Source organism: Pseudomonas triclosanedens, from assembly GCF_026686735.1.
Lineage (GTDB): Bacteria > Pseudomonadota > Gammaproteobacteria > Pseudomonadales > Pseudomonadaceae > Pseudomonas > Pseudomonas triclosanedens.
Genome location: NZ_CP113432.1, coordinates 2,277,705 through 2,333,600, shown reverse-complemented (window position 1 = coordinate 2,333,600; position 55,896 = coordinate 2,277,705). Strand labels below are relative to the sequence as shown.

The 55,896-nt window shown below is 59.2% G+C and carries 59 protein-coding genes and 1 pseudogene (2 of these 60 running past the window's edge); 30 read left to right on the top strand and 30 right to left on the bottom strand.

Annotation, left to right across the window (positions count from 1 at the left end; translation table 11 throughout):
* From OU419_RS11010 to OU419_RS10985, 6 genes are all read right to left on the bottom strand, one after another.
* Positions 1-991: the 5' portion of a dynamin family protein gene (locus OU419_RS11010; RefSeq protein WP_254472190.1), read on the bottom strand. The gene continues 779 nt to the left of window position 1, outside the view; the window shows 991 of its 1,770 coding nt (coding positions 1-991); the start codon lies at positions 989-991; the stop codon falls past the left edge of the window.
* Between the two features lie 8 nt (positions 992-999).
* Positions 1,000-1,602 carry a hypothetical protein gene (locus tag OU419_RS11005; protein WP_254472189.1) on the bottom strand — a complete coding sequence of 201 codons (603 nt, stop codon included), beginning with the start codon at positions 1,600-1,602 and terminating at the stop codon, positions 1,000-1,002.
* Between the two features lie 14 nt (positions 1,603-1,616).
* On the bottom strand, positions 1,617-2,480 hold the full coding sequence (locus OU419_RS11000) for a GTPase (protein ID WP_254472188.1): 864 nt from the start codon (positions 2,478-2,480) through the stop codon (positions 1,617-1,619).
* Positions 2,481-2,512: 32 nt separating this feature from the next.
* Positions 2,513-3,544 carry a helix-turn-helix transcriptional regulator gene (locus OU419_RS10995; RefSeq protein WP_254472187.1) on the bottom strand — a complete coding sequence of 344 codons (1,032 nt, stop codon included), beginning with the start codon at positions 3,542-3,544 and terminating at the stop codon, positions 2,513-2,515.
* 144 nt (positions 3,545-3,688) lie between these two features.
* Positions 3,689-3,820 (bottom strand): hypothetical protein, encoded by a 132-nt coding sequence (locus OU419_RS10990; protein ID WP_268173349.1) that lies wholly within the window; start codon positions 3,818-3,820, stop codon positions 3,689-3,691.
* A gap of 465 nt (positions 3,821-4,285) precedes the next feature.
* Positions 4,286-5,731: an amidase gene (locus OU419_RS10985; protein ID WP_254472186.1), complete on the bottom strand. Its 1,446-nt coding sequence runs from the start codon at positions 5,729-5,731 to the stop codon at positions 4,286-4,288.
* A gap of 240 nt (positions 5,732-5,971) precedes the next feature.
* On the opposite strand from OU419_RS10985, the gene OU419_RS10980 reads away from it, so the two are divergent.
* On the top strand, positions 5,972-6,799 hold the full coding sequence (locus OU419_RS10980) for a substrate-binding periplasmic protein (RefSeq protein WP_254472185.1): 828 nt from the start codon (positions 5,972-5,974) through the stop codon (positions 6,797-6,799).
* Between the two features lie 55 nt (positions 6,800-6,854).
* Here the strand turns inward: OU419_RS10980 and OU419_RS10975 are convergent, their stop codons facing one another.
* From OU419_RS10975 to OU419_RS10955, 5 genes are all read right to left on the bottom strand, one after another.
* Positions 6,855-7,646, bottom strand: coding sequence for an aspartate/glutamate racemase family protein (locus tag OU419_RS10975; protein ID WP_254472184.1), 792 nt, complete (start codon positions 7,644-7,646; stop codon positions 6,855-6,857).
* Between the two features lie 79 nt (positions 7,647-7,725).
* On the bottom strand, positions 7,726-8,886 hold the full coding sequence (locus tag OU419_RS10970) for an NAD(P)/FAD-dependent oxidoreductase (RefSeq protein WP_254472183.1): 1,161 nt from the start codon (positions 8,884-8,886) through the stop codon (positions 7,726-7,728).
* Positions 8,887-8,919: 33 nt separating this feature from the next.
* Positions 8,920-10,422, bottom strand: a complete 1,503-nt coding sequence (locus tag OU419_RS10965) for an FAD-dependent oxidoreductase (RefSeq protein ID WP_254472182.1) — start codon at positions 10,420-10,422, stop codon at positions 8,920-8,922.
* Positions 10,423-10,431: 9 nt separating this feature from the next.
* Entirely contained in the window at positions 10,432-11,352 is a 921-nt protein-coding gene (locus OU419_RS10960; protein WP_254472181.1) for an electron transfer flavoprotein subunit alpha/FixB family protein, read from the bottom strand.
* 53 nt (positions 11,353-11,405) lie between these two features.
* A complete protein-coding gene (locus tag OU419_RS10955; protein ID WP_254472180.1) occupies positions 11,406-12,197 on the bottom strand; it encodes an electron transfer flavoprotein subunit beta/FixA family protein in 792 nt (263 codons plus the stop codon).
* A gap of 307 nt (positions 12,198-12,504) precedes the next feature.
* Between OU419_RS10955 and OU419_RS10950 the strand changes: the two genes are divergently transcribed.
* Entirely contained in the window at positions 12,505-13,617 is a 1,113-nt protein-coding gene (locus OU419_RS10950) for an NAD(P)H-dependent flavin oxidoreductase (protein ID WP_254472179.1), read from the top strand.
* A gap of 91 nt (positions 13,618-13,708) precedes the next feature.
* On the opposite strand, the gene OU419_RS10945 is transcribed toward OU419_RS10950, so the two are convergent.
* Positions 13,709-14,500: an SDR family NAD(P)-dependent oxidoreductase gene (locus OU419_RS10945; protein WP_254472178.1), complete on the bottom strand. Its 792-nt coding sequence runs from the start codon at positions 14,498-14,500 to the stop codon at positions 13,709-13,711.
* 302 nt (positions 14,501-14,802) lie between these two features.
* Here OU419_RS10945 and OU419_RS10940 point away from each other — a divergent pair, with 302 nt between their 5' ends.
* Complete coding sequence (locus OU419_RS10940; protein ID WP_254472177.1) at positions 14,803-15,648, top strand: substrate-binding periplasmic protein; 846 nt, start codon at positions 14,803-14,805, stop codon at positions 15,646-15,648.
* Between the two features lie 56 nt (positions 15,649-15,704).
* Here the strand turns inward: OU419_RS10940 and OU419_RS10935 are convergent, their stop codons facing one another.
* Both OU419_RS10935 and OU419_RS10930 read right to left on the bottom strand, forming a co-directional pair.
* Entirely contained in the window at positions 15,705-16,322 is a 618-nt protein-coding gene (locus OU419_RS10935; protein ID WP_254472176.1) for a TetR/AcrR family transcriptional regulator, read from the bottom strand.
* Between the two features lie 19 nt (positions 16,323-16,341).
* Entirely contained in the window at positions 16,342-16,875 is a 534-nt protein-coding gene (locus tag OU419_RS10930) for an acyl-CoA thioesterase (protein WP_254472175.1), read from the bottom strand.
* Positions 16,876-17,037: 162 nt separating this feature from the next.
* Here OU419_RS10930 and OU419_RS10925 point away from each other — a divergent pair, with 162 nt between their 5' ends.
* Both OU419_RS10925 and OU419_RS10920 read left to right on the top strand, forming a co-directional pair.
* A complete protein-coding gene (locus OU419_RS10925) occupies positions 17,038-17,844 on the top strand; it encodes a citryl-CoA lyase (RefSeq protein WP_254472174.1) in 807 nt (268 codons plus the stop codon).
* Positions 17,845-17,911: 67 nt separating this feature from the next.
* Positions 17,912-18,517: a TetR/AcrR family transcriptional regulator gene (locus OU419_RS10920; protein WP_254500524.1), complete on the top strand. Its 606-nt coding sequence runs from the start codon at positions 17,912-17,914 to the stop codon at positions 18,515-18,517.
* Between the two features lie 55 nt (positions 18,518-18,572).
* Here OU419_RS10920 and OU419_RS10915 read toward each other — a convergent pair whose 3' ends face one another.
* Both OU419_RS10915 and OU419_RS10910 read right to left on the bottom strand, forming a co-directional pair.
* Positions 18,573-20,153 carry a phytoene desaturase family protein gene (locus OU419_RS10915; protein ID WP_254472172.1) on the bottom strand — a complete coding sequence of 527 codons (1,581 nt, stop codon included), beginning with the start codon at positions 20,151-20,153 and terminating at the stop codon, positions 18,573-18,575.
* 12 nt (positions 20,154-20,165) lie between these two features.
* Positions 20,166-20,564, bottom strand: coding sequence for a RidA family protein (locus OU419_RS10910; protein WP_254472171.1), 399 nt, complete (start codon positions 20,562-20,564; stop codon positions 20,166-20,168).
* A gap of 338 nt (positions 20,565-20,902) precedes the next feature.
* Between OU419_RS10910 and OU419_RS10905 the strand changes: the two genes are divergently transcribed.
* From OU419_RS10905 to OU419_RS10835, 15 genes are all read left to right on the top strand, one after another.
* A complete protein-coding gene (locus OU419_RS10905) occupies positions 20,903-21,691 on the top strand; it encodes an aspartate/glutamate racemase family protein (protein ID WP_254472170.1) in 789 nt (262 codons plus the stop codon).
* A gap of 57 nt (positions 21,692-21,748) precedes the next feature.
* Positions 21,749-22,537 carry an SDR family NAD(P)-dependent oxidoreductase gene (locus OU419_RS10900; protein ID WP_254472169.1) on the top strand — a complete coding sequence of 263 codons (789 nt, stop codon included), beginning with the start codon at positions 21,749-21,751 and terminating at the stop codon, positions 22,535-22,537.
* Complete coding sequence (locus OU419_RS10895; RefSeq protein WP_254472168.1) at positions 22,534-23,718, top strand: acyl-CoA dehydrogenase family protein; 1,185 nt, start codon at positions 22,534-22,536, stop codon at positions 23,716-23,718. The genes OU419_RS10900 and OU419_RS10895 overlap by 4 nt, the downstream gene beginning before the upstream one ends.
* A complete protein-coding gene (locus tag OU419_RS10890) occupies positions 23,715-24,536 on the top strand; it encodes a polysaccharide deacetylase family protein (protein WP_254472167.1) in 822 nt (273 codons plus the stop codon). The genes OU419_RS10895 and OU419_RS10890 overlap by 4 nt, the downstream gene beginning before the upstream one ends.
* Before the next feature lie 17 nt (positions 24,537-24,553).
* On the top strand, positions 24,554-25,039 hold the full coding sequence (locus tag OU419_RS10885; RefSeq protein WP_254472166.1) for a MaoC/PaaZ C-terminal domain-containing protein: 486 nt from the start codon (positions 24,554-24,556) through the stop codon (positions 25,037-25,039).
* A 47-nt stretch (positions 25,040-25,086) separates the two neighbouring features.
* Complete coding sequence (locus OU419_RS10880) at positions 25,087-26,583, top strand: class I adenylate-forming enzyme family protein (protein ID WP_254472165.1); 1,497 nt, start codon at positions 25,087-25,089, stop codon at positions 26,581-26,583.
* A complete protein-coding gene (locus OU419_RS10875) occupies positions 26,580-27,473 on the top strand; it encodes a nitrilase-related carbon-nitrogen hydrolase (RefSeq protein WP_254472164.1) in 894 nt (297 codons plus the stop codon). Before OU419_RS10880 ends, OU419_RS10875 begins: the two co-directional genes overlap by 4 nt.
* Before the next feature lie 506 nt (positions 27,474-27,979).
* On the top strand, positions 27,980-28,783 hold the full coding sequence (locus tag OU419_RS10870; RefSeq protein WP_302328957.1) for an amino acid ABC transporter ATP-binding protein: 804 nt from the start codon (positions 27,980-27,982) through the stop codon (positions 28,781-28,783).
* Positions 28,783-29,430, top strand: a complete 648-nt coding sequence (locus OU419_RS10865) for an amino acid ABC transporter permease (protein WP_254472163.1) — start codon at positions 28,783-28,785, stop codon at positions 29,428-29,430. The genes OU419_RS10870 and OU419_RS10865 overlap by 1 nt, the downstream gene beginning before the upstream one ends.
* Positions 29,427-30,086 (top strand): amino acid ABC transporter permease, encoded by a 660-nt coding sequence (locus OU419_RS10860; RefSeq protein WP_254472162.1) that lies wholly within the window; start codon positions 29,427-29,429, stop codon positions 30,084-30,086. Before OU419_RS10865 ends, OU419_RS10860 begins: the two co-directional genes overlap by 4 nt.
* Positions 30,087-30,223: 137 nt before the next feature.
* The gene (locus OU419_RS10855; protein ID WP_254472161.1) at positions 30,224-31,207 is read left to right on the top strand and encodes an NAD(P)H-dependent flavin oxidoreductase; all 984 of its coding nucleotides are present in this window, start codon (positions 30,224-30,226) and stop codon (positions 31,205-31,207) included.
* 535 nt (positions 31,208-31,742) lie between these two features.
* Positions 31,743-33,089: a site-specific integrase gene (locus OU419_RS10850; RefSeq protein WP_254472160.1), complete on the top strand. Its 1,347-nt coding sequence runs from the start codon at positions 31,743-31,745 to the stop codon at positions 33,087-33,089.
* A 298-nt stretch (positions 33,090-33,387) separates the two neighbouring features.
* Complete coding sequence (locus OU419_RS10845; protein ID WP_254472159.1) at positions 33,388-34,086, top strand: inovirus Gp2 family protein; 699 nt, start codon at positions 33,388-33,390, stop codon at positions 34,084-34,086.
* Between the two features lie 188 nt (positions 34,087-34,274).
* Entirely contained in the window at positions 34,275-34,520 is a 246-nt protein-coding gene (locus OU419_RS10840) for a type II toxin-antitoxin system Phd/YefM family antitoxin (RefSeq protein WP_254472158.1), read from the top strand.
* Positions 34,510-34,791 carry a type II toxin-antitoxin system RelE family toxin gene (locus OU419_RS10835; RefSeq protein ID WP_254472157.1) on the top strand — a complete coding sequence of 94 codons (282 nt, stop codon included), beginning with the start codon at positions 34,510-34,512 and terminating at the stop codon, positions 34,789-34,791. Before OU419_RS10840 ends, OU419_RS10835 begins: the two co-directional genes overlap by 11 nt.
* A gap of 69 nt (positions 34,792-34,860) precedes the next feature.
* Here OU419_RS10835 and OU419_RS10830 read toward each other — a convergent pair whose 3' ends face one another.
* The 6 genes from OU419_RS10830 to OU419_RS10805 all read right to left on the bottom strand — a co-directional run bounded on the left by OU419_RS10830 (position 34,861) and on the right by OU419_RS10805 (position 38,973).
* On the bottom strand, positions 34,861-35,034 hold the full coding sequence (locus OU419_RS10830) for a hypothetical protein (RefSeq protein ID WP_254472156.1): 174 nt from the start codon (positions 35,032-35,034) through the stop codon (positions 34,861-34,863).
* 10 nt (positions 35,035-35,044) lie between these two features.
* Positions 35,045-35,542 carry a RadC family protein gene (gene radC, locus OU419_RS10825; RefSeq protein WP_254472155.1) on the bottom strand — a complete coding sequence of 166 codons (498 nt, stop codon included), beginning with the start codon at positions 35,540-35,542 and terminating at the stop codon, positions 35,045-35,047.
* On the bottom strand, positions 35,514-36,464 hold the full coding sequence (locus OU419_RS10820) for a recombination directionality factor (RefSeq protein ID WP_254472154.1): 951 nt from the start codon (positions 36,462-36,464) through the stop codon (positions 35,514-35,516). The genes radC and OU419_RS10820 overlap by 29 nt, the downstream gene beginning before the upstream one ends.
* A 91-nt stretch (positions 36,465-36,555) precedes the next feature.
* A complete protein-coding gene (locus OU419_RS10815) occupies positions 36,556-37,560 on the bottom strand; it encodes a YqaJ viral recombinase family nuclease (protein WP_254472212.1) in 1,005 nt (334 codons plus the stop codon).
* Between the two features lie 79 nt (positions 37,561-37,639).
* The gene (locus OU419_RS10810; RefSeq protein WP_254472153.1) at positions 37,640-38,608 is read right to left on the bottom strand and encodes a DUF932 domain-containing protein; all 969 of its coding nucleotides are present in this window, start codon (positions 38,606-38,608) and stop codon (positions 37,640-37,642) included.
* A 92-nt stretch (positions 38,609-38,700) separates the two neighbouring features.
* Complete coding sequence (locus OU419_RS10805) at positions 38,701-38,973, bottom strand: hypothetical protein (RefSeq protein WP_254472211.1); 273 nt, start codon at positions 38,971-38,973, stop codon at positions 38,701-38,703.
* Between the two features lie 699 nt (positions 38,974-39,672).
* Between OU419_RS10805 and OU419_RS10800 the strand changes: the two genes are divergently transcribed.
* The 7 genes from OU419_RS10800 (at position 39,673) to OU419_RS10770 (ending at position 45,136) form a co-directional block, all read left to right on the top strand.
* Positions 39,673-39,897, top strand: a complete 225-nt coding sequence (locus OU419_RS10800; protein WP_125861717.1) for a helix-turn-helix transcriptional regulator — start codon at positions 39,673-39,675, stop codon at positions 39,895-39,897.
* On the top strand, positions 39,894-41,366 hold the full coding sequence (locus tag OU419_RS10795) for a YfjI family protein (RefSeq protein WP_254472152.1): 1,473 nt from the start codon (positions 39,894-39,896) through the stop codon (positions 41,364-41,366). Before OU419_RS10800 ends, OU419_RS10795 begins: the two co-directional genes overlap by 4 nt.
* A gap of 102 nt (positions 41,367-41,468) precedes the next feature.
* Positions 41,469-42,317: a hypothetical protein gene (locus OU419_RS10790; protein WP_254472151.1), complete on the top strand. Its 849-nt coding sequence runs from the start codon at positions 41,469-41,471 to the stop codon at positions 42,315-42,317.
* A gap of 291 nt (positions 42,318-42,608) precedes the next feature.
* On the top strand, positions 42,609-42,878 hold the full coding sequence (locus OU419_RS10785; protein WP_254472150.1) for a plasmid pRiA4b ORF-3 family protein: 270 nt from the start codon (positions 42,609-42,611) through the stop codon (positions 42,876-42,878).
* Positions 42,821-43,192, top strand: a complete 372-nt coding sequence (locus tag OU419_RS10780) for a plasmid pRiA4b ORF-3 family protein (protein WP_254472149.1) — start codon at positions 42,821-42,823, stop codon at positions 43,190-43,192. Before OU419_RS10785 ends, OU419_RS10780 begins: the two co-directional genes overlap by 58 nt.
* Positions 43,193-43,473: 281 nt before the next feature.
* Positions 43,474-44,679, top strand: coding sequence for an ATP-binding protein (locus tag OU419_RS10775; protein WP_254472148.1), 1,206 nt, complete (start codon positions 43,474-43,476; stop codon positions 44,677-44,679).
* 76 nt (positions 44,680-44,755) lie between these two features.
* On the top strand, positions 44,756-45,136 hold the full coding sequence (locus OU419_RS10770) for a hypothetical protein (RefSeq protein ID WP_254472147.1): 381 nt from the start codon (positions 44,756-44,758) through the stop codon (positions 45,134-45,136).
* A 92-nt stretch (positions 45,137-45,228) separates the two neighbouring features.
* Here OU419_RS10770 and umuC read toward each other — a convergent pair whose 3' ends face one another.
* The 4 genes from umuC to OU419_RS10750 all read right to left on the bottom strand — a co-directional run bounded on the left by umuC (position 45,229) and on the right by OU419_RS10750 (position 48,964).
* Entirely contained in the window at positions 45,229-46,503 is a 1,275-nt protein-coding gene (gene umuC, locus OU419_RS10765) for a translesion error-prone DNA polymerase V subunit UmuC (protein WP_254472146.1), read from the bottom strand.
* Positions 46,500-46,937: a LexA family protein gene (locus OU419_RS10760; protein ID WP_254472145.1), complete on the bottom strand. Its 438-nt coding sequence runs from the start codon at positions 46,935-46,937 to the stop codon at positions 46,500-46,502. Before OU419_RS10760 ends, umuC begins: the two co-directional genes overlap by 4 nt.
* 59 nt (positions 46,938-46,996) lie before the next feature.
* Positions 46,997-47,236, bottom strand: coding sequence for a carbon storage regulator (locus OU419_RS10755; protein WP_254472144.1), 240 nt, complete (start codon positions 47,234-47,236; stop codon positions 46,997-46,999).
* Between the two features lie 837 nt (positions 47,237-48,073).
* Positions 48,074-48,964 (bottom strand): cation transporter, encoded by an 891-nt coding sequence (locus OU419_RS10750; protein WP_254472143.1) that lies wholly within the window; start codon positions 48,962-48,964, stop codon positions 48,074-48,076.
* A 154-nt stretch (positions 48,965-49,118) separates the two neighbouring features.
* On the opposite strand from OU419_RS10750, the gene OU419_RS10745 reads away from it, so the two are divergent.
* Positions 49,119-49,658 carry a hypothetical protein gene (locus OU419_RS10745; RefSeq protein WP_254472142.1) on the top strand — a complete coding sequence of 180 codons (540 nt, stop codon included), beginning with the start codon at positions 49,119-49,121 and terminating at the stop codon, positions 49,656-49,658.
* 63 nt (positions 49,659-49,721) lie between these two features.
* Here OU419_RS10745 and tnpC read toward each other — a convergent pair.
* Positions 49,722-50,513: pseudogene (gene tnpC / locus OU419_RS10740) on the bottom strand (IS66 family transposase); the annotation flags it as partial.
* 106 nt (positions 50,514-50,619) lie between these two features.
* On the opposite strand from tnpC, the gene istA reads away from it, so the two are divergent.
* Both istA and istB read left to right on the top strand, forming a co-directional pair.
* Complete coding sequence (istA, locus tag OU419_RS10735; RefSeq protein ID WP_254472210.1) at positions 50,620-52,119, top strand: IS21 family transposase; 1,500 nt, start codon at positions 50,620-50,622, stop codon at positions 52,117-52,119.
* Entirely contained in the window at positions 52,112-52,915 is an 804-nt protein-coding gene (istB, locus tag OU419_RS10730; protein WP_011911830.1) for an IS21-like element ISPst3 family helper ATPase IstB, read from the top strand. The genes istA and istB overlap by 8 nt, the downstream gene beginning before the upstream one ends.
* A gap of 154 nt (positions 52,916-53,069) precedes the next feature.
* Here istB and OU419_RS10725 read toward each other — a convergent pair whose 3' ends face one another.
* The 3 genes from OU419_RS10725 to OU419_RS10715 form a co-directional block, all read right to left on the bottom strand.
* Positions 53,070-54,119: a phospholipase D family protein gene (locus OU419_RS10725; protein ID WP_254472141.1), complete on the bottom strand. Its 1,050-nt coding sequence runs from the start codon at positions 54,117-54,119 to the stop codon at positions 53,070-53,072.
* A 29-nt stretch (positions 54,120-54,148) separates the two neighbouring features.
* The gene (locus OU419_RS10720; RefSeq protein ID WP_033942940.1) at positions 54,149-55,360 is read right to left on the bottom strand and encodes a DUF6361 family protein; all 1,212 of its coding nucleotides are present in this window, start codon (positions 55,358-55,360) and stop codon (positions 54,149-54,151) included.
* Between the two features lie 124 nt (positions 55,361-55,484).
* Positions 55,485-55,896: the 3' portion of a RecQ family ATP-dependent DNA helicase gene (locus OU419_RS10715; RefSeq protein ID WP_254472140.1), read on the bottom strand. Its footprint extends 4,712 nt past the window's final position; the window shows 412 of its 5,124 coding nt (coding positions 4,713-5,124); its start codon lies off the right edge, out of view; the stop codon is at positions 55,485-55,487.

The following is a 55,896-nucleotide window of genomic DNA, read 5'->3' as shown; positions in this document are numbered from 1 at the left end:
TGCAGATGCTCTGCAATTCGTGCATCAGCCTGCCCATGCCACTCGCGGCTTCACCTTCAGGCGTTGGGTTGAGTTCGGCGAAGCGCGTCGAAACAGGTAGAACCTCAGCCAGAACGCCAGAACTGGCATGAAGCTGCTCAAGCTCGTTACGCACATAGGCCACCTGTTCCCGGCGGTCCGACTCACTCTTCATGATGACTGTACTGATGAGGTTTCCGTCGGCGTCCTCGTCTTCATCAGGGGTATCGCTACCTGTCAGCAACACCATGATTTTCTTGCCGTTATCGAGTAGCTCTGTGATCTCTTTCATATCCGATGCACGCCCCGGTGCCTGGGAACTCATCGTGTAGAGAATGAGATCGGCGTGCTCGACGTACTCCTTCGCCAGGTCGCCGTTGCTGCCGTTGACCGAGTGCAGCCCCGGTGAGTCAACCCAGGTCAGACCTGGCAGCCGGAAGCCCTGGATGGAACTGGTAGCCTCGGTCGCTCCAACGCGGAACTGCCGGTTTGTTTCAGCCTCCTTTTCCTGGTCACCGCTGACCACAGCCGTGCGCTCTTCGGAGAAGTAACTCGGCGGCAACGCCTGCGCCTTGAGTTCAGCGCTGGGCTCGCTGTGCCCCCAGGCCATGTAATTCCCAAGCGAACTCTTGCCGGACTTGACCTTGCCATAGATGAACACCAGCAACGAGTCGCCGAAGCCCTCGCGGAACCGGGTACCTTTGGCTCGGTTGGCAACCTGTTTCTCCCAACCATCGAAAGTGGCCGCCAACTGATCGGCAAGGCCGTTGGCGAGCGGCTGCAATGGATTGCCCGAACCAATCAGTCGGCTCAGCTCCTTGCTGCGCAAGTTCAACTGGCTGGCGAAGTCGCGGCGCAATTGGTCGAAGGCCGCCTCCTTGCTGCGAATATCGCTCGTCTGCTGATCGAACTGCCCTTGCAGCGCCTCGAAGGACGCCATCAGCTCGCTACGTGAAACGGATTTTTCCTGCATGGCACCAACTATCCCTGTGCTTGGATCTGTTGCTTGAGCGACCGCAGCGCCTCAAGACGCTCATCGGCTGCGAGAATCTTGTCCAGGTCCTTTCGCTCGGACTTGCTGAGTTCGATCGCAGCCTGCCGCTCGGCCTCCGGTAACCGCGAGGTCTGCCCGCCCAGGAACAGACGCTCCAGCACCAGCAGATTTCCGAGGGCGCTATCCAGCTCCCTGGCAACGTTGGCGTCTTGCTCCGCGCCATTGCAGCGCAAAGCCGTACTCAGCAACTGCGCATATTCGAAGTCGGCCGCAGCATCGGCCTTCAAGGCATCCTGGAATCGCTCGCAACTCAGCCCGCCAATCGAGTCCGGTGCCTTGCCCAGGGCCTCCAGCGAGCACGCCAGATAGGCGCTCGCTTCTTCGAGCTGACTCTTCCTCTTGCCCGCCAGTTGGGCTTCCAGCGCTCCACGCTCGCGCTGGCGACTGGCTTCGCGTTCCTGCCTCTGACGCTCGGCTGCGCCGGCGCTGGAGGAAGAAGACGAACTGCTGCTGTCATCGTCGGAGACAGCCTTGATCACGGCGGCCGTGGCGGCCACAACAGCCGCCCCGATAAGCCAGGGTAATGGCATGGACGAGTCCCTCTCTAAATGTTTTCCAGCTTCCGCTGCAGGTAATCGATATCCGCCTTTTGCGAAGTGAAGCTCCGCCTCAACTCGGCCATCATCAGGTTGAAATCACGCACCTTCTCGATGAATGGCTGCTGTAGCCCGGTAATCAGCGCTCGCTCCTCGTCGATTGCCTCATCCAGCTCGCGCAGCACTTCCGCCCGGCGTTGGGCACGTCGTACAGCACGCACACCTTCGATCTCGCCTTCGATTTCCTGTGATAAGGCATCGAGATGGTCGCGCAAGGCCGGAATGCCACTTTTCAGCTCCAACGTCGTTTTGCCTTCGTTCACACCTTTGCCGTAGCGCGTACTGGAGACCTCGAAACACGCGGGCTGCACCCCGAAGAACTCCTGCATCTGCGCAAGAATGCGCGTGCGGATGAGATCCCTGTCAGGTGCCGAGAACTTGTCCAACTGGCTCAGAACCAGCACCAGTCGACGGTCCGTTTGCGCTCCGTATGCCGAATTGACCTGACCGAGCAAATCGATCTCTTCCTGATCGAGCTCACCAGGCGGCGAATGGACGAAGACCGTTACATCAGCGGCATCCAGCCCCTTGAAGGCCTCCGCGCTGTCGCGCTTGTCGATGCCCAGCCCTGGCGTATCGACAAGCACATAGCGCTCGGTCTCCAGCTCCTTGTTGCGCAGCGTGGTACGCACCACCCCGGTAGCGAAAAACTCCTTGGCCACATGCCCGGACAGCATGTTGAGCAGCGAGCTCTTGCCCGCCTTGACCAGCCCCCAGGCCGCGATACGAGGCTTGCTACCGCCCTCGACCGCATCCAACAACTCACAGCAGGCAGCCTGCAGGTGAGCGAGTCTCTGTTTCCGTTGCTTCATCGGAAATCCCGTTTCCATGACGGCGGCACGCCCTAAAGGGGCGTCGCCCGCGCGTGTGGTGTTGAGTACAGGCGGTGCAGGCTTTCCAGCTTCAGGCGGATTTCATCCACCCATGCCTGCGGGGAGTGAACGTGAATCTGATCGTTGAGGCCGAAGATCCACCAAAGAGTCTCCTGATCGAGCGGAACATGGGCGCGCAGGCGCAACCAGTTGCTGCCGGACAGCGGCTGCAGACTCTGCTGCTCGCTCAGCGGCGTTTCGTTCAGCAGCCAGGCAAGTTGGGGATGGACGTCAGCGATCAGCTCCACCTCATGCGCAGCCTGGCGCGAGGAAAAAGCGCCGTCCGCGATGTAGCGATCCAGGTCGAATTCGGCGTGCTCGGTAGCGGGCGCATCGAGCACGACAGCCGACTGCATCCGATGCAACGCGAACTGCCTCAGATCGGCGTAGCGGTTTGCGGTGCCGATCAGGTAGGTGATCGAGTGACGGGAGACCAGAGCGACCGGATGGATGCACAGGCTCTTGAGCTCCTCCTTGCTCCGGCTCAGGTACTCGACCTGCAACTGGCGGCCTTCGAGCAGCGCAGCGGACACCTGTGCCCATACCCCGGAAGCCAGCGGGGCGGGCATCAACGCCTTGCCATTGGGAAGCGAGCGAACCCTGCGCGCCCAATGCGCCAAACCGTTGCGGCCAAGCCCGTCGAGATAATTGCGAGCACGACGGAACTGCGGCCCGAGCTGTTCGAGGACACTCTGGGGCAGCGTACCGCTCAGATGGTCCTCCGAGAGGTACAACGCCAGCGCGGTCGGCGGGTCCATGTCCGCAAACTCAGGCCTGCAGTCCCGCATGAAACTCCAGCGGTAGGGGATCTCGTCCGTGTCGCACTGCAACGAACACGGCCCGAGAAGCCGTGCCAGATCCCGCTGGACCGAGCGAAGGGTAACGCTGAATCCTCGCTCCTTGAGTTTCTCCAGAAGAGTAGTGGTTGCTATTCGCCGCGGCTCTTCGGGAATCAGGCGCATGAGGGCAATCAGCCTGAGCAGCGTATCCTTCGCTTCGGACATCGTTCTACCTTGAGATTTTCCAGTTCCGGCTTGCCAGTCAGCCATTTGGCGCCAGAGGTACGCCAAGCCTATCGTGATAAGTGGCGTTTTGCCATATGACAGGCCGGGCAAGTTGCCGCTCCGCCTGCGTCACGACTCGCCCCGTTATGCAGGGCATTCCGAAGCGGCCGACATGCGCCCCTCTTTCTCGCGCTTCAATTCGCTGTATTCGCGATACAGCTCGTAGCCCTTCTTCACCACTACGACCAGACCAATGACGGCAAGCAAGTTCTTCATACGCAATTACTCCTGATTGAAAGCGTTCGGCTCATCGCTCCCGAATCAACGCTCAGAGGGGTGATCCCCTTCAAGCCCGTGCGGGCGCCAAGAAGCTCCAGATGGCTCCGATGTCACGGCGAGCAGTGTGGGAACCGCCATATTGACGCTCCCTCAAACTGCGCCATCCAGGCGACCGGAACTCAGCGATACCGACACCGGCGCCTGTTACGAAGAACACTAAACCAGCAACGCGACAACCTGCGTCGCCGTAGCGCAACGACGCGCTCCATCATCAACCGAGGAGGGCCGCAGTACGCGAGCACGATGCAAGGCGAAGAGCGCATGACCGCTGGCATCGACTATGCGCAATCGCCAGCGAGTTGGCCGGAGGCGACGGCTCTCGACGACCTCTGGTACTGAGGGATGCTGCCTGAACAGAGCCACATCGCCGCCGCGAAGCTCGCGGCGCACTTGCGCCCTGCGTCAGGCGGTGGGGAACTTCAGCGTGGCGTAACGCCCCGACCAGGGCAGCGTGGCTTCCAGTTGGGCCGAGGTTCTGAGCAGCAGTTGCTCGTCACCATAGCGACCGATCAGTTGGATGCCCACTGGCACGCCTTCGGCAGTCCAGTGCAGGGGCACGCTGGAGGCCGGCTGCCCGGAGGCATTGATTATGGCAAGAAACTGGGTGTACTTCGCCGCCTCGCGCCGGAACGAGCGGAAGTCACTGTCCATCGACAAGCTGCCGAGCGGAAGCGGCAGTTGGGTCAGCGTGGGGGTGAGCACCAGGTCGAAGCCGACCATGTAGGCCTCCATCACCCGCGATATCTGGTGAAAACCGGTAATGGCACGCACGTAGTCGACCGAACGGGTCACCAGGCCGCGCCGGTAGGCATCGAAGATCGCCGGTTCCAGCAGTTGCGCCCATTGGTTCGACGGGCGCCCGCGCGTGGCTGCGGTGATGGTCAGGGCGGCATTGGTCGCCAACACATCAATGAGGCCATCGATGAACCCCCAGTAGTCGAGGTTTGGCGGAGCGCTCATGGCACACACCTGGTGGCCATTACGGCTGAGCGCCTGCGCAGCGACTTCGACCGCCTCCAGGCAGGGTTCGGCCACCGCGCCATCCCAGGGCGTGGTCCATTTCGCGATGCGCAGCGGCCGGCTGAAGGGGCGTTCCAGGTTCGCTAGGTAGGAGCCTGCCGGTGCAGGTCCCGCATAGGGCGCACCCGGTTCGGGGGCCGCTATCGCGTCCAGCGCCGCCGCGCTGTCGCGTACCGTGCGGCTCAATACACCGTCCGTTGCCAGACCGCCCCAACCCTCTCCGCGCGAAGGGCCCATGGGGATCAGACCGCGCGACGGCTTCAGGCCGAACACACCGCAGCAGGAGGCCGGAATGCGAATGGAACCGCCGCCATCACTACCATGCGCCAGGGGTACCACACCGGCAGCCACTGCCACCGCGGCTCCGCCGCTCGAACCGCCAGGCGAGCGCGCGGTATCCCAGGGGTTGCGGGTGGGCGCCGCATACTCGGCGGCCTCGGTGGTGGGCGCCATGCACAGCTCAGGCACGGTGGTCCTGGCAAAACTCAGCAATCCTGCAACGCCGAAGCGCTCGACCAGAGTGCTGTCGTAGTCGAACCGTGTGTGGCTGAACAAGCGTGAACCCAGTGACGATGGCAGTTGCTTCGAGGCCAATCCGGAATCCTTCAGCAGGAACGGCAGGCCCTTGAAAGCGCCAACCAACGGGACCTGGCGAGCCATCTCCAGGGCCTCCTCGTAGTGCTGGTGGCACAACGCGTTGAGCGGCTCCGCGCGTTCCCGCGCCAGCCTTACGGCAAGCTCCATCAATTCGAACGGCGATACCTCGGCCGTCTCCAGCAGTTTGGCCAGAGCCAGTCCATCCAGCTTTTCGTATTCGCTCGCAAGCATGACGTCCTCTGCGGTAGTTCGACGGTAACCCGGCATTGACAGACCAATCGTAATGAGATCACTCTAATACCAACCAGTCAGTCTTATAGACCGTCCAGTCAGTATACATCGCGAACAACTCGGCGCTATGTGTCAGCTGTAACTGGTTGCTTGCTCTGCCCCCATCAAGATGTCGCATGCAGGGTGCCTAGCCAGGCCAACCCCAACGATAAAAAACTGTACACATGAGGAAGGTAGTGAATGCGCAAGATATCTAGTTACGTCGTCTGTGCCTGTATTGCAGCTTCTGGAAGCACTTTTGCCGCGGATGCCTGCAAGCCGGCACACGACCTGAAGACCCTGGTACCGGGACAACTCACCGTGGCCACCATGGTCATCCCGCCCTTCTCTATCCCCGAAGGGAAGGGCATCAAGGGCGTGGATGGCCAGATCATTTCCCGGATCGCGGAGATGGAGTGCCTCAAGTTGAAGCCGATATTCGTCGATACCCGCGCGGTGATGCAGTACGTGCTGATCGACAAGGCGGACGTGGCCGTGGGGAACTGGTTCCGCACCGCCGCTCGGGGCAAGGTGATGGATATGAGCGAACCGGTCTACATCGACAGCCTGGGTGTGTATTCCAAGACAGGTGTGAAGGACCTCGTCCAGCTCTCCAGGGAAGACAAGATCGTTGGCAGCGTTCAGGGCTACAACTGGACCGCCGATCTGCAGAAGCTGTTCGGCAACAATCTCAAGCTCTACCCCAACCCGGTGGCACTCGCGCAGGACCTCACTTCCGGCCGTGTCGACGTTGGGCTGGACAGCTACTCCAGCGGTATCTACGCCCAGCAGCAAGGCGCCCTGGGCGGCTACAAGATCGTGCACGCGGCCCCGACCGAAAGCGTCAAGGCATCCATCGAGCCGGCGCAGATCGCCTTCATGTACAAGAAGGGCAACGACCAGCTTGGCCAGGCGATCAACGCCAACCTGAAAGTGATGCGCGACAACGGCGAAGTGGGCGCGGCTCTCGAAGCTTACGGCCTGAGTGCGCAGGACAGCGACGTGGGCACGCCACGCGAGATCGAGTGAGCAGGAAATCGAACCGGCAATGAAAAAGGGCGACCCCAGGGTCGCCCTTTTTCATTCACGCCCGGAGCGGATTGGGTTTGCGCTTGCCGAAGCGCAGGCGAACGCTCTCGAACTCTTCCCTGCTGCGATCCGCCAGGCTCTGGTAATAGGCCTTGCGACTCACGCCATAAGCGCCCTGCTGTTTCAGTTCGGCCAGGGCCTGGGCCAGCTTCAATGCCGCGGTATTGGGATTGAGGATTGCCATATCGCGGGGCTGGCCGTTCTGCACCGATTTCTCGTAAGACGCAGAGATGATGGTGCAGCCCAGGATCGCTACTTCGGCATTGGCGCGCTCGCGGATGGCGTTGGCGGCCGCCACCGCGTCACGAGCGACGCCATTGGTGTCGTTGATCATGTCGGTCACCCACCAGTCGATGCAATCGACGCTCAGGCAATGCGCCTCCTCGCCGTACAGACGGACCATATCGCGCAGATAGGGCACGGCCTTGTGGTGATCGGTCACCAGCACGTAGTCATGCCCATAGTACGGAGCGAGCTGCATGGTCGCCTCCAGCGGGCCGATCACCGGGATGTCCACCAATTCGCGAGCGACACGCACGCCCGGGTCGTAACAGCAGCCCACGATAACCGCATCGAAGCCATCCTTTTCCGCCTGGATGCAGCTCTCGAACACCGCCTCCTCGATCAGGTGCTTGCTGTAGTAGTAATCGATGTTTTCCGGGCAGTCGCGGGTATTGCTGACAACCAGCTCCGAGCCGTTGTTCAGGTAGGGGCTCATGGTTTCGTGGATGAGACCGTTGTAGATGTCAGTGCCGAATGGATTGATGAAGTTGATCTTGACGCCCATATTCGTTTTCCCCTCTGTTTATTGTTCGAAGCGAAAGAGGCCAGCAGCCAACACGAGCCAGCCATGCGCATATGCGTGTTCAGGTGTTGTAGGCGCCCGGTTGCCAGCGGCGCAGTTCCTTCCAGTTCGAGGGCAAGGTGCGGAAGCGGTCGAGCCCGAGCTCGCTGATCGGCAGGCAGGTGCAGCCGTCCAGGGCCAGGTCGCGAACCGCCACACCGACGCTCACCGCCATGCCGAAGCCATGACCGGAAGTGCAAGCGATGATCAGTCCCTCGGGAGTGCCGAGGCGGTCGACGATGCATACCTGGTCGGGCGTAACGTCCACCACTCCAGCCCAGCAGCGCAGCAGCGGAATGCTGGCGATGGAGGGCATAAGCTCGGCCAGGCGCCTTGCGATGCTGCGCACGATCGGAGTGTTGGGCCGGGAGGTTTCGCCGGTCAGCTCGACATCGATCCACTCATGCGGGCCGCCGTTGAAATGGATGTTGCCGCGCCGGGTCTGGCGCAGGGACAGCCCGTTGCCGACCATCGCAACGTCGAACAACGGCGGAAGAGGTGCAGTCACCATGGACTCCAGGCGCACGGTGGCGATGGGCACCTCGACCTCCGCCAACCGAGCCACCTTGGCCAGTTGCGGCCCGGCACAGTTGACCACCACGGGGGCGTGGATGGTCTGGCTGGGCGTCTTCACGCCCTTGACCTTTCCGCCCTCGACCAGAATAGAGGTGACCGGGCTGTTCTCAAGGATCACCCCACCGCGATCCTGGAAGGCCCAGGCAAATGCCTGGGAGGTCCTCTGCGGATTGCCATGTCCCGATCGGGCGGTGTAGATGCCCCCCACCACGCCCTTGCTGAGGGACGGCGCAAGTTTCCGGCAATGCTCCCCATCGATCAGGTCGAAAGCGATGTCGGTGGTGGAGAAGAGCTCAAAGGTCGACTGCATGCCGGCCCATTCGGCTTCATTAGTGGCGACCCACAGGCGCCCCTGCTGCTTCCACTCGGTCGGGTAACCGAGTTCTTCGTCCAGGGTGTTCCATAGCTTTTCCGCCTCGGCGGCCAGCGGCGATTCCTTTGGCTGCTCGCCGCGCAGGCTGAGGAAGCCGGTGGCCCGGGACGATGCCTCACCTGCGGTCAGGCCCTTGTCGAGGACAATCACCTGAGCCCCCGCCTTGGCCAGCCAGTAGGCGGAGGACAACCCGGTGATCCCCGCGCCAATGATTACTACGTCTGCCGTTTGCATGTGTCGTTCAACCTGCTCAACTGGTCTGCGGAGTTAATGGGTTCCCGTCACTTCGCCCTCGACAGGGTGAAGCCACGTTGGCCAGTGCTCACGAATGGACGCGGGTTCGTCATGCGCCCGCATGATCGTCAGTGGCAATGGCCGTACCGGAACGCGGTAGCTGCCCGGAGTAACGCTGGACAGCGACAGTTGCGCAGCGTTGGCCACCAGCATCGCGGAGTGTTCGCGACAACGGCGGCCCTGGCAGTGCCCCATACCGACCCGGGTCATGCGCTTGAGCATGTCCTGGCTCGCCCTGCCGTCGGCGACCAGCGTCCGCACGGCGTTCGCCGGGCTGCTGGCGCCGTCGCATACATAGCGGGGGGCACGGACTTCAAGCAGCTCCCGACGGCTGACCTCTTCGCATTGGCAAACCATCACATCCATGCCGCCGGCAGCCACCAACGACTGCAGCCAGAGCTCCGGCGGATAGACCGGTTTCGAAGCGGACGCCGGCTCGGACAGGGTCCGGGGGACGTCGACCGCTTGCAGGCCTTCCCGCCGGGCAATCTCCGCCACCGCGACTTGCGCCTGGCGTACGGCGACCTGCTCGTCGACCAGAGCCGCCTCGCTGACCCCGGAGGCATCGCCGATGACGAAGATCCCCGGCACGCTCGTCTGCATCTGCTCGTCGAGGCTCGGGACCCATCCGGAGCGGGCCGTGTCGAACTCATGGGCGCAGCCTGCGACCGCTCCCAACTCGATGTTGGGCACCAGGCCGAACGCCATGCAGATGGTGTCGCAGGGGATGCTCTGCTCGCTCCCGTCGCCCAGCGACTTCAACTGTGCGCCGGACACCTCGTTCACGCCCAGTGCACGCACCAGCGTCTGGCCGGTGAAGAAGGCAACGCCCTGCTCTTCCAACTGCTGCCTCAACGCGCTGTCACCCTGAACCTCGGTGGCCGGCTCGACGATGCCGGCGATCGTCACTCCAGAATCCAGCGCCTGGGCTGCCAGCCGCAGCGCCGTGTTGCCGGAGCCGAGTACGAGCATCCGCTCGCCGCCCAGAGCCTGATACTTACCCAGCAGGTTCGCGGCACCCATGGCGCCGAGCACGCCGGGCAGGTGCCAACCGGGAAATGACAGCACCAGATCACGCGCGCCGGTGGCCAGGATGAGGTTGTCGAAGCCAACGATCCACGACTTCTCGTTATCGGCCAGCCCCAGTTGCCGGCCCCCCAGGTGCTGGCTGTTCGGGCCGGGGATGAATACGCCCCACACGCAGGTGTTCACCAGGACTTCGACCCCGGCCTCCAGACACTCCATCAAAGCATCATTGGAACCCAACACCCGATCGGCAACGGTGCCCTCGTCAGACAGTACCGGCGCCAGCCTGGCGCCGTAGAAGTATGGCGCGTCGAGACTCATGGCCGAGGAGCCTTGCGGGTGCTCATCGATGAGCATGACTTTCAGCCCGGCCCTTATCGCCGCCAGGGCGGCGCTACATCCGGCAGTACCTGCGCCGACAATGACTAATTGTTCTACATCGGTAGCCATGACATTCACCTACTTGCTCTTCAACTCGTTCAGGCGCGCGGAAAATGCCGGTAGCACTTCATTGGCATCGCCAACCACGCCGTAACGGGATACGGAAAAGATGTTCGCCTCGGGATCGCTGTTGATCGCAATCACGTTCCGCACGCGGGCGATGCCTGCCAGGTGATGTATCGCGCCGGAGATGCCCGCGGCGATGTAGACCTCGGCATTGACCTTCAGGCCGCTGAAGCCGACCTGCATCGAGGATGGTGCCCAGCCCATTTCGACGGCCGCGCGCGTCGCGCCGACGGCGCCGCCGATGGACTTCGCCGTGTCTTCGATTGTCGACCAGTTTTCCGCGCTGCCGATGCCGATGCCGCCGGAAACGACTACCCGCGCGGTGCGCAGCGACGGGCCAGCCCCAGTTGCTTCGGCGATCACCTCCAGCAACTCGACGGGATTGTCCAGCGGACCGAGCGCGAGCGTTTCGATAGCAGCCTGCCCGGCCTGGGCCGGCTCCGCGTGGGCGCCGGGCGCCAGGGTAAGCACCTTGAGCGGAGCCTGGAGCGACCACTGAGCCTGCACCGCGCCGCCACACACGGCGCGGGTGGCACTGACCTCTCCCTGGGCGAAAACAATCGCGCTGCAGTTGCTCAACAGACCCGCACCCAAGCGCGCCGCCAGGCGCACGGCCCACTCGGCGCTGCTGGAGTTGTGCGGAACCAGCACCACATCCGGCGCCGTCGCTTCAACGATTTTCGCCGCGGCCACCACCAGGGGCTCGCAGGTGCAGTCGCCAAGGCGGGGATCATCGATGACCACGACCCGAGCCAGAGCATACTGCGCCAGGCGCTCGGCCGACTCACCGACGTCCTGGCCGAGCAACCCGCCGACAACGCTCGCTTCCGCCATCGCGGCCAGTGCCTGGCCGAGCGCCACGGCCTCGCTCAATGCCTCCACACCTGCGCCGGTTTGAACCTCGCCAAGAACCAGAATCCCACTCATCAGAGCACCCCCTCGGCTACCAGACATTCGGCCAGTGCGCGGCCATTGGCCCTGTCGGAGCCCTCGGCGATCATCACGGTCTGCACATTCACCGGCGGCTCTATGTACAGGCGCCGCACCACGCTCTTTGGCTGCAGCCCTGCCAACCCAAGGTCGGCAGCCGACCAGTTCGGTACCTGCGCCTTCTTGGCCATCATCACTCCCTTCAGAGCAGGGGCCCGGGGCTTGTTGATCTCGTTGGAGATGCCGAGCAGCAATGGCAGGCGCGCGCGCATGCGCTGCACGACGCCATCACCGATCCGCTCGACGACAAGCGTTTCGGCACTAGCTTCATGGATGGCCCGGACCGGGGATACGGAGGCGAAACCGAGCTTCTCGGCCAGAAACAGGTGGGTCTGCCCGGCGTCGGTATCCGAAGCCGCCTTGCCGCAGAGAATCAGATCGACGTCATCGAGCCTGCCCACGGCTGCGGCGATCAGCTCGGCGATGACGTCGCTGTCGCAGGCCAGGCCGGTGGGACCGGGAATCATCACCGCAGCGTCGGCGCCCATGGCCAGCGCTCGGCGCAGCTGAGCGACCGACGACTCGTCGCCGACGCTGATTGCGGTGACCTTGCCGCCCAGAGCCTCCTTGAGGCGTATCGCCTCCTCCACTGCGTTCGCATCGTAGCCATTGAGCACGGGGCTCATGCTCGAGCGGATTTCCAGTGTCTTGCCATCCGCGCCAACACCCAACAACGAGGGTGCAGTGTTCGGGTCATAAACCTGCTTGAGGGTTACCACGATATGCATTCGACGCTCCTTCGATGCCAGCCGTGCACGCGGCCACTTCAGGTGAGGTTCGTGCCGACCCGATGCTGGAGCGCAGCTCATGCGATCCCCGATACCCGGGGTGCCGCGCTCCCCAAAGTCGGGGCCTGGCCGCGCAACACCATCAGTACAGCAACGACGAGCATCGAATGTAGCGCTTTTTGACTAACAGGTATACAAAAAAGACTTGCAAGTCTAATCTGCTCTCGCGAGTCGTCCCGAGTGGGGCGTCGTCCGCCATAAAGGTCAACCAGGCCGGGCTACCGGCCACAGGAGAGGCTTCAGACAAATGCGTACCGCTGTTACAGAAATGTTCGGAATCGATCTGCCGATCTTTGCATTCTCCCATTGCCGCGACGTCGTGCTGGAAGCATCCAGGGCCGGCGGCATGGGCATCCTTGGCGCCGCCTGGATGACTCCCGAAGAACTGGAGGTGTCGCTGAAATGGATAGACGAGCGGATCGACGGTAAGCCCTACGGGGTCGATATAGTGTTCCCGGGAACCTTCGCACCGCTCACCGACGACCGCGATCCGGAGAAGATCCTGCCGGCAGGGCACCGCCAGTTCGTCAACCAATTGATGGACCAAGCCGGCATCCCTCCGCTACCCGAGGACGACGCCAAGGCATTCGCCCGGGAACATGCCGATAAGATGAAGATGACTCCCAGCGACAGCGAGCGTTCGTTGCAGATCGCACTGCGGCATCCGTCGGTCAAGTTCATCGTCAGCGCCATGGGCGCGGCCCCCAGGCATGTGGTCGACCTGGTACACGAGCATGGCCTCAAGGTCGGCGCGCTGGTGGGCAACATCGACCATGCCATGAAACAGAAAGAAGTCGGCGTCGACGTGCTGATAGCCCAGGGCGCTGAAGCCGGCGGCCATGTCGGTCGGGTTGGCTCGATGGTGCTGTGGCCGCAACTGGTCGATGCGATGGCGCCGATACCAGTCCTGGCCGCCGGCGGCATCGGCCGTGGCCGCCAGTTCGCCGCTGCCATGGCCCTGGGTGCCGCCGGCGCGTGGTGCGGTTCGATCTGGCTGGGTACGCGGGAGAGTGACCTTACCCCGGTCATGAGGGAGCGCCTGTTCGAAGCCAAGTCCGAAGATGCGGTCGTCAGCAAGGCCTTGACCGGCAAGAACTGCCGCATCCTGCGCAGCAACTATACCGAGGCCTGGGACAAGTCTGCCGACGTGAAACCGCTGACCTTCCCGCTGCAATCGATCCTCGGCGGCGAACCGCTGCGTCGTGCCGAGCGGGTTCGGCGCATGGACTACTGGACCTACGCGGTAGGGCAGATCGTCGGCGACATGCAGCAGGAGACCAGCGTTCGGCAAATCTTCGCGGAAATGCTCGGCGAGTATGTCGAGGTCATGGAAAACCTCAACGCCATGCTTGATGAGTAAGGAGTGAATAAAAAAGGGAGGCGAGTGAGTCGCTTCCCTTTTTCATGGGGTCGCCAGTGCCGGTCCGCACCAACGGCTCAGCGGTGAGAGGTCAACAGACGAATCCGCCGTCGACCACCAACGAGTGACCGGTGATGTAGCTGGCCTCATCCGATGCCAGGAACAGCACCGCGGCGGCCACTTCATCCGCGGTGCCCTTGCGGCGTGCGGGAATGGACTTCTTGTAAGCCTCAGGATCAGCCGCACCTACACCACGGTTCATCAAGTGAGCGGCCGATGGCAGGATCGCGGCCGAATTGCCGCGGATATCGGTGGCTATAACCCCGGGGCACACTGCATTGAAAGTAACACCCGACTCCGAATGCGAACTCGCCATCTGCCGGGTGAGACCGATCACCGCGAACTTCGAGGCGGTGTAGGACGCGCCGTCGGCCTTGCCGGTCAGCCCGCCGATGGACGAGGTATTGATTATCCGCCCGGTGCCATTGGGCAGCATGCGCTTGAGTGCGGCCTGGCAGCCGAAGAAGCAGCCCTTGAGGTTGATACCGGTGATCTGGTCCCACAACTCTTCGGTGGTTTCCAGCACATCGGCGAAGCCATCGAAAACCCCGGCGTTGTTGACCATGATATCGAGCTTGCCGTAGCGCTCGACGGCGCTCTGCACCAGATGCTCGACCTGGGCCTGGGAGCGCACGTCAGTCCTGATGAACAGCGCCTCGCCGCCAACTGCGGCAATCTCGGCGGCAGCCTTGTCACCGGCCTCCTGGAGAATGCCACCAATCACCACCTTCACACCGGCCGCCGCCAGATTACGGGAAATTGCGAGGCCGATGCCGCTCTCTCCACCGGTGATCACAGCTACCTTTCCGACTAGATCAAACATCTGAGCCCCTCTCTGTAAAGACCGCACTGGGTAGAAATACCATTAAGTCTTTTTTATATACCTGACGGTCAGTATTGGTAAATTCGCCGCGCTGTCAAGCATATGCAGTTCGTTGCAGCCGCTCCCTCTGCCCCTTTTCGTCGACATCGCTCCCATATGCCTGTGTCGAGTCGAGTTGCTATTGACAGGACCGTCAGTTGGCGCATACTGACCGAACGGTATGTTTTTTGTGCCGATGGGTATGCGGGAGCTCGAAGACCTGAATCCGCAAGGGATGCGACCAACCAATTCGAGGCGAGGCAATGAAAAAAAATAAGCTGAACAAGCTGCTCTCCGTGCCTGCAATGGCGGTGCTGGCACTGGCAGTGAGCAGCGGGGTAAAGGCAGAAGACTGCAAGCCGCAACACGACTTCAAAACCATCACTCCCGGCGTACTGACGGTCACTTCGGTGATCCTCCCGCCCTTCGCCTACAAAAGCCCGAAGGGCGAGTTCATGGGCATCGACGCAGAGGTGGTGAAGAAGTTCGCCCAGGAGAACTGCCTGAAGGTGAACCATGTGGTCACCGACAGCGCCGCAGCCATCCAGTACGTCGTAGCCAAGCGCGCGGATCTGTCCGTAGGCGCCTGGTACCGCACCTCCGCACGCGAGAAGGTTCTGGGCATCACCCAACCGCTCTATCTGGAGCAGACCTCGATCTATTCGCGCGACGGTGCAACCAGGTTCGACCAGCTTAAAGGCCGCAAGGTGGGCACCGTGCAGGGATACCTATGGGTGCCGGAGCTGAAGAGCCTGTACGGCAACGACCTGAGCCTCTACCCGAACGCCGTCGCCCTGGCTCAGGACCTGTCCACCGGTCGCATCGAGGCGGCGGTCAATACCTACGCCATCGGCGTCGAGGCACAACGCCAGGGCGGCCTGGCCAAGGACATTCAGATCAAGGTCGCCGATCAGGATCCACGCGTTAAGTCATCGATCTACGCTGCGCAGACCGGTTACCTGTTCAACAAGGAAAACCCCGAGCTGGGCGCTGCCTTCAACGCCACGATCGCCGAGCTGAAGGATGGCGGCATGGCCAAGATCCTTACCAAATACAACCTGGAAACCAGCGCCGCCGACACCGGCGCCGCCCGCTACGCAGACCAGTAACGGCAGCCGGAAAAAACAAGGCGCCCGCTGGGCGCCTTGTTTGCTTCTTGCGTCGACTATTTGCTGTAGCCGCCGGCGAGGATGTCGCAGTAATGCTCGGCGATCTGCTCGGCGCTCAGCGGGCCCTTGTCGTCGAACCAGGTATGCAGCCAGTTGCACATGCCCATGAAGCCAGTGACGGCGATATGCGTAGGGATGTCCTTGAATACACCTTCGCTCACCCCCTTGCGGTAGACCTCTTCGATGAGTTTGTCGTACTCGCGCTTGCGCTTGAGGATGGTGGCGCGCTGACCTTCCTCCAACTCGCTCTCGTCACGGAAGTAGATGGCCGTCCAGTCTTTGCGCTGCATCACGTTCAGCGCATGGCTGTAGATGATCTCCCTGAGGGTTTCGCTGCTGCTGCGCTGTTTCCCGATGATCTCGGTGATCGTATTGATATAGGTGTCGTGCATACGATCGAAGATCTGCCAGAGAATCTCGTTCTTGTTCTTGAAGTAGTAGTAAACGACGGACTTTGTGTAGCCAAGGCTGGCGGCAACATCGTTGATGGTGATGGCCCTGAACCCCTTCTCGGCGAACAGGGTGGCAGCAGAAGCCAGGATCTCGTCTTGAACGTAAGCCTGTTTCTTCTGCTTGAGCTGATCCCGAAGTTGCTCACGAAGTTCTTGAGTCAAGATAGCCTCCTGGCGGCAGTCAATTCATGGTGGATTGGCGCGACAGCCAATCCTGTGCGGTGTTCCTCAGCGCCTCCGGCAAGGCCTTGGAGACACGCTTCTCGAGGTCGAAATAGACCGAGGTCATTTCGATTTCAGCGCAAAGTTTGTTGGAAGTATTCATCAGTCGATGGTGAGTGACCAGAGAGCTCTTGCCGACTTTTCTCACCTCGCTCCTGACCGAGAACAGATCCCCTACTCTTATTTCGTCGTGGTAGTTGATCTCGTGCCGCACATCGGCCCACCCCTCCTTGCGCTCATGGCGCCAGTCCGGGTTGTAGCCCAACGCTGCCACCAGATGCCACATCGCCTGATCGAACGCGGCGACGTAGTACTGCACTGTCATGTGGCCCATGGCATCCGTCTGCGCGGGGTAGACCACCCCTTTGTAAGTATCCATGTGCAACGGCCTCTGCTGACCCGCCTGGTTTCTCCGGCCCGGAAACATGCCCGGCGCTGGACGAATGGATTTGTCGGATAAACCGTCCAAATTGTCTTTTTTATAGACCGTCAAGTCAAATTCTTTCCTCAAGCCCCACTCCAGCGGCCGAAACCAATCACAGACCATATAGACAAAAAATTAGACCCATCGTACAGTTTGTTATGCGCAACGGTCAGTGTTATTGCGCGCGCCTCCATCCGGGAGGCTCAACCATAAGGTGCTAGAGGATTCGGTATGTCTAACCAACCTGCTTACTGGAGCAGTGCCGTCAGCGACGTGGATGCGAATAACGTGTTCATTCGCGGCTTTGATCTGGGTGAAATCATTGGCAAGCTCAGCTTCCCGACGGTCACCTTCCTGCTGATTCGCGGCCGCCTGCCCACCCCCGGCGAGTCGAAGATGACCGACGCAGTCCTCTGTTCCGTGCTCGACTACGCGCTGCGCAAGCCAGGCACGGCCGCAGCGCGCTTCTGTGTCTCGAGCAACCCGAGCATGGTCGCCGGTCTCGCCACGGCCGTGCTGTCAGCCGGCGAGTATTCCCTGGCTCCCGACCAGACCGGCAACTTCCTGCAAAGCACCCTGCCGCAACTGGCTGAAGGCGAAAGCCTGGATGACGCTGCGGGACGTCTGGTCGCGCAGATGCGCGCCAGCAAGCAGCGCGTGCCTGGTTTCGGCCACCCGGTGTTTCGCTTCACAGACCCACGCGCGCAACAATTGAAGGCCATCGCCATCGAAACCGGCGTCTGGGGGGAGTTGTGCGACTGGTACGAAGCCGTGCACCGCGCCTTCACCGAACAGGCCGGCAAGCCGGAGATCGTCATCAACGAGGTCGGCATGATGGGCGCGATCCTGGCCCAGATGGGCTTCACCCCGCAGGAAATGACCGGCCTGGCAGTCATCTCGACGATGCCTGGCGTGGTCGCACACATCTCTGAGGAATTACAGAGCAAGGTTCGCATCCGCGTCATCCCCGACGACTCGGTGGACTACGCCCGCGAGCGCCATTCGCTCAACGACGAACTGGCCAAGGCCGGCTGGTAACTTCACCAGGTGCCAGGCAACGCCAGGAACCTTGCATCCCGTACGGGCTGCAAGGTTTTTTTCAGAGATGCCGGTGGCCATCAACCAGCGCAGCCAACAGAACCGATGGTGGACCTTCATGGCAAGAACGGTTGGTATCTGTGACATTCGCAGGGAAGCTGTGGACCTGTTCTTCACCCAGGGCTTCCATGCAGTCAGCCTGAGGAAACTGGCATCGGCCGTGGGGCTGGAAGCGGGCTCGCTCTACCACCACATCGACAGCAAGCAAGAACTTCTCTTCGAGATCGTCGAAGAGTACGAGGCCACGCTGCTGCACAAGGTCAAGGCAAAGAGCCGCAATGCGACGGACCGTGAGCAACAGTTGCGGGTCTACGTCACCAACTACATTTCCTTCATGTTGAAAAACCGCCAATCCTGCGTCCTGAGTGCACGTGAGCTGCACGCCCTCACGGACGCTCAGCGTGAGCGCGTGCTGGCCCTGCGGCGCAACCAGATGGCGATCCTGGTGGCGATCCTCGGAGTCAGTGACTGCGCGGATATCGCCAGACTGATCAACGTGGTGCGCTCGATGCTGGTCGGCGTCATCGACTGGCTGCCGCAGGACGGCGCCGATATCGGCAAGGCCACCAACGACATCTGCCGAATCATCCTGGCAACCATCAGCCCCCAATGAAAAACGCCCTCCCCAAGGCTACCCCGGGGAGGGCGAAAGTCGTTCGACGAAGACGCTATTTCAGTTCGGCAAGAATAACCTGTGCGGCATTGTGCCCCGGCACGCCGGTTACACCGCCGCCCGGGTGAGCCGAAGCTCCGCACTGGTAAAGCCCCTTGATCGGAGACTTGTAGTCGGCGTAGTGCGCGATGGGACGCTTGAAGAAGATCTGGTCGAGGCTGAGCTCACCGTGGTGCACATGCCCCGTCGGCAGGTCGAACATCTGCTCCAGATCCTTGGCGACCAGCACCTGCTTGTGCAGGACCAGTTCGCGGAAACCTGGTGCGTAGCGCTCGATGGAGTTGGCCACGATATCGAAGAGCGCTTCCTTGCTCTGCTCGTCCCAGGCACGGCCATCCTTCAGCTCGTAGGGTACGTGGCCGCCAAGCAGGCTCATGGTGTGCTTGCCTTCCGGCGCGACAGTCTTGTCGAACGCGCTGGGGGTCAGGATCCACATGTACGGATTCTCAGCCATGCGTCCGTGCTGGGCGCTGTGGAAGGCATCCTGCAGTTCTTCCAGGTTCTCGGCGATGGTGATCGAGCCGGGGGCCTGGCTCTGGCCTTTGAGCGCCGTCCACTGCGGCAACCCGGAGAGCGCCATATTGATCTTGAAGCAACTGGATGTGGTGCGAATGCGCTTCACTGCCTCGATCACTGAGATGGGCAGGTGCTCTGGCCTGAGCAGGCGCAGGAAGAGGGTCTTGGCGTTGGCGTTGCTGACCACGATGCGCGATTTGATGATCTCACCCGAGGCCAGGCGAACCCCCTTGGCCGAACCGTTCTCAACGATGATCTCGGCTACCGGGGCATCGCAGCGGATCTCCACTCCATGCTCCTCCGATACAGCCCTGAGCGCCTCGCTGATGGCACCCATACCGCCCTCGACCAAGCCGCCTGGACCGGCTTCAGTATCGCTTTCGCGCAGGTAGGGGCGTGCCAGCACATAGGCCGATCCCGGGCTCATCGGCCCGATGTTCCCACCACTGCCCGAGGCGTAGCAACCGAAGATAGTCAGTACCTCGGGGCTACTGAACCAGCGCTGCAAGTAGTCGTGACAGCTAAGTGTCAGCAGGTCCCAGATGTCATAGAACATCGGACCGGCGGAGCGCATGCGCCAGACCAGGCCGGCAGTCTTGGCCAGTTCCTTGACCTTGCCGGTGGTGAAGTCCACCGGCACTTCGTAGATCAGCTTGCGCAGATGTACGACCAGGTTCTTCATGTGGGCGACGAACTGCGGGTACGCCTGCGCGTCGGCCTCGGAGTACTTGCGCAGCTCGTCACACATGCGCTTCTCGTCCCCCCAGAAGGTGACGGAGGAGCCGTCGCGGAACGGCTGGATTCCCGGAGGAATATCAAGCACCTTCACTCCGTGCCTGAGCAGATCGAGGTCCATCATCACCTTCGGCTGCAGGAGCGACATCCAGTAGGCGGCAACCGATAGACGGAAGCCGGGCCACAGCTCCTCGGTCACGGCGGCGCCGCCAACTACCTTCCTGCGCTCGATGACGCAGACCTTGTGACCAGCCTTGGCCAGATACGCCGCGCAGACCAGGCCATTGTGGCCAGCGCCGACGATCACAGCATCGAATTCAGCCATTTCCACGAGTACCTACTTGTTTTTGCGTGGGACGACGGCCACACCGTCGATTTCGATACGTACTGCTTCGTCATACAAGCCTGCCACCGTTACCAGTGCACTCGCTGGCGGACAAGCAGGGTTGATGTAGTCACTGCGGACCTTGCGGATGTCCGCGAGCATGCTCGGCTCGAAATGGGTGACATACATGGTGAACTTGGCCACCGCCTCGAAGCCCACCCCGGCTGCAGCCAGCGTAGCCTTTAGGTTCTCGAAGACCGCTCGTACCTGATCCTCGAAAGTTCCAGCCACGACATTGCCCTCCTGATCGGTGGGGCAGTGGCCTGAAAGGAACAGCAGGTCGCCTTCCGAGGCCAGCGTGGCTTGGGACACCCCTGCGAAGGCGGGGCCGGCGTTGATCGCTTGAATCATGACATGTCCTCTGATGGTCGACGGTGAGTGGGCAGTAGGGACCTTTAAGTCCAAAAATTTGACCACCGGGTATTCAATTTACTCAATATTCCCCTGGCTAGGCAATAGGGCCAGGCATCACGAATTGCCGCCAAGCGGCTGGCCGACTCCTCGTATCCGCCCGTTCCGGATGCTGTGGCAGCTGCCAGAGACGAGTCGTGGGAAAACTTCAAGCGGGCCTTGCGGCGGTATTGACACGACCGAGGATTCAATCATACTGACCCAACGGTACGTAAATTATCTCAATGGGTACGCTAGACAGACCCACCTACTTCCGACTCGAAAAGGCAGGCATCTTCATGGGCGTCCGCATCAACTTCATCAATCCATTCGGCACTCCGGCGTATAACCGGCTGATCAGCGAAACCCTCACGCCTTATCTGAACGAAGGCAACGAGCTGGTGGTGACCAATACCGAGAATTGCCCGGAAAACTGCGACTGGTGGTATCCGAAGCATCTGGTCGAAGAGGAAGTCTTCGAGTGCGTTCTGCAGGCCGAGGAGCAGGGCTTTGACGCGATCATCATCGGCTGCTGCAACGATCCGGGTGTGCGCGCGGCGCGCGAGCTGGTGGACATACCGGTGGTAGGCCCGCTCGAAGCCACCATGCAGCACGCGGCGTACTACGGCCATGACTATCTGTTGGTCACCGACCACCGCAAATCCGCGGCGCACATGCGGGACCTGGTGCGCCTGTACGGCGGCGAGTCGCAGTGCCGCGACGTTCGCTACATCGATTGGCACGTGACCGACATGATCAACGACATCGAGGGCGTGGCCAGAGACGCCCTGGCGGCCTCCGAAGCGGCGATGGAGTCCGGCGGCGTCGAGGCCGTCATCCTCTCCTGCACGATCATTTCCGCCGCCACCGAGAAGTGGCTGCTGGAAACCGGGACCAGGCGTCCGACCGCGATCCTCAACCCGAATACCTTCGCCCTGAAGATGGCGGAGTCACTGGGCTTCCTCAACAGCAAGGGTGCCTACGGCATCAACCGCGTGGGCTATTACGAGCAGATGACCCAGCGCCGCCCCGAGGAGTACCAGGACGTTCGCCGCAAGTATTCCCGCTCTGCCCGCTTCGGCAAGTGACAGGGTGAGGCCGGCGCGACTCACGGCCTCACCGAAGTTTTCAACGGAGACACTGAAATGTTCCAGCTCAAGGGCCGTGTGGCCGTAGTTACCGGGGGCGAGAGCGGCATTGGCCTGGCGCTGTCGAAGACCTTTGCCGCATCCGGTGTGAAGACCCTCATCGGCGGCATCCTCGACGAGGCAGGTGTCCAGGTCGCCGCCGAACTTCGCGCCGCAGGCGGCGAAGTGGAATTCATCCGCACCGACGTGCGCGTCCAGGGGGAAGTCGAGGCCCTGGTCCAGGCCGCGGTCGACCGCTATGGCCGGATCGACATCATGGTGAACAACGCTGGCGTCTACGACGGCTTCGCCAGTATCGACGAGACCAACGAAGAGCTGTGGAATCAGATGATCAACATCAATCTGAAGGGCAGCTTCTTCGGCTGCCAGGCCGCGCTCAAACACATGGTCGCGCAGCGCTATGGCCGGATCGTCAATACCTCGTCCATCGGCGGCCTGATCGGCGGCGCCGATGGCACCTCCTACACCGCGGCGAAGTTCGGCGTGGTCGGCATGACCCGACAGATCAGCAAGACCCATAGCCAGTACGGGATCACCATCAACGCGGTATGCCCGGGCGCCATCGACACCAACGTGCGCGGCAACTCGGCGAACATCGTGAAGTCCGCCGCAGCCTTCATGCAGCGAGGCGTCGGGGCAGACCCGTCGTGGATCCAGCGGGTCATTCCGGCGCAGCGCAAGGGCACCGCCCAGGAAGTCGCCAACCTGATCTACTTCCTTGCCACCGAAGAGGCCAGCTACATCTCTGGCCAGGCTATCGCTATTGATGGAGGTTGGACTGCATGAGCCAGTTCGCTGATTTCACCGATGTCGAAAGGGACATTGTCGAGAGCGTCCGCAAGTACATCGCCAAGGAAGTCCGTCCACGCGTACAGGAGCTGGAACGCACCCGCACTTTCCCGACCGAGATGGTCGCCGCCATGAAGGAAATGGGTCTGTTCGGGCTGGCAGTGCCGGAAGAGTTCGGCGGCCTCCATCTGCGCCTGCCAGTGTTCGCCGCGGTCATGGAAGTGATCGCCGCCGGCTGGACCACCCTGGCCGCCTACATCAACAGTCATGGCACCGTCGCCTATGCCATCACCAGGTTCGGTACCCAGGAACAGAAGGAGCACTACCTTCCGCTGATGGCCACCGGCGAACACCGTGGCGCGCTTCTGCTGACCGAACCGGCCGCTGGCTCCGACCTGCAGAGCATCACCACCATCGCCAGCTCCACCGACAACGGCTACGAGCTCAGCGGCAACAAGATCTTCGTCACCAACGGTGACAAGGCGACCGTACTGCTGACCCTGGCCCGCACCAGCGTCGACGCGGCCAGCGGCAAGCCCCGCCTCAGTCTGTTCCTGCTGGAGAAAGCATTCGCCGGGGTCAGCGTCGAGAGCGAATTCCACAAGATGGCCTACGGCCTGGTGGATACCATGGAGATCCTGCTGCAGAAAGTGCAGGTGCCTGCCTCGGCCATCGTCGGCGGTCAGCCGGGCCTGGGTATGCGTCACCTGCTGGATGCCCTGGAGGTCGGTCGTATCGCCATCGCCTCCAGCGCCGTGGGCCTGGCCGCCAATGCCCTGGCCGAAGCCAAGCGCTATGCCAGCGAACGCAGCACCTTCGGCGTCACTATCGACCACCACCAAGCCGTGCAACTGCGCTTGGCCGACATGGCCACCAAGCTTGTCGCCGCCCGTCTGGTCACCGCTGAGGCAGCTCGCGCCAAGCAGTCCGGCGAGCGCGCCGACATGCTCTCGGGCATGGCCAAGCTGTTCGCCAGCGAAGCGGCCCGCGAGATCACCGAAGACGCTCTGCGCATCCACGGTGGCTACGGCTACATCAACGAGTTCGCGGTCGAGCGGCTGTATCGCGAGGCGCCGTTGTACATCGTTGGCGAAGGCACCAATGACATCCAGAAAATCGTCATTGCCCGCCGCATCATCGACGACTCCGAATCCGACGTACTGGGGCTACCGCAATGACCACCGTATGCCTGACATTCGACTTCGACGCCGTTGCCATCTGGCTGAGCACCTTCAAGCAGACCTCGCCGACACCGTTATCGCGTGGTGAGTACGGTGCCAACGTCGGCATGCCGAGGCTGCTGGACATTCTGAAGAAGCGCGACGTGCGCGCCACCTTCTTCGTTCCGGCACACACCGCCAGCAGCTTTCCCGACATGGTCCGGCGCATCGTCGCCGAGGGCCACGAAGTAGCGAGCCACGGCTACATCCACGAGTCCCCGGTGGGCATGGCGATCGATGATGAGCGTGCCCTTCTGAACAGGAGCATCGAGATCCTCGAGAAGGTCGCTGGCGAACGACCGCTGGGCTATCGTTCGCCGGCCTGGGACCTGAGCGACAACACCATCCGCCTGCTCGAAGAGGCCGGGCTGACGTACGACAGCAGCCTGATGTCGGATGACTTCCAGCTGTTCTATGCGCGCTGCAACGACAAGCTCTCGGAAGAAGAATTCACACCCGGCGAAACCAGCTCGATCGTGGAGTTCCCGGTCGCCTGGGAGCTGGACGACTATCCCTACTTCCAGTTCTCCCCACGCCCGCTGAATACCGGTCTGCGACTGCCCAGCGACGTCTACAAGGCCTGGGTCAGCGAGTTCGACTACGCACACGGCATGAAAGGCGTGTTCACCCTCACCTGCCACCCCGAAATCATCGGGCGCGGGCCGCGGATCCAGATGCTCGACCAGTTGATCCGCTACATGCAATCCCTCGACGGCGTGCGCTTCAAGACCATGACGCAAGCCACCGCCGCATTCAAAAACCAACAAGCTGTCTAACCAGGAGTCACGAAAATATGACCAGCGCTGCCGAAAACAACGAACTGGGAATCGGTCAAAACGCCTTGTACTTCGATGAACTGGAAGTGGGCCGTGAATGGAACACTCCACGCCGCACCATCACCGAGGCTGACATCGTCATGTTCGCCGCGCTGACCGGTGACCACAACCCGGTGCACACCGACGAAGAATTCGCCAAGCATACCGTGTTCGGCGGTCGTATCCTGCACGGCCCGGCCGGCTTCGCCATCGCCACCGGGCTGGAAAGCCGCCTGGGCATCAAGGAGGGCACCGCCATCGCCTTCCTGGGCATGACTTGGGACCTGCGTGGCCCGATCAAGATCGGCGACACCATCCATGTAAGGGAAACCGTCGCCTCCAAACGCGAAACCAAGAAGCCGGGCGTCGGCATCGTCAATTTCCACGTGGCCCTGGTCAACCAGCGGGGCGAGACCGTGCAGGACGGCGAGTGGAAAGTGATGATGCACCGCAAGCCGGCGTAGCCGCGTCCCAATCTCTCGCGCTAGTGTTTACCTGAGGCCCCCTGGACATGATCGTAAGTAGTATCGATGCGCACGCACAGGCACGCAGCAGCCAGCCTGCTGTGCGATTTGAAGACAAGGTGTTCACCTTCGGTGAGCTGGCGCGAGAGATCGACAGAACCGTCTACCTGCTCAAGAAGGCCGGTGCATCGGCCAGCGGCACTGTCGCCGTGTTCTGTGAGAACCGCCCTGAGATCATGCTGCTGTACTACGCCATGGCGAAGATCGGCGGTACCTTCGTGCCGCTGAATGCCGCCCTGAGCAGTCAGGAAGTACGCTATATCCTCGAACACGCAGGCACCCGAGTGCTGTTCACCGACGCCAGGCTTGGCGAAGTGGCCCGTGACGCGATCTCCGGCACCGAGGTGGACCTGCTGCTGGTCGACGAATTCTTCGCCCGCGACATGACCACAGCGCCCCGCTACGAACAGAACCAAGCGCCGACCGAAGACTTCCTGATCATCTACACTTCCGGCTCGACCGGCACCCCCAAGGCGGTGCTGTACAGCCAGGAAAGCGAAGTGGCAGGAAACGCCTCGCTGATCGAGATGTGGCAGATGGGGCCGGACGACAAGCTACTGGTGGCGCTGCCCCTGGGCTTCCTCTATGGCCTTTCGACCTCCTGCTCGATGGCCCTGCAGGCCGGCAGCGAAATCATCATCCAGCGCCGCTTCCATCCGCGCGAAACGCTGGAAGCCATAGTGGAACATCGCGTCACAGCCTTCCAGGGCGTGCCGACCATGTTCTCCATGATGCTCGAGTACGCCGAGCAGAACGACCTGCACTTCGACCTGTCGCACATGCGGGTCATCATCTCGGCGGGCGCCCCCCTCTCTGACGACCTGCGCAGCCGCTTCGCCCAGCGTTTCGGCAAAGAGCTGGAGGACTACTACGCCCTGACCGAGGCACGGCCGATATTCGGCAAATACTACGCCGAGGGTGAAAGGGTCCCGCACGGAGCGATCGGCAAGGCAGCCCCCGGCGCGCGGATCATCGTGGTGGACAGCAACGGCGCAGCGGTTGCCGCTGGGGTGACCGGCGAGATCTGGGTACGCGCCCCCGCCACCACTCATGGTTACTTCAAGAACCCCGAGCTGACCCAGGCCACCTTCCAGGATGGTCTTCTGCGAACCGGCGACCTGGGCCATGTCGACGCCGATGGCTACTTCTATCTCACGGGTAGGATCAAGGACATCATCATCCGTGGCGGAGCGAACATCGCACCAGCAGAAGTCGAGAACGCCCTGCTCGCCCACCCCGCCGTGCTCGCCGCGGCCGTGATCGGCATTCCCGACAGCAAGTTCGGTGAGCTGCCGTTGGCCTACATAGTCCTGGCCCCGGGCCAGAACCCGGACGACACGGAGCTGGAAGCGTTCGCGAGCCAACGCCTGGCGCAGTTCAAACTGCCTTGCGAATACCTGCGGATCGACGAGATGCCCTTGGGCAACACCGGCAAGATCGACAAGAAAGCGTTGAAGACGCTGTGGGAGAGCGGCAACCAATGAACAACAAGCTGAACGTATCCATCGCCGTCTTCCGCATTCGCCACTACAGCGCATTCCACGAATTCGCCGCCCATGTCGAAGGCTTCGTCGCCGAAGCGGCCAACGCCGGCAGCCAGGCCGTGCTGCTGCCCGAATTCCTGCCGATGGGACTGCTCTGGACCGACGCCGATGCGGCTAACGTGGACAACGCCGGTGTGGCGGCCTTCTACCGCAAGGTTCTGACGCCATTGTTCGACGAGTTCAAGGCCCTGATGTCAGCCCTGGCAGGGCAATACGACATTCACATCGTCGGCGCCACTTACTGGCACGAAGAACAGGGCGTAGGCGTCAACAGTGCCTTCGTGTTCGCCCCGGACGGTACCGAACTGCGCCAAGACAAACTGCACATGACACGCGGCGAAAAGGCCATCCGGACCACGCCGGGCGACTCCCTGCTGGCCTTCGAAATCGACGGAGTGAAATGCGGCCTCTTAGTCTGCTACGACGTGCAGTTTCCCGAGCTGACACAGTACCTGGCGGCGCAGGGGATAGAGGTCCTGTTCGTACCCTCTCTGACCGACCAGCGCGGCACCTGGCGAGTATGGCACTCGGCGCACGCGCGCGCGCTGGAGAACCAGATGTTCGTCTGCGTCTCAACGCTGGTCGGCAATCTGGGCATTCCCAGGGACTACCCGGTGAGCTGCAGCGGCCAGGCCTTCGTGGCATGCCCGATCGATAACCGCTTCAAAATCGAGGATGGCACCCTCGCCCGCTCGGATTTCGCCGACGAAGGCCTGCTGCACGCAAGCCTGGATCTGGAGACCCTTCGCATGTCCCGGGAGAAAGGCGAAGTACGCCAACTGACGGACCGCCGCCCGGAGCTGTACCGCAAGCTCTTCGCAACCTTGTAGAACCACTTCGCAGGGTTCGGACGCCAGCGATAGCGCCCAATTTTTCAAGCGCAAATCTGCCAATCAGCTACGCCTGCCTGACAGCCGTGGGAGGGGAAGTATTCGCTGTGCGGGCACTCCGCTGCGCGATCAATACCACGACATCGACCAGGGCAGGCAGGCCGATACTGGCTCACAGGGAGGCGCATGAACGACCTCCATCCATCAAGCAATCTTCCCCGGAGTCGGAAAATATTGCTGAAAGCCTAGTGCTGCAAGGCTTTCAGCCATTCCAAGAATGGCCACTCGCCGCTTGACACCGTGGGACCGGAGTGCATAATAACCCAACGGTCATTTTTTAGTACCCATGAGTCTAATCACCCTCCTGGTGACGAAACATACGAGGCGAAAATGCCAGGAAGGCCTCTCGGAATCGTTGTCCCGAGGATCGCACCGTCCCGCTCCAGGCTGCCTCGCTAGCGCAACTCCAGGTGCCAGATGCTTACTTCAACGGGTGTTAGAACAATATGAACAAAGTCCTCCCCAAAGCAGATCCGCAAAGCCAAGTAGTGGCGCTTGATGCCAAGCCCATACTGCGTCTTGAAGGAGTAGGAAAGAGCTTTGGCGCAATCAAGGTTCTGGACAACATCAACTTCGAGATGTCCGCCGGCGAGGTGGTCGCGATCATCGGTCCCAGCGGCTCGGGCAAGAGTACGCTGTTGCGCTGTATCAACCAGTTGGAACCACCGACGGAGGGCAAGATAACCGTCGACGGCCTGACCATTGATGCCAAGGCCCCGGTCACCAAGCAGCAATTGGCCCAGTTGCACAAGAAGCTGGGCATGGTCTTCCAGTCGTTCAATCTGTTCCCGCATCTGACTGTGCTGGAGAACGTCAGCCTGGCGCAACGCCGCGTACTCAAGCGCAGCAAGGCCGAGGCCGACGAACGCTCGATGCAGTTGCTGGCCCGCGTAGGTCTGGCAAACAAGGCGTCGATGTACCCCTCGCGCTGCTCGGGTGGTCAGCAACAGCGAATCGCGATTTCCCGCGCCCTTGCCCTGGACCCGCAGATCATGCTGTTCGACGAGCCGACATCCGCGCTCGACCCGGAAGTCGGCCTGGAAGTGCTGGCGGTGATGCGCGAGCTCGCCGACGAGGGTATGACCATGATCGTGGTGACCCATGAGATGCGCTTCGCAGAGAACGTCTCCGACCGGGTAGTAGTGATGGCAGACGGCGTCATCATCGAACAGGGCAAGAGCAGTGAGGTGATGCGCAACCCGCAGAATGCGCGGGTCAGACAATTTCTCACAGCCGTGCGAGATCGCTGATGAACTACACCGACATCTTTATCGCAATTCTCAAGGGCCTGCCCTGGACGATCGCGCTGACCGCCGGCTCATTCGTGCTCGGGGCAATCCTGGCGGTACCGATCTGCACCCTGCGGGTATCGCGCAACCGTATTCTGAAGAACCTGGCGGCTGCGTTGATCCTGACCTTTCGCAGCATCCCGCCCATCGTCTGGCTGTTCTTCATTTTCTTCGCCTTCAGCGAGCATGTTTTTCAGCTCGATCCATTCGTGGCCGCTGTGATCGGCCTGGGGTTGATCACAGCGGCCAACCTCGCCGAAGTCTACCGGGGCGCCCTGACGGCAGTACCCAAAGGCCAGTTCGAAGCCTCGGCGGTGCTTGGCCTTAACTTCCGGCAGAAGTACTGGGACGTGATCATCCCGCAGGTCTTCCGCATCTCCCTGCCCTCCGCAGCTACCTACTGCATCGGCCTGCTGAAGGACACCGCCGTGGCATCGGCGATCGGCGTGCCGGAGCTGGCGCAGGTCTCGTACTACATATCCCAGCAAACCTTCAAAGGCTTGAGCATTTACGCGATGGCCGCCGTCCTCTACTTCCTGATGAGCTTCCTGATGGCGTGGGCCAGTCGCAGGCTGGACATCAAACTGCGTGCGAAGGTGGAAAGATGAAAGAGATGCTGCTCATGTGGGTCGAATGGTTCCCGCAATTGGTCGACGGCTACCTTCTCAGCCTGAAGGTAGCGGGCGTCAGCATCCTGGTGGGTATTCCCCTGGGGCTGTTTTTCGCGCTGACGGTCGGCGCCCGCTCGAAAGCCACTCGAGCCCTCGTTCTGTGCCTGATCGAGGTAGGCCGTGGCGGCCCGGTGCTGATCCTGCTGCAGTTCTTCTATTTCGGACTACCTCAGGCCGGACTCACACTTTCCTCCTTCACCGCGTCGATCATCGCGCTGGCCTGGTGTACCGGCTCGTACACCAGCGAGATCATCCGTGCTGGCCTGAATGCGGTCCCCAAAGGACAGCAGGAGGCTGCCACCACCATCGGCCTGAGCTACCTCGATACCCTGCGTATCGTCATCCTGCCCCAGGGCCTGCGGATCGCCATTCCACCGCTGCTGGGCTTCGCCCTGGTGATTCTGCAGACCACATCGTTGTGCTTCACCATCGCCCTGCCCGAACTGGTGGGCGTGGCGAACGAGATCGGCTCCAACACCTTCAACTACATGTCGGTGATGGTCCTGACCGGCCTCATGTACGCAGCAGTCTGCATCCCGGCGACCCTCCTCGTGGGGCGCCTTGAGCACCACTTGAGCCGGCACGAGCGATAGAGTCGACGAACGCCGCCCGATTCGGGCGGCATCCCAATGCTGGCGATGCCCGGACGAGCTGAAATGTCGGCCAGCGACTCCAGCTTCGCGGCATCCACAGGCCACGTCAGTGGCCTGTGGTTTTTTTGAGGCACGACATGAGCACGGCACGGATCAAGGCCCTCAAATCCAAGCTGGCGCTGCCCGTGGTGGCGGCACCGATGTTCCTCGTTTCGGGTACCGAATTGCTGCTCGCCTGCTGCCGCGCCGGGGTGGTCGGCAGCCTGCCGGCGGGCAATGCGCGAAGCGTCGAACAACTCAGTTCGTGGCTGGAGCACATCGAGCGCGAAGCCACCCTCGCCCGCCAAACGGGAGATCACCGGTTCGCACCCTGGGCATTGAACCTGGTGGTGCAGGATGTGCACTCCGCTCGCTTTCAGGCAACTCTCGAGCTGATCCAGCGCTTCGCCCCCCCTATCGTGATTACCAGCTTTGGCGCACCAGGCGATGTGGTCGAGCGGGTCCAGCGCTATGGCGGCCTGGTCTTCCACGACGTAGCGACCTTACGACATGCGCATAAGGCCATGGACGCGGGTGTGGACGGGCTGATCGTGCTTACGGCTGGCGCCGGCGGGCATACCGGAATAGCCAATCCTTTCGCACTGGTACCGGCCATCCGCAAGATATGGGATGGCGGCGTGCTGCTGGCTGGGACCATTTCCGATGGCCGGGGGATCCATGCCGCAGAAGTACTGGGAGCGGACTTCGCCTATATGGGCACCCGCTTCGCGGCGACGCGAGAGTCGCTGGCCGGCGAAGACTACAAGTCTCTACTGGTGTCGCAACGGATGTCGGATGTCGTGGTGACTGACCGACTATCCGGAGTCGTTGCTACATTCCTGAAAGGCGCCATCACCCGAGTTGGGCTTGACCCGGACGACCTGCCACCACTACGCGCCCCGCGCACTCCAAACCTGCCGAATGGCCTGAAGGCATGGCGGGACATCTGGAGCGCCGGCCAGGGCGTCGATCTGATTGACGATGTTCCCCCGGTGTCGGAGTTGGTATCGCGCCTGCGCCGTGAGTATGCAGAAACGGCTATGACTGTTGTGGGTGCTCCCTCCACTCCCGCGGCCCGCTAGCGCCGCCGCTCATCAGGTTGAACACACCAGCGGGCAGGTCGGCAGCGTCGAGGATCTCGCCGAACAGGACAGCGTCCAGGAGGATTTTCACTCCCTGGGCCACAGCCGTCCCCCAGGCTGCAATGGCTGGCACCCAATCGCAAGAGAATCATGACGTGCATGACTCGATGAAAGAGTCTCGTTAAAGCTACCGATCTTTGGCGGGATAAAAAGCAGGAAAGATTCGAAGAACAGAAAATATCCAGCCCATAAAAAATCCAACCACTAGAAAGTGGTTGGATTTTTTATGGATTTTGGTCGGGACGGAGTGATTCGAACACTCTACCCCTTGCACCCCATACAGGTAATAACCCTTCCGAGCTTGTCCAGGCCAATCCAAGCCTCCCTCTCTAAACCCTTGAATCTACTGGCCCGCAGCCAATTTATCGTCCAAAATAGCTCGAAGCGATTCAGTCAAAGCCAATCTCAATTGGCAACGAATTGGCAACCAGAGAATCTCAATTGGCAACCAATTGGCAACGGGAAAACTGAGCGAATGGCCAAGATTACAGACCGCCAGATGACGGCTAAACCTGGCGCAAGCGACAAGTGGCTCAGCGAAGTCGCCATCTGGGGGCATGGCAGTCTGGTAGCTCGAATAACCCCCAGCGGCGAGCGACTCTTTTATTTCCGCTACACAAATAGCAGCAGTGAACGCATCACCTTCCCTATAGGTACCTACAGCCGCGATGGTAGCGAAGGCACAATGACCCTGGCAGAGGCAGGACAGCGAGCGAAGGAGCTTGCAGGACTCCATAAGTCTGGAGTCAGGGATTTGAAGGAGCATCTGGAAGCCGAGGAAGCTGCTCGTGTGGCAGCGCGCGACGCCGAGCTTGCACGGATTGCTGCGGAGCAAGCAGCACTGGAGGAAGCCAAATCCCGACAAGCAGCCAGAAAAACCGTCCAGCATTTGTTCGAGCACTGGGCCAAGGTCGACTTAATCAACCGCAAGGATGGCGGCGCAGAAGTTCGCCGAATGTTCGAAAAGGATGTCTTGCCTTATCTCGGCAAGCTGGCAGTCGAAGACGTGAAAAAAGGTCACATCACAGAAGTTACTGATGCGTTGCTCTCGCGTGGCGTTAATCGCATGGCGAAGATGATTTTCAGTCTGATGCGACAAATGTTCAGGTTCGCCGTAGATCGTGACCTAATTGATCACGACCCCACTTCGAGCATTCGCAAAGCCAAGATAGGCGGCAAAGAGGTCGAGCGTGATCGCGTTTTGAGCGAAGAGGAAATCCGCACATTAGCAAAGCTCGCCCCTGAGGCTGGCCTGCTTCCATCCTCAGAGGCTGCAATCTGGATTGCTTTATCGACCTGCTGCCGCATTGGTGAGCTGCTGAACGCACGATGGGAAAACGTCGATCTTGAAAAAGCAAACTGGCACATTCCCGCCGATCACAGCAAGAATGGCAAGGCCCACAACATAACCCTCTCACCTTTCGCCATCAAACAGTTCAAAAGAGTCAGGGCATTCACTACTGCTAGTGAGTGGTGCTATCCCAACGTCCAAAACAGCGGACCAGTCTGTTCAAAGACAGTAACCAAACAACTTGGTGATCGGCAACGCATGCATGGCCAGGGGACTCTGAGCAATAGAAGCGCGAATGCTCAGGCGCTGCTACTCCCTGGTGGAAAGTGGACTCCTCATGATCTTAGGCGAACTGGGGCCACGATCATGACGGCGCTCGGCGTATTACCAGAAGTGGCGGAGCGCTGCCTCAACCATACCGAGGAAAATAAAGTTAAACGAATCTACCAACGCCACAGCTATAGCAAGGAAATGGCAGAAGCTTGGTTAGCTCTTGGTCAATACCTGGGAAAAGTTGTCCATACTACGTAGCTAATACTTAGCCTTACAAGGACACCCCAACCCCAAAAAGCTCTTAGCGCAGATAATTTAATTCCGAAACCACACTCGGAGTTAAAATCATGAAAATACTTTTACTTTACATTAAAAACATAAGGCAATGCCGCGTAATTCATACACCACACATTGCGGCACAAGTATTATGTTTATTAATAACCCCTTACAACACCAAAACCCAACAACACAATTGACCAATCTCAATCCAGCCCATTGAATTTTTTAAATTAATAATCACCTATTGAGTATGAGTTAAACCATAGAGCTCATGACCATGCTCAACGACACTAATACCTTACCGCACCACCCACTCAGACACCCTGATAATAAAAACCTCCACCTGCACTACGATGACACGTTTGAAGGCTTCCAACTAATGCGTGACAAGGGGCCTTTCATTCGAGAGAGCCTCTCCGCCCTCAAGCATACTATCGACTTGGCTCTGACTGATTACTCGAGGATCCTGGCTTTCAGAGTGGATCTTTACGTACCTAAAAAAATTAAACTACCTGACTATGCATACACGAACAAGGTCATAACCAAGTTCTTTGAGTCATTTACAAAAAAGATCAAGTACCACCAGAATCGGGTGGCTGAGCGCGGCTACTCACGTGGTTGCAAAGTGCGGTACGTCTGGTCGAGAGAGATCGGCCAGGGAGGTAGACTGCACTATCATCTGTTGATTCTTTTAAATCGCGACGCATACTACAAATTAGGCTTATTACGATCGGAAAAGATCAATATGTTCAGACGAATTGAAGAGTCTTGGGCAAGTGTACTTGGATTATCAATCGATCAGGTTGGGGGGTTGGTTAACAGACCACCGAACCCTGAGTACTTTATCAATCGAGAAATCCGTCGAGATAAGGTTGATGAGCTCCATGAACTGTTCTTCCGAGCCAGCTACCTGTGTAAGAAAGCGACCAAGTATTTTGGTGACCGTCAGCGGAGTTTCGATACCAGTCGGGGGTAGCAAGCGGTCAGCACAATCCCCATAGACTCACAGCTGGATGAAAGGCCTAAGGGCTATCGGTGCTGTCAGATTGGCGGATGCTCAAAACTGGACGCATCCTCCTGCCATTCGGAAGATTGCTCATGGGGATGCCTTGCTATGCTATGCACCTTAAGACCAAAATAAAGACCTAAAAAAGGAGCTATGGTATGCAGAGTGTTTTGGCTGACGTTGCCGTGAGCGTTTCTGAGCTGAAGAAAAACCCCACTGGCGTCATGGCTGGTGCTGGGGGCATGCCGGTCGCCGTTCTCAATCATAACCGCGTGATGGGGTACATGGTGCCCGCCGAGCTGTACGAGCAGATGCTGGAACGTCTGGACGATCTGGATCTGATCGATGTCGTTAACGTACGCTCCGGTGAGAAGGGTGTGCCGGTAAACCTGGATGACCTATAAGCTCGAATTCCTGCCCTCAGCGCTGAAGGAATGGGAGAAGCTGGGTCATACGGTGCGTGAGCAGGCAAAGAAAAAACTGGGTGAGCGGCTGGAAGCACCAAAGGTACAGGCTGATGCCCTCAGGGATCTGCCTGGGCACTACAAGATCAAGCTCCGAACAGCAAGCTATCGATTGGTATATCGGGTCGAAGATGATCGGGTGGTTGTGATGGTGGTCGCAGTGAGCAAGCGTGAACGAAGTACAGCTTACAAGGCAGCAGGTAAGCGTTAGCTACCAGGGCAAAAGAAAAAGTGAGAGCCATTGCAGGCAGTCTTTCGACTACCCACGCTGGCTCAACGCTCAAGGGTTCATTCTTACTTTCTGCTTCCGGTAGATCCAGCACGCCAGCACCAAAGCAATCAACAATGCTGGAAACCGCACCATCAGAATCACCAGCAGCAATATCGCCAGACAACCGGCCAAGATACCGGCAAACATGAATGCCGAGGCAAGAGTCCTTAACAGCAGTTTCATTGGCACCTCCTTATAGGTAGCCGCGCTCAGCCAGCGACACACAATCCTCCAGGCCTACCACAACGTGATCGAGCGTTCTGACTCCGACCAGATTCAGTGCGTCCTGCAGTTTCGTGGTGAGATTGCGATCCGCCTGGCTGGGCTCGGGATCACCTGAGGGGTGGTTGTGCACCAGGATGATTGCGGCTGCGTTGTGTTCCAAGGCGATCTTCACGACTTCCCGTGGGTAGACGCTGGCGCTGTCTAGGGTCCCTCGAAACACCTCCTCAAATGCGATCACCCGGTGCCTGCTATCGAGCATGAGCAGTGCGAACACCTCATGCTCGTATCCGGCCAGCAGTGCTTGCAGGTGGCTGAACACTTCCTTCGGTGAAGTCAGTTCACGGCCTTTGCGCAGACGCAGGCTGGCCAGTTGCTTGGCCATCAGCAGGATGTCGTTTTCCGTCACCGGCGACTCGACCAGGTAGGTGCCGGTCGTGTCACTGGCTTTCAGCTTGTGCAGGCGCATGGCGGCCTCCTTGGTCTCGGTCTGTGGGTGGGGTTTGACGAGCAGCCTGTGCATCAAGCTTTTCAGCCAGGCTGGATTTGCTGGGGCTGGGGTGAGATGAAATCACTGCAGCTGGTGCTTCACCCTCGGGGTAGAACTCTTCCACGATGGCGCTGGCATCCTCCTCGCTGTCCTCGAAGGCACCATTGCCGAAGCCACGTCTTGCTGCCTCGTCCAAAGCCGCTTGATCGAAGCCCGCAGCCAGCCGTCGCGAATCGAGTTCGCTGGCTGTCACCAGTGCTTCAGCCATGTCCATGCCGCTGCGTACCGTCAGATCGGCGTAGAAGATCGGTGTGCCATGGCTCTGGCGAGTTGACTTGCCACGCAGCCGCAGTTCCAGCGGCAGGCATGCCAGGCGGTTGCCTGATATGGCCTGGAAGTAATGCAGTCGTGCAGCGAGGGTGCGGATGCTGTTGAAGCCGGTGGTGCGAAACACAAAGCTGCCTAGCGGATCGTCATCACCTATCAGCACATTCAGCCGACCATAGGGTTTGCAGGCACCGCCTTTGGCCAGTGGGCAGGCATCCGGCGACGGGCATGGCAGCGACTGCAGACCGTCTTGGGTAACCCGCCTGCAAGACTCGCCATTGCCGACGCAGATCGGACGTCCGGACTGCCGGTCAAACAGCGTGTAGTCAGCGCGGAAATTCAGCTCCGGCTCGTTGAACAGAAGGCGTACCGGAATGCTGCGCAGCTTGTCGTCCTTGCCCTGACGCAGCTCGTCATTGAGCGGGTGCAGCAGCCATCCGTCCTTTCCCTGCACCTGGGACGTGATGGTGAATTGGTCATCCTTCTCCGGAAGTCGCTTGCCGTTCTTCTCGATGACCTTGCCGATGGAAATCCGCCCGAGTACCGGCGGAGTGATAGCCAGACCTTTGAGCATGGTGTGTCTCCTAGAAATGAAAAAAGGCCAGCCATGCAGCGGTCACTGCATGGACTGGCCAAGGGGATGGAAGAGTTGGAGGAGTTGGGTTTCAGCCGACGAGGAAGCGTCGAGCACCATGTTTCAGCAGTGGGTACTTGGCCTGCAGGTAGGGCTTGTCCTTAAGCAACTGAGCGACATCGAGACCGATGCTGTCCTTGGCCTTGCGCCAGCTGACGTAGCCGCTGGAAAACTCCGCACGGCTGGCCTCGCCCATGGCCTGCTGCAGCATCTGCTTGAGCTCGGCCTCACGCTTTTCCTTGTCGGCAATCGACTGGCGAACGGCCTTCAATTCAATAAAGGCTGCGGCCAGTCCGGCCTGTCCGCTGAAGTCGACGACCCGGCCGTTGTCCTCCGGGTAGAGGCAGCGCAGGGCTGATTCAGCGGAAGCTGTGCCATCAGCAGGAGGCGGCGTATCAGTCTCCACGTAGTGCCAGAACTTACGCTCCAGCTCGATCAGGCGAGCGATCATCTGCTCGTCCCGCTCGATGCGGTGGATCTCCAGTGTCTGGCCACCCAGAAGTACCGCCACATCCGCCGCCTGCTTGCCGGTTACGGCGAGCTGGTGCATCACCTGCAGCTGCACATACTCAGGCACGCCCTCTTTCCAGAGGCGTGCCCCGTTTATGCCGGCTGTCTTGCATTCGAGGATCTGCACATCGTCGACCCCGATCACCTCGCGGTCGATGTTGGCCAGCATCCAGGGCAGCTCCGGATCCGGGTGCTGCAGCACGGCATTGATGCGACGTACCTTGTTCTTGGTGCGCTTGCTGTAATGCCAGGCCACGATGGGCTCCAGGACGTTGCCCCAGTACATCGGGCTTTCCTCATCGTGCGGATCAGCCTTCGGCAGGCCACCATCACGACCGGTCTTTTCCAGCCAGAGCTCCAGCTGCGACTTGTAAGGGTTGAGGCCAACGGCCGCAGCTGCATCCGAGCTGCCGATGCCTTGCTTACGTATCTGTAGCCAGTCCTCGCGCGGCAGCTCCTTGGTGCTGACCAGGCGCAGAGCCGGACGGGTTTTGCTGATGCTGCGATTCAATGAAGTAGCTTTCATAGCGTTCACCTTGCAGAAATAGAAACGCCCGATCTGCAACAAAGCGGGTCGGGCGTTATGGGGTGGAGTAGGTATAAGTTCAGGCGACCAGTTGCAGGGCAGTATCGAGAGCGCGTTGCTTGATCTGTGCGCCCTGGCCGAACCAGGCAGAGTCGAGGCGGTACTCCGTGCTGCGTGCCCGGCGCTCGTGATCGACGTACTCGGTCACGGCATTGAGCAGACCCCAGGCGGTGCCACGTGCCGAGTCCAGCTGGCTGCCGCGACCACGACCTTCGTACAGCTCCTGCACTTTGCGCAGAGCGCGTTCGTTAGGCAGTTGCTCCGGCAGAGCACCGGTCGGGCCGGTGTCGCACATCACGTTCATAAAGAAGCCCAGCGCCTCATGCCACTGCACTTTGCGTTCAGCCAGGTGGCGCATGCGGTACATGAAGTCATCCCACTGCGAGATGGCGATACCCAGCTGCTTCTTGACCAGATCGCCATCGAAACGGGTGCTGTGCGGCACCTTGATCGCACGGCTGGTGCCGTCCAAAGCGATGGTCAGCGTGTTGTTGCAGACCACGCGGATGGTGGTGGGCGTTGCTGTGGTGGCCAGAGTGCCGTCGCAGGAAGTGGCCAACAGCAGATAGCCATTCACCTGGTCGTTACCTTTGATCGCAGCGCCCTGGCCGGTACGTGCCAGCGCCCAGAACTTGCGCCCGCCCTTAAGAACGCCAGCGGTTTCCAACTCGTAGCCTGAGACCTCGGTCAGATCTCGGTAGAACTCCAGCACCTCGCGCGGCTGAACGGTGTGATAACGCTGCGAGACCACCGACAGCGGTGCCTTGGTATCCGAACGGTAGAGCACCTTCTGTTCGGGGAAGGAGTGGATCGCGCCCAGATGGCCGATGGCGTCCGACTTGAAGTGCACTGGGCTTTCCAGGATCTGCCAGTCCATGCCGGCTTCGCGTTGCCAGACTTCGATGGGCTGTTTCTGTGGCAGGTTGTTGCCCAGGCCGTGCCACGGAGTAGCGCCAACGTACGCCATTTGTTCGATTTGATGAGCCATGACGAATTTCCTTTGGGTGCAGGCCGGCATAAAGCGCCGCGCATGGCGCAGCACCGGCAATCAGAGACGAATGAGAGATGAAGGCAGCCGAATCAGGTCGGCAGGTTGAAGCGGTGACCGCAGAGCAGGCAGAGATTGTGAGCCAGGACGTGACGGTCGAGCGACTCGCCGAGTTGAGCACCGATCGCACAGCCGCCGACGCTTCCGGCCAGGCCGCCGAGAATGGCGCCGGATACCGAGCCAAGTGTGATACCGACAGGGCCGGCGATTAGGCCGAGTGCTGCACCGGCCTTGCCGCCTGCCAGAGCAGCACTGATACCACGTGCGAGGCCACCGACAGCGCCGATGGCTGCGCCGGCTTTCATGGCGTGATGGAAAGAAGCGACTTTGGGGGAGTGACAGCGGGGGCACTGCAATGACATGGAACGAACCTCCTTGGTGCTGATGTCATGGCAGTTATGTGTTGTCAAAAAAATGACGAATTGAAATTTCATTAAGTGAATGACTGCCAGCTACTTGCTTCCTCAGCTTCATAAGAAGCTGAGGAAGCAGGTAGCTGGGGGTGGCGCTATAAAAAACAGTATCTGTGACGACGACAACAGCCATGTTGACAGTTGGATTTCTGGCGCAACGCTCGTACCAGCGGAGCCAACCAAGGTGCTTTCCTGCGGCCACTCTGTGGTGAGCATCCAGGTGATTTTGCACTCAGGCATTAACGCTCCTCACGCGACAGAGCACTGACTGATGCCCTCCCCTCTAAAAGTTACGCCGGACGCGCACTGACCAATTTAGTAATGGCTTGTCGGTACCCCCCCCCAACGCGTGATATCGACCTAAACGCGCAAGCACTTAGCCAGCCGACTCGGCTGAGGCCATAGGGGCATTTCACGCGCGATTAACCCAAGACCCCGAGACTAATCCATCACATGCAACGACACACCCAGATGCAAACCAGAATCCAGACAGAAAATCAAGCCTACCGCTTAAAAATAAATAACGTTCAGCGCTCGCACTAATTCTTGATCGCCAAATAGATAACTTAGGGCTTCTTGAGGAGACGCCCTATGAAAGAAAAATTTGACGACGAGGAACTGAGGGTCATTCGCGTGAAGCGATTGCAAGACATGCTTGGAATAAGCAGGTCAACGATTTACTCGAGGGTTGATCCGAAATCAAAGTGGTTCGATCCCGACTTTCCAAAACCATTCAAAATTGGAGGCTACGCAGTGGGCTGGGATCTACGCGAGGTCGTTAAATTTGTTGAGATGAAAAAAATGGAGGCTCGATGATCGACTATAAGAGGGCCGCACCCCAGCCGTCCTGGGACCATCATCCACTCGGACCAAAAGAGGCAAGCAATAGGCACTTGATTGATGACCCAATACCGGCTCTACCCTTTGAAATTACTTCAGAGGCAATTGATGAGTGCTTCAGAAATATTAAAAACCCAAAAGATCTAGCACTTGGCACAGCGATTTCCTTTATATCATTGTCTGTTCAAGGACTACACGATGCACGGTCACCACTTGGACAGATATGCCCAACATCACTACCGCTGATAGTGAGTGCCGGTTCCGGAGTGGGCAAAACGCCGTATTTAAATAAAATGGGAGGGGGCTTATTTAATTATCAAAAAGAAATTCTAGCCAATAGAGATTTGGAATTAAAGAAATTTAAACACGCGCACGCAATATGGTCGGAAATTTTAAAAGCCCATAAATCCGAGCTAAGAAGCTTAGTAAAAGACGGCGCAAATACTGACGACATAATAGAGGTCATATCCGATCATTATTTAAAAGAACCAAAAGAACCGATGAAGCTCGGCTTTCTTTACGAGGACACCACAGAGCCAGCCCTGTATGGAAATATGAATGGTGGATTACAGTCCGCTGGATGGATATCGAGCGAGGCATCAGGAATAATGAATAGCAGCGCTTTCCACCACTTCGACAAATTAAATGCAATTATGGGTGGCGATGGCGTAAGGGTTGAGCGAGCCTCTCGAGAATCATACTACCTGTCGGATGTAAGGGTTTCTCTTTGCTTAATGATTCAGCCATCCGCCCTGAAAAGTTTCGAAAACAAACGGGGCGAGGCCGCAAGGGGGACTGGTTTTTTTGCAAGGTGCTTATTTATCAACTCTAAAAGCACGCAAGGTACTAGAATTTTTGATGGGGCTGAGCAGACCTGGTCGGCTTGCGAACGGTTTAGAGCTAGGACCGTTGAGCTTTATAAATCCTATGTAGAAAAATTCTCTCGCGGCAATTTTGCCCGTGAAGAAATTCGCTTGTCAGATCGAGCTACCGCAATATGGATAGAAACCCGGAATGAAATAGAAAAACAAATGCTGGAAGGTGGGCGTTATGCTTGGGCACCAGATCATGCTTCAAAGCTTGCGGAAGTTATGCTTAGGCTTGCAGTAAATTTTCACGTATTTGAAGGACGCGAAGGCGACGTTTCTGAAACCACCATGCGGGCTTCAATCGAGCTGGGATATTGGTTCTCTCGTCAATTCGAAAGAATGTTTAGTCCAGAAGCGAAACTGGAAAATGATGCAAGTGAGCTGCACGCATGGCTAAGGTCGAAATATGATGAAGACAGCTCCAGAAGATTTGACAGAACATATATTGGCCGACACTGCCCTTCCGGACTGAGGGGAGACCCAAAATACTTAGAGCTGATTTACGATAAGCTTGAAAATGACAGACTGATACGAATCATTACTGAAGGCAAGGCAAAGATCATACTTCTAAATTGATTTATCCAGACCGCAGCACTATATTGACCCAAAGCCATGCACTCGCTGCCTCTGGCTTTTTCTTTAATAACTTTTTCAGCATGCCAAACCGAGGTTATCCGCATGTATGCTTACGAGCCTATAAACTCAATAAAGTCGCTCGGACTCAACGCTGGGCTTAAACAGATTGCGATTGAGTTGCGTAATGTTTTTAACAACTATTGGCGGGAGGATATTTTTTCTCATTTTGAAAGGGAGTGCAGAAAGCTTTTCAAAGAAGACGGAATTATTGATGAGAAAAAAATTATTCGCTGCTGGACCGCTGATTTTCGTCAATCCGGAAGCACCGAGTTAAAAGAGCGTTTTTTCTATGCAATGCTTTACCATATTGGAGCAGAGCAGGAGTACTATAAAGGCAATCATGGTGCCGCTGGATTACTTGCCATGAGATCGGCACATGAGCTTGGTCGATTTGATGGGTGGCGCGCATGCATGGAAACTATAAATGCGCCCTACAACGGCCGCATTAAAGGTGGAGAGGCTGGAAAAGCCATAAGAGAAGATGCCTACATCGAGCTCTTTAGATACATACAATCAGGCCCCATCAAAGAAGGCTCGACTTGGAAATCTAAAGAAGATGTAATCCGAGACTGCGAGCAGAGACTTCAATCATATATCAATAAAAAATACCCGCTCTTTTCTTTTATGGCCGACAACTTTATTGACAACTCCCTGAGCAAGAAAGGCTTAGTAAAGGATGCTTTTTTGTCATACAAGAAAGCAGTAAAAGACAAGGTCGATACTGACTCAACCCCCAGCGACCAAATTAATTCTCAGAATGCTAAAACAAATGCCGATTTAACCTTCGACCAGCGCCTGTCTTTTCTTCAGCGACAGCAGGATTGTGCATCTCCTGCCAACGAGACAGATTCATCCAATGAACAGGGAGCCGACCCTGATGAACAGCCTTAACAAAATTGAAGTGCATGAGATGTCGCAAGCCCTCTTCTCTTGCTGGAAGACTTTGCCAACAAGAGCATGACGATCATCGGCCAGGGCAGCGATCCTCACCTGGAGATCAATATCCAGGGAGCCAAGCAAAATTCTGCTGACGGGCAAAGGCCAGATCTTCCAGTAGACCACTCTACATGCCAGCACCAAGTTGCTGCGAAGAATCGGCATCAGCTATGCAACCCTGAAGATCGTGCACGCCCTCTAGATGGTCTACAACCCTGGCAGCACAACTGAACTGACGCAATTCACATGGCCACCCAACCCTTGCTGTACACCCTGCATATCCAACTGGAACCGCTTCACTTCAACCCACCGATATGGCGGCGCCTCCGCGTGACCGGCGACTGCACGCTGCGCAAGCTGCACCATTTCATCCAAGCTGCCTTTGGCTGGCATAGCAGCCATCTGCACGACGTCGCAGCGATGGCATCAGGCGCTTCATGCCGTTGGATGCTGAATTCATGGACATGCATGACGACGCGCTGGATGACCGCAAAACCAAACTGCGACGCGTGTTGAAAGAAGCGGACCGCCTGCGCTATCTCTACGACTTCGGTGATAGCTGGCAGCACGTGATTGCTGTGGAGGCCATTGAGCTCAGCGACTTCACAGGCAGCTGGTGCGAGGTACTCGATGGCGCCCGCGCCTGCCCACCTGAGGATGTCGGCGGAGTGCCGGGCTATCAGCACTTCCTGGACAGCATCCAGCAGCCAAGCAGTGAAGAAGGCCGCCGCTCACTTGAGTGGGCGGGAGGTACGTTCGATCCCGACCTATTTGATCGTCGAGCAGCCGACGCCGCCGTAAAGCGGATCTGCAACAACTTATGGGGCTAGCCGTCCCCTTTGGGCGCTCATCACCCCGGCGGGGAATGCACTCAATGAGCACAGCAGAAAGGCCCTACTGAAGCCCCACCACATCGAACCCAAACCGCGAAAATAAAAGATAGACGCAGTCGAATCATTAATTTGGACGGAATATAAATATTAAAATAGTCGATCAACAACCATGAAGGTAGACGGTCAAAAGCACCGATCCTACACTGCGCCCATTGAACCCATACCGATCAGGTAGCCCTGTGACTACGACCCTTCACCCTCGTTATCTGCAGCAACAGGTGCTCGATGCCCTCAGCGACACGCCTGTCGTGTGCATCCTTGGCCCACGCCAGGTCGGCAAAACCACCCTAGCTCGCCAGCTGGAGCCAGGACGCACCTACGTTTCCTTCGACGACAACACAATGCTGGCTGCCGCCCGCTATGACCCACTGGGTTTTGTGGCAGGCCTTCCGGACCGGGTGATACTCGATGAAGTACAACGCGTTCCCGAGTTGCTGACAGCGATCAAACTCTCGGTCGACAATGATCGTCGCCCTGGTCGCTTCATTCTGACCGGGTCGGCCAATCTGCTGCTGTTGCCCAACGTACAGGAGTCGCTCGCAGGACGGATGGAGGTGATCTATCTCAACCCGCTGTCGGAGCAGGAAAAACACCACAGCGACTTCTCGCTCCTGGAAGCCCTGCTGGCCAACCAGATCAAACCCGCCATCACGGGCGTCCAGCCCCCTGTTGCCGGCATTGCCGAAGCAGTCGTAGGCGGCGGCTACCCCGAACCAAACACCAGAACGGAGGCGCGTGCACGCCAGTGGTACCGCCAATACCTGAATGCCATCATTCAGCGAGATGTGCAGGACATCGCCAACATCCGCGACGGAGATGAGCTACTGCGCCTGCTCCAACTCATCGCCCTGCGCACCGGCAACCTAATCAACATCAGCAATCTGATGCAGGACATCGGTCTGCAGCGCGACACTATCAGTCGCTACCTGTCAGTGCTGGAGCGGTTGTTCCTGGTACGCACGCTGCCGGCATGGCACCGCAATGCAGCCAAACGACTGATCAAGGCCCCCAAGATCCACATCATCGACTCAGGCCTGGGTAGCGCACTCACTGGCCTGAAGGCAGCCGATTGGAACAAGCCCGACAACGCCTTTGGCGGGATGCTAGAGAGCTTTGTCGTACAGCAACTGATCTGCCAGTCCGGCTGGTGTGACAGCGAACTGCGCTTCTCCCATTACCGCGACAAGGATCAGCTCGAAGTGGATCTGGTCATTGAGCAGGAAGACCGCCTCTGGGGGGTGGAAGTGAAAAAGTCCGCCTCCATACAGGGACGCGACGCTCGCGGGCTGGCACGATTGGCCGAGCAGGCTGGCCGTAGCTGGCAGGGCGGCATCCTGCTGTACACAGGCACCAGCACCCTCCCGTTAGCGGATATACCGAACGCCTTTGCAGTCCCCATGAACCAGCTGTGGCAGAAAGGTTAGCCTTGAGCTCTACGCATACAGACATCGCTGGCCACCCCAAACATCCAAACCTTAAACCTCGGAGGAGGCCTTTCACGTGTCACCGAAGGAAGCCAAGCGTATTCTCGAGCTCCTCGCCAACGGCGTAGATCCCGTCACCGGCGAAATTTTGCCTGGAAATCATGTGGTGAACTCACCTGACGTGATAAGGGCACTGTTCTTGGCTGCACAAGCTCTCGACACTGGTCCAGTCAAACTTCAGAAACCCAGCTCCGGTGGGCAAGCAGGAAAACCGTGGACTGTCGACGAAGAGCAGCGTCTGATCGCCGAGTTTGAAAGCGGCGCTTCAATCGAACAGATGTCGATAGCTCACGAGCGCAGCAAGGGTGGGATTGCTGCACGTCTAGTCCGACTTGGAAAAATCGATGAGCGTTCTGATCTGTACGTACACGAGCCTCGGCCAACCGCGCAGTCGTGAGGTGAGGTAATACGCAGAGAAAGCAGTGCCTCTGGCGGAAACAGTCACTGGCGGAAGACCGTATATGACCGAGGGCAGACACCAAATTTCAACTATCCACGTACCCCAATCACCTCTTCCCAGCGCGTCGTGTAGCGCTGGCTGAGCATTTCTCTGCGCATAGCCCAGGCCGGTGCAGCAGGCACGCTGCCGATACGCACGGTGCCTCGTCCTTCCTTCTGATTGATTTGGTCGACCACCGCCATCAGCCGCTCAGCTCCGCGGCGTGGCGCCGGCGAGAACAGGTCTGGCGTCAGCTCGCCGCGCCGGCTTAGGCCCATCAGCAGGATGGAGCATTTCGAATATGGGTAGCCGGGGCGATATATCTGCGTCAGCCCTTGCTGGGCGAGCGCCAGGATCTCACGTGTGTCGTCTGTCGGCGCTGGCAGTGCCAGGGTAACTGCATTGGCGTAGCGCGGCCCCCTAAGGTCTGCCAGCTGGGTTTGTAGGCCTACCTGGATGGTGCTGCACAACGAGGTCTGGCTACGCAACTTCTCCGCCGCCCGGCTCACGTAGGCGGCCAGCGCCTCGCGAATCGGCGCCAGCTCCGTCTGGCGCACGCCGAACATCTTGCTTGAGCAGATGGCCTCTTTTGGTGCTGGCCCCTCGTTGAAGCCGATGCAACTGATGCCACCCAGCTCGCGCGCAGTGCGCTCCATGGTCACGCCGAAGGTTTGGCGCAGCGTACCGATATCGAACTGGGCCAGATCCCACGCGGTGGTGATATTTAGCGCCGCCAACTTGGCCGCCGAGCGATGGCCAACGCCCCACACCTCGCTTACAGGTGCTATGCGCAGCAGCTTCTCCTGCCGGGCCGGGGAGGTCAGATCGAGCACACCGCCGGTGCCCTTCCACTTCTTCGCGGCCCAATTGGCCAACTTCGCCAGGGTTTTGGTGGTGCTGACTCCGACCCCCACCGGCATGCCAATCTCACGCGCTAGGCGCTGCCGGATGTGCCGGCCGTGTGCCTCGATATCGGCGATGCCGGTCATGTCGCCCCAGGCCTCATCGATGGAATACACCTCAATGCCGGCCAGTTCCTCGGCCATAACCCGCATCACGCGGTTGCTGATGTCGGCATACAGGGTGTAGTTGCTGGAGCGCGCCACCACACCATGCCGGCGCATTTGCTCGCGCACCTGGTAGTAGGCGGCGCCCATGCCAATGCCCAGCACCTTGGCCTCCGCCGATCGGGCGATCACGCAGCCGTCGTTGTTCGAAAGCACTACCAACGGCCGGCGCTTCAGCTCCGGCTGGCAGATACGCTCGCAGCTGCAGTAGAAGGAATTGCAGTCGATTAGCGCGAACACGCGCCCGGTACCGTTCATGGCGCAACGTGGCTGACCACCCAGCTCACCACGCCCCACACCTCGATAGGCTCTTCACCATCCAGCTGCACATCCGGCACCGCCGGATCGGCAGCCCTCAGCCACAGACCGCCGAACAGATCCCGCGCCACCAGCCGCACGCGGTAGCCCTCGCCTCCCAGATCAACCACCACCAGCCTGCCCTCCAGGTGGCCGGCAGCACGGTTAACGATCAAGCGGTCACCCGGAAAAATACCGAACCCGATCAGAGTGTCATCCAGCACCTGCACACCCCAGATATGCGGCGCGCCCAGGCCGGTGAGGCGGTCGAGGGAAAGCCCCTCTTCCTTCTCGTCCTCGGCGGGCGACTGGAAGCCGGTGATACGAAGGTCTGCGGCGTCGGAGAGTAGGCGCTCACGCAGGCGAGCACCGCGGGCAAGGATGGAAAGGGACATCTGGGCACTTCCGCAAAATACTGTTTATGCATACAGTATTCGAGAAGAGCCCAATTCGGTCAATCCGCCAGTATCACCCCGCCGACAGTTGGCCAGTCGTTCACCAGCTCGGCACGCAGGATCTTCACCTGGTTGGGTGCCTCGATAGCCAGGCGCACCTTGCCATGATCCACCTCCAACATCTGCACGGTAATACCGTCGCGCAGCAGCAGACGCAGCAGCTTGTCGGTATCTACGGCAGGATCGATGGTAAGCCGGATCTGTTCGCCGGCACGCCGGGTAAGACATAGATTGCCCATGATGGAACTCCTTTTCCGCTGGGTAGGGAATGTGCGTCCTGCTCCGGCAGTCTAGAACATGACAAACGGCGCGAAAGCGCGAGGAGTCAAGAATGTGTGGTGGTGTGCAGGCCCGCGTGGCCGACCAGGTGTGGAAGATCTACTTTCCCAACCCCAAGGCCGCCTTGCCCGTGCTGCAGGCAGACGGTACCACCGAGTGGGTGCTCTGGGGCCGACGACGCGAAGAACCTGGCCACCTACCCACCACCGGCTGGGCACGGCACGACTCAATCACAGCCGGCAAGTGGGCACGCTACCAACCGCGAACGGTAAGCATCCTGGCGGAACGGTTCATGGAAAAAGATGCCGAGCGAGTGTCGCATTGGTTCGACCTGGGGCCAGGTCAGACTATAGAGGGGCTATTGCTGGAGACAGGCATAGAGCGGCGGGTGTATGTAGTGACCACCACCTCGCCCGAGGGCTATGCCTGGGCACATGACCGGTGGCCGCGACTGCATACAAATCTACGCAATACAGCCCAGTAGCGGGGCCATCAGTTTCCCTGAAGTGAGTAGCCCCGCCTCCCCCTGACCTACCACTACCTCAGCAACTCCCGCACTATGCTCGCCGGATGGGCGAGCGATATGCCTATTTGCTGACTGCAAAAACCGTGAAGCAACGTGTCGCAAAAAGCACATTTCGAGTACACGTTACGCTCATATGTCGTCACTAACGACACGTGTGGCAGGTGCGTCATTGGTAAGCGTCCAGCCAAGTCACCTTCCGAACTCCAGCATTAAGGCCGACGGTGTCCGCGTTTTCTTAATCGGACGCGATAGCCCTTATTGAGCATGGTCATCAATCCTTCATGGCAAGAATTTGCCGCCCGCCGTTGAGGACAAGCAGCCCTACAGCAAAACCAATGATCAGGTCTGGATAGGGAGAACCTGTAATCATCACCAGCAAGCCAGCAACAATCACCCCAAGGTTGGCTAATACATCGTTTGCTGAAAATATCCAGCTTGCCCGCATATGAGCCCCGCCATCCCGGTGCCTTGCTATCAATAGCAAGCAGCCAACATTGGCAACAAGGGCAACTAAGCCAACCCCCATCATCAACAGCGACTCAGGTTCACTGCCGAAGATAAATCTGCGCACAACTTCCAGTAAAACGCCCAACGCGAGCGCTATTTGTAGAAAGCCCGACAAATGCGCGGCCTTAAGCTGTAGCCCCTTGCTCCGCCCAACGGCATAGAAGGCAAGGCCATAGACAGCGGCATCTGCGAACATATCCAGCGAATCCGCAATCAAGCCTGCGGACTCAGCAATAACCCCAAGAGCCAGCTCGGCCACAAACATAAGAGCGTTGATAGCCAACAAGGCTTTAAGCACCCTGGACTCGCCTAAGGCCTCCTGGACGTCAGCCTGCCCCCTCTGCGCGACCTCGTCTGCTGCACAAGCCCGAGTCCCTATCAGGATCGAGCCCAACCCCAAGGAGTCGAGCTTGTTAGCGTGCAGATCTATCGCCCCCGAGTGATATACGTGAACACGCCGCTGACTGAGATCAAAGGATAACGACTCGATACCTTCCCGCCCCTCCAAGGCCAAGCGAATCATGCGCTCTTCAGAAGGACAGTCCATCTTGGGTACAGAAAACTCACTGACCCACGCAGCCCCATTGCTTGGGGTGGACACCTGATTCGACGGTGCAGCGCCATTCGCACAACCACAAGCCTTGTCACAACTCATCTCCCTCACCTCCTCACCAGTAGGCAGCCTGAATACACCCTGTAACAGGTACAGGGTCAACCATTGATCCCAATCAGGTTATGCCCAGAACCGAGGACTATATTGGAAGGCAGTGACTCACCCTCGATCAACCACCAGCTGCAAGGAACAGAAGATGAAAGCATCCCGACTCGCCGCCTTCGCTTTAGCGGCAGCGCTTTTTCCCGCGTTAGCCTCCGCGCAGCAGGACTCTACCGCTGCTAAACCGGCCCAACAGCAACCGATGAGCGTTGAGCAATTCGACCAGGAGATGGCAAAGGCACAAGAAAACCTCAAAAGAATGCAGGAGCAAATGAGCCAAATTCAGAAGGCCACCGAACCAGCACAGCGTCAGAAGCTGATGCAAGAGCACCAAGCCATGATGCAACAAGGCATGCACATGATGAATGGGATGTGGGATGGCGGGATGATGGGGTGTTGCGCGGGCGGCATGATGGGCGGCCACATGATGGGCGGCCACATGATGGGCAACGGCCAGATGATGGGAGATGGTCACATGATGGGCTGGGGTCAAATGGGAGGTCACTACTCCCAGATGACACCTGAGCAGATGAGGCAGCATCAGTACATGATGGACAGGTACATGGGCATGCAGCAGATGATGATGGATCAGATGATGCAGCATCAGCAGCACATGGGCACATCGCCTCGCTAAGCCCTCACGCTTGTTCCACGGGATGCATCCTATTCCGCACTGTTAAGCGTCTGCCCAACTCAGCTAGCGTGGGTTAGGCAGGCCCCACCGATGCGGCAGCAATTGCTCGATCTCACTCGCCCGCTGCGTCGGCAACCGCGTCAGCACATCTTTCAAATAGGCATACGGATCATGCCCATTCATCCGCGCCGACTGGATCAAACTCATGATCGCCGCCGCCCGCTTGCCGCTGCGCAGTGAGCCGGCAAACAGCCAGTTCGAGCGCCCCAGTGCCCACGGCCGGATCTGGTTCTCGACCCAATTGTTGTCGATAGGCACAGCGCCGTCATTCAGGTAGCGCGTCAGCGCTGCCCAGCGTTTGAGGCTGTAATCCAGGGCTTTGGCGATGGCCGAGCCCTCGGGCACGAGGTCGCGCTGGGCGAGCATCCAGGCATACAGTGTGGCGAGGATGGGAGCCGCTTTTTCCTGCCGTATTCGCCAGCGATCTTCATCGCTCAAGTCGCGCGCTTGCCGTTCGATTTCGTACAGGCCGGCAATTGAGTGCAGTGCCTGTTCGGCCAACTGGCTTTTGTTCGCCGCGTGAAGATCGAAGAACTTGCGGCGGGCGTGAGCCATGCAGCCAATTTCGGTGATGCCCTGCTCGAAGCTGGCCTTGTAGCCCGCGAAGTCGTCGCAGACCAGCTTGCCATTCCACTGACCAAGGAAGTGGCGCGCATGTTCGCCCGCACGACTGGGGCTGAAGTCGTACACCACCGCCCTGAGATCAGCAAAGGGGGTGGTGCTGTAGGCCCACACGTAAGCCCGATGGGTTTTCTTCTCGCCCGGCGCGAGCATTTGCACTGGGGTTGTTGCCGCTGACCGAAAACTGACCCAGTAGAGGCTGTTCTGCCGACTGAAAACTGACCCAGGTGTTCAACTGCTTCTGCTCAATTTTTGAGCAGGAGAACACAGGGTGATCAGTATGGAAATGATGGGCAAAATTCGCCGGATGTATTTCCGCGACAAGCTGTCGCTGCATGAGATAGCCAAGCGCACCGGGTTGGCGCGCAACACGATTCGCAAGTGGGTCAGAGCACCTGAGGCCAAGCCGCCGGTCTACCAACGCCGCGCGATCTTCAACAAACTCAGCCCTTTTCACGCCACGCTGGAGCAGGCGCTAAAAGCCGATTCGCTGCGGCCCAAGCAACAGCGGCGCAGTGCCAAGGCGCTGTTGGCGCAAATCAAAGCCGAAGGTTATGACGGTGGCTACAGCCAGCTCACCGCGTTTATCCGTGCCTGGCGAGGGGGACAGGGCAAGGCGTCGCAGGCCTTTGTGCCGCTGACCTTTGCTCTTGGCGAGGCGTTTCAGTTTGACTGGAGCGAGGAAGGCTTGCTGGTCGGCGGCATTTACCGGCGTATGCAGGTGGCACATCTGAAGCTGTGTGCCAGCCGTGCGTTCTGGCTTGTGGCGTATCCGAGCCAGGGCCATGAGATGTTATTTGACGCCCATACACGCTCGTTCGGCTCCTTGGGCGGCGTGCCGCGCCGGGGCATCTACGACAACATGAAGACCGCCGTCGACAAGGTCAATAAGGGCAAAGGCCGGGCGGTGAATGCGCGCTTTGCGGTGATGTGCGCGCATTACCTGTTCGATCCGGACTTCTGCAACGTCGCCGCTGGTTGGGAAAAGGGCATCGTTGAAAAGAACGTGCAAGACAGCCGCAGGCGTATCTGGCTAGACGCCCAGGACTGCCAGTTTCACTCCTTCGAGGAACTCAATGCCTGGCTGGGCCAGCGCTGCCGCGCGCTTTGGAACGAGCTGACGCACCCTCAATACAGCGGGCTCAGTGTGGCCGAGGTACTGGAGTTGGAGCGCGCCGAACTGATGCCTATGCCCGCGGCCTTCGACGGTTACGTCGAGCGGCCTGCGCGGGTCTCCAGCACCTGCCTGGTCAGTGTCGGGCGCAACCGTTACTCGGTGCCGTGTGAGTACGCGGGTAAGTGGATCAGCAGCCGTTTGTATCCGACCCGCATCGAGGTGGTGGCCGATGATGCGCTGATTGCCAGCCATGCGCGCTTGCTGGATCGCGAACAGGTCAGCTACGACTGGCAGCACTACATCCCGCTGATTGAGCGCAAGCCCGGCGCGCTGCGCAACGGCGCGCCCTTTGCTGATCTGCCAGCGCCGCTGCGTCATCTCAAGCATGGTCTGGGGCGTCATGCCGGCGGTGACAGGATCATGGCGCAAGTCCTGGCTGCCGTACCGGTCGCCGGGCTCGATGCGGTGCTGGTAGCCGTTGAGCTGGTACTGGAGAGCGGCAGCCTGAGCGCCGAACACATCCTCAATGTCGTGGCACGGCTGACAGCATCCGAACCACCACCCAGCGTCGAAACCCACTTGTCGCTCAAGGAAGCCCCCGTCGCTAACACGGCGCGCTACGACCGCCTGCGTGGCCAGGCCGAGGAGGTCGGTCATGCGTGATTTGATGGCGGAACTCAAGGAGCTGCGCCTGCACGGCATGGCCACGGCCTGGGCGGAGTTAACTGCACAGGGTGAGTCGAACACAGCCTCGTCCAAGTGGCTGCTCGAACACCTGCTGGAACAAGAGCACACAGATCGCGCCATGCGCTCGGTGAGCCACCAGATGAACATGGCCAAGCTGCCGATGCACCGCGATCTGGCCAGCTTCGATTTCAACGCCTCTAGCGCCGACGCACGCCTGATCAGCGAGCTGGCCAGCCTGGCCTTTACCGACACCGCGCAGAACGTGGTGCTGATCGGTGGGCCAGGCACCGGTAAAACCCACCTAGCCACCGCGCTGGCCGTGTCCGGCATCACCCGGCACGGTAAGCGCGTGCGCTTCTACTCCACGGTCGATCTGGTCAATCTGCTGGAGCGCGAAAAACACGACGGCAAAGCCGGGCGGATCGCCCAGGCACTGCTGCGCATGGATCTGGTCATCCTCGACGAACTGGGTTATCTGCCGTTCAGCCAGGCTGGCGGTGCGTTGCTGTTTCACCTGCTGTCCAAGCTGTACGAACACACCAGCGTGGTGATCACCACCAACCTGAGCTTCGCCGAATGGTCGAGCGTGTTCGGCGACGCCAAGATGACCACCGCCCTGCTGGATCGGCTGACCCACCACTGCCACATCGTCGAAACCGGTAACGAGTCCTATCGCCTGCAACACAGTAGCTTGGCGGCCCAGGCCAAGATCAAATCACGGGAGCGAAAGCGTAAGGGCGGCCAAGAACCGGAGGACGATGAGCCGTTCTGATTTCATGGCGACGACGGCCTGCTACATGGCTGCGTGTGGCAGGTCTTAAACAACTGAACTGGGCTAGCGAAGGAGTGGGGGCAACAGCAGCTGCGCTGGTAGACTTATCCACAGTTGCTGGTAACAAAATCAGCAATCCGCCCTGGGTCAAATTTCAATCGGCAGGGTGGGTCAATTTTCCATCAGCGCCAACACCCCCAGCACATCCTTTAGGACCTGAGGCTGATGCCATCACCTCAACATTTCTCCCGGTAAAAGCTGCATCAGTCAGATTGGCAGAGCCGACAAACCAGCTGGCTCGGTGCCCATGCTCAAATACCATCAGCTTGGCATGGAGGCCAGATGGCCGTAGCTGAGATCCATCCTCCGCTTCTCCATCGGCCGTCGGACTCAGTACTTGTACGAGGCTCCAATCCTTGGCCAGATCCACTTCAAGCTGCGAGAGCTGATCTGCACGACTAACCAACAGTGACTCACTCGATGCCAGGCTGGCGATTTTTTGCAGCGCCTTGTCAGACAGGAAGGGAGCTATGGCCAGCACCCGAGTTGCCTGCTCGACTGGGCTCCAGTGTCCCTTCTGCTTACCAAAACCCAACACATGAAACTCAAGACCGCTATCGAATCCCTCCGGCGCCGGAAACGCGGTCCGCTGTACTTCATCCGCCAGTTGCTGAATGCCTGCAATGACTGCGTCATCCAGTGTTTCATCTCCTAGGCCTGGTAATCGACGCAACAAGTCAGACAGCGGCTTGCTTGCTGCAATTGTTTTTTTGCCAGGAGTCGCCTCCGACGTCAGGGCAATATCCCAAGACCGATCAAAGGTTAAATTGCGAGAAGCCACAGATACACGAATCAGCGGTGGTTCATTTTCACGAACAAAACGGGCCACCCAGACTTTTGGATGGAATGCTCCGCCGTTAGGCGCTTTTACCTGATGAACGCTGGACTCCAACGCCCCATATAGAGCCCGGCTGTTAGCGGGCACGGCAATGCCAGCTTCGTCGACAAAAACCTGTATACGCTCACCTGCCTCTCGAATAGCCTCGAGCAACACCAGCGGATCCAGCAAGAGCTGCTCGACTCCAGCATCTGTCTGAGCCAATACAGCCAGCGGCAGAGCCAGCAGAACTTCTAGATCCAGGCTGTAGGTCGTCAGTACGGTGCGTTCAAGTCGGTAACCTGGTGGCGGCTTGAGCAAATCCATGGCCACTGCACGGGAGTCGGGAGACAGCATCAGTGCGACAACCCCTCATGTAGATCCATCAACAGTCGGCGCACCTGACTCCAGCGAAACTCCATACGCCCAACTCCTACACGGCCACTCCAATCTGCCAACCGGCCAGCATTTGCAAGTCGCGCCCGCTTGGGGCCTTTGAGGTGCCGCTCTCGCATTTCAATCAGGGAGCGTAATTCTCGATCCTCAAGCGCTCGTTCAGCATCCCCATGACTGACGCACTGCAACCAGCGCTCTACAAAACGGCGTTGAGGCTCCGGACTACGCACCTGCTGACGCAGCACAAAAGCCCACAAGACCTCTGGCTGGAAGGTCTGCAGGTCTGCCTTGGCCCGCACCATCCATTCGGAAAACTCCTGACGGTAGTAGTCAGCTGCTTCCATATCGGCTTTCGACTGATTGGTCTTGCCACGCTTCTCCGCCAACATCAGGTTGTAAAGGAGCGGCGCACCTTCAACAACCAATGAAAACTGGCGAGCCAACTCGAGTGTGGAAACTATCTGGGAGGGAGCATCAGGTGGCAGGTGAACCTCCCAAAGCTTATGAGCCTGCTCGGCAAGATGATGATCAGCCAGCCAACCCAGCAAAGAGCCATTACAGTTGGCACGGATCTGGGCCTGAACGAACTCGGCCTCTTCACGACTCAGAGAAAACTCTGCTCCTACAGGGAATCCAGCCGGTGCTGAAGGCAGTCTCGGGTGCCAGGTATAGCGACCGGACAAAAGCACACCAGGGTCGTCTGCCGATGCATCAGGGCGGCGAGCCCCGCGGCGTAACTCATCAAAATGGGTGTGATACCAGCTCAGGCTCTGCCGAGGTACGAAAATCCCCCAACGTGAAAGTGCGACCCAATAAACGCTGCTTGGCAGACGAGCAAGGGACTCTCGCGCCTGTATGCCGATCACGCCGTCATTGCCTTGATCCGCAAGATGGGAGATCAACTCCACCTCTTTAGAGCGCGCAGTTCTGGCGACATCACCTCCACTCCCCGTTTGCTCGAGACGCTTGTAAATCCAAGGGATAAACAGCACATAGCGCAAGCGTGTATGCAGTACAGAAGTCCCTGGGAACAGTGCATCAGACAGGGCATCGCGGAGACTACCGAGGCCAAGTTCGTCAACAGTGCCCTGCTCCTTGAACAGATCAAGGATTTGGCGAACCTTATCGCGATCGGCTGAGGTCAGGTCCAGCCAGGTTAAAGATGCAGTCAAATTCCGTGCCTCCGTTCAAAAATAGCTCCCTGTTTTAGAAGCACTACCATGAGCTTGATAGCAGAGAGGATCCCCAGACTTGAGTAATCCGCGAACCCGATTTGGCCTGCCGAGCAAGCCCAGATCAGTGGCTAGGTACTCCACAAACCCTTGGGATAACGATCGTCCAGCGCTCGCATTTCTGCAGAGACCGATACTGCTCCTCGCTGTCCTCTAGGAACCGAACCACCACACCCGCAACCTCGCAGTATTCAACCTCAAGATCCAGCCTAAAGGACTGAGAAGTCCGCCCGACAACCCGACCATGGTCGTCCAGAATCACATAACGCTCGCCTCGCTGCTCAAGCTTCAGCGTCGCCCCCGGCTCCAGGGACCTCAGTGCCTCATGGATAGGGTCTGTTACAGGGCTACGTCCGGCAAAACCAATGTCGATGTCCTTCAAACTGAGCTGCAGATAACGCCGCTCCAATGCTGAGTTGTAATCGCCGGTAAAGATCTGCTGCGCGATCTCAGCCAACAGACTTCCACTGAATGGA

Excerpts from the sequence above, each read along its gene's own strand:
- OU419_RS11005 (WP_254472189.1), bottom strand. The coding sequence starts at position 1,602 with ATGCCATTACCCTGGCTTATCGGGGCGGCTGTTGTGGCCGCCACGGCC.
- OU419_RS11000 (WP_254472188.1), bottom strand. The coding sequence starts at position 2,480 with ATGAAGCAACGGAAACAGAGACTCGCTCACCTGCAGGCTGCCTGCTGT.
- OU419_RS10995 (WP_254472187.1), bottom strand. The coding sequence starts at position 3,544 with ATGTCCGAAGCGAAGGATACGCTGCTCAGGCTGATTGCCCTCATGCGC.
- OU419_RS10990 (WP_268173349.1), bottom strand. The coding sequence starts at position 3,820 with ATGAAGAACTTGCTTGCCGTCATTGGTCTGGTCGTAGTGGTGAAGAAG.
- OU419_RS10985 (WP_254472186.1), bottom strand. The coding sequence starts at position 5,731 with ATGCTTGCGAGCGAATACGAAAAGCTGGATGGACTGGCTCTGGCCAAA.
- OU419_RS10980 (WP_254472185.1), top strand. The coding sequence starts at position 5,972 with ATGCGCAAGATATCTAGTTACGTCGTCTGTGCCTGTATTGCAGCTTCT.
- OU419_RS10975 (WP_254472184.1), bottom strand. The coding sequence starts at position 7,646 with ATGGGCGTCAAGATCAACTTCATCAATCCATTCGGCACTGACATCTAC.
- OU419_RS10970 (WP_254472183.1), bottom strand. The coding sequence starts at position 8,886 with ATGCAAACGGCAGACGTAGTAATCATTGGCGCGGGGATCACCGGGTTG.
- OU419_RS10965 (WP_254472182.1), bottom strand. The coding sequence starts at position 10,422 with ATGGCTACCGATGTAGAACAATTAGTCATTGTCGGCGCAGGTACTGCC.
- OU419_RS10955 (WP_254472180.1), bottom strand. The coding sequence starts at position 12,197 with ATGCATATCGTGGTAACCCTCAAGCAGGTTTATGACCCGAACACTGCA.
- OU419_RS10950 (WP_254472179.1), top strand. The coding sequence starts at position 12,505 with ATGCGTACCGCTGTTACAGAAATGTTCGGAATCGATCTGCCGATCTTT.
- OU419_RS10945 (WP_254472178.1), bottom strand. The coding sequence starts at position 14,500 with ATGTTTGATCTAGTCGGAAAGGTAGCTGTGATCACCGGTGGAGAGAGC.
- OU419_RS10940 (WP_254472177.1), top strand. The coding sequence starts at position 14,803 with ATGAAAAAAAATAAGCTGAACAAGCTGCTCTCCGTGCCTGCAATGGCG.
- OU419_RS10925 (WP_254472174.1), top strand. The coding sequence starts at position 17,038 with ATGTCTAACCAACCTGCTTACTGGAGCAGTGCCGTCAGCGACGTGGAT.
- OU419_RS10920 (WP_254500524.1), top strand. The coding sequence starts at position 17,912 with ATGCCGGTGGCCATCAACCAGCGCAGCCAACAGAACCGATGGTGGACC.
- OU419_RS10915 (WP_254472172.1), bottom strand. The coding sequence starts at position 20,153 with ATGGCTGAATTCGATGCTGTGATCGTCGGCGCTGGCCACAATGGCCTG.
- OU419_RS10910 (WP_254472171.1), bottom strand. The coding sequence starts at position 20,564 with ATGATTCAAGCGATCAACGCCGGCCCCGCCTTCGCAGGGGTGTCCCAA.
- OU419_RS10905 (WP_254472170.1), top strand. The coding sequence starts at position 20,903 with ATGGGCGTCCGCATCAACTTCATCAATCCATTCGGCACTCCGGCGTAT.
- OU419_RS10900 (WP_254472169.1), top strand. The coding sequence starts at position 21,749 with ATGTTCCAGCTCAAGGGCCGTGTGGCCGTAGTTACCGGGGGCGAGAGC.
- OU419_RS10895 (WP_254472168.1), top strand. The coding sequence starts at position 22,534 with ATGAGCCAGTTCGCTGATTTCACCGATGTCGAAAGGGACATTGTCGAG.
- OU419_RS10890 (WP_254472167.1), top strand. The coding sequence starts at position 23,715 with ATGACCACCGTATGCCTGACATTCGACTTCGACGCCGTTGCCATCTGG.
- OU419_RS10885 (WP_254472166.1), top strand. The coding sequence starts at position 24,554 with ATGACCAGCGCTGCCGAAAACAACGAACTGGGAATCGGTCAAAACGCC.
- OU419_RS10880 (WP_254472165.1), top strand. The coding sequence starts at position 25,087 with ATGATCGTAAGTAGTATCGATGCGCACGCACAGGCACGCAGCAGCCAG.
- OU419_RS10875 (WP_254472164.1), top strand. The coding sequence starts at position 26,580 with ATGAACAACAAGCTGAACGTATCCATCGCCGTCTTCCGCATTCGCCAC.
- OU419_RS10870 (WP_302328957.1), top strand. The coding sequence starts at position 27,980 with ATGAACAAAGTCCTCCCCAAAGCAGATCCGCAAAGCCAAGTAGTGGCG.
- OU419_RS10865 (WP_254472163.1), top strand. The coding sequence starts at position 28,783 with ATGAACTACACCGACATCTTTATCGCAATTCTCAAGGGCCTGCCCTGG.
- OU419_RS10860 (WP_254472162.1), top strand. The coding sequence starts at position 29,427 with ATGAAAGAGATGCTGCTCATGTGGGTCGAATGGTTCCCGCAATTGGTC.
- OU419_RS10855 (WP_254472161.1), top strand. The coding sequence starts at position 30,224 with ATGAGCACGGCACGGATCAAGGCCCTCAAATCCAAGCTGGCGCTGCCC.
- OU419_RS10850 (WP_254472160.1), top strand. The coding sequence starts at position 31,743 with ATGGCCAAGATTACAGACCGCCAGATGACGGCTAAACCTGGCGCAAGC.
- OU419_RS10845 (WP_254472159.1), top strand. The coding sequence starts at position 33,388 with ATGCTCAACGACACTAATACCTTACCGCACCACCCACTCAGACACCCT.
- OU419_RS10840 (WP_254472158.1), top strand. The coding sequence starts at position 34,275 with ATGCAGAGTGTTTTGGCTGACGTTGCCGTGAGCGTTTCTGAGCTGAAG.
- OU419_RS10835 (WP_254472157.1), top strand. The coding sequence starts at position 34,510 with ATGACCTATAAGCTCGAATTCCTGCCCTCAGCGCTGAAGGAATGGGAG.
- OU419_RS10830 (WP_254472156.1), bottom strand. The coding sequence starts at position 35,034 with ATGAAACTGCTGTTAAGGACTCTTGCCTCGGCATTCATGTTTGCCGGT.
- radC (WP_254472155.1), bottom strand. The coding sequence starts at position 35,542 with ATGCGCCTGCACAAGCTGAAAGCCAGTGACACGACCGGCACCTACCTG.
- OU419_RS10820 (WP_254472154.1), bottom strand. The coding sequence starts at position 36,464 with ATGCTCAAAGGTCTGGCTATCACTCCGCCGGTACTCGGGCGGATTTCC.
- OU419_RS10815 (WP_254472212.1), bottom strand. The coding sequence starts at position 37,560 with ATGAAAGCTACTTCATTGAATCGCAGCATCAGCAAAACCCGTCCGGCT.
- OU419_RS10810 (WP_254472153.1), bottom strand. The coding sequence starts at position 38,608 with ATGGCTCATCAAATCGAACAAATGGCGTACGTTGGCGCTACTCCGTGG.
- OU419_RS10805 (WP_254472211.1), bottom strand. The coding sequence starts at position 38,973 with ATGAAAGCCGGCGCAGCCATCGGCGCTGTCGGTGGCCTCGCACGTGGT.
- OU419_RS10800 (WP_125861717.1), top strand. The coding sequence starts at position 39,673 with ATGAAAGAAAAATTTGACGACGAGGAACTGAGGGTCATTCGCGTGAAG.
- OU419_RS10795 (WP_254472152.1), top strand. The coding sequence starts at position 39,894 with ATGATCGACTATAAGAGGGCCGCACCCCAGCCGTCCTGGGACCATCAT.
- OU419_RS10790 (WP_254472151.1), top strand. The coding sequence starts at position 41,469 with ATGTATGCTTACGAGCCTATAAACTCAATAAAGTCGCTCGGACTCAAC.
- OU419_RS10785 (WP_254472150.1), top strand. The coding sequence starts at position 42,609 with ATGGCCACCCAACCCTTGCTGTACACCCTGCATATCCAACTGGAACCG.
- OU419_RS10780 (WP_254472149.1), top strand. The coding sequence starts at position 42,821 with ATGGACATGCATGACGACGCGCTGGATGACCGCAAAACCAAACTGCGA.
- umuC (WP_254472146.1), bottom strand. The coding sequence starts at position 46,503 with ATGAACGGTACCGGGCGCGTGTTCGCGCTAATCGACTGCAATTCCTTC.
- OU419_RS10760 (WP_254472145.1), bottom strand. The coding sequence starts at position 46,937 with ATGTCCCTTTCCATCCTTGCCCGCGGTGCTCGCCTGCGTGAGCGCCTA.
- OU419_RS10755 (WP_254472144.1), bottom strand. The coding sequence starts at position 47,236 with ATGGGCAATCTATGTCTTACCCGGCGTGCCGGCGAACAGATCCGGCTT.
- OU419_RS10750 (WP_254472143.1), bottom strand. The coding sequence starts at position 48,964 with ATGAGTTGTGACAAGGCTTGTGGTTGTGCGAATGGCGCTGCACCGTCG.
- OU419_RS10745 (WP_254472142.1), top strand. The coding sequence starts at position 49,119 with ATGAAAGCATCCCGACTCGCCGCCTTCGCTTTAGCGGCAGCGCTTTTT.
- istA (WP_254472210.1), top strand. The coding sequence starts at position 50,620 with ATGGAAATGATGGGCAAAATTCGCCGGATGTATTTCCGCGACAAGCTG.
- istB (WP_011911830.1), top strand. The coding sequence starts at position 52,112 with ATGCGTGATTTGATGGCGGAACTCAAGGAGCTGCGCCTGCACGGCATG.
- OU419_RS10725 (WP_254472141.1), bottom strand. The coding sequence starts at position 54,119 with ATGGATTTGCTCAAGCCGCCACCAGGTTACCGACTTGAACGCACCGTA.